Origin of the sequence: Marinobacter fuscus (assembly GCF_003007675.1) — a bacterium.
GTDB lineage: Bacteria > Pseudomonadota > Gammaproteobacteria > Pseudomonadales > Oleiphilaceae > Marinobacter > Marinobacter fuscus.
Genome location: NZ_PXNP01000109.1, coordinates 116,731 through 174,401, shown reverse-complemented (window position 1 = coordinate 174,401; position 57,671 = coordinate 116,731). Strand labels below are relative to the sequence as shown.

At 51.4% G+C, this 57,671-nt stretch carries 46 protein-coding genes (2 of these 46 only partly in view); 35 read left to right on the top strand and 11 right to left on the bottom strand.

The genetic code is table 11. The features are described 5' to 3' along the window. A protein-coding gene (galU, locus tag C7H09_RS17845) for a UTP--glucose-1-phosphate uridylyltransferase GalU (protein WP_106765271.1) crosses the window boundary here: on the bottom strand, window positions 1-756 show its 5' portion. The gene continues 81 nt to the left of window position 1, outside the view; the window shows 756 of its 837 coding nt (coding positions 1-756); it begins with the start codon at window positions 754-756; its stop codon lies beyond the left edge, outside the window. A gap of 222 nt (window positions 757-978) precedes the next feature. Between galU and C7H09_RS17840 the strand changes: the two genes are divergently transcribed. From C7H09_RS17840 to C7H09_RS17800, 9 genes are all read left to right on the top strand, one after another. After that, window positions 979-2,199, top strand: coding sequence for a ShlB/FhaC/HecB family hemolysin secretion/activation protein (locus tag C7H09_RS17840; protein WP_133166250.1), 1,221 nt, complete (start codon window positions 979-981; stop codon window positions 2,197-2,199). Window positions 2,200-2,311: 112 nt separating this feature from the next. Then, on the top strand, window positions 2,312-2,992 hold the full coding sequence (locus tag C7H09_RS17835; protein ID WP_106765266.1) for a GntR family transcriptional regulator: 681 nt from the start codon (window positions 2,312-2,314) through the stop codon (window positions 2,990-2,992). Window positions 2,993-3,009: 17 nt separating this feature from the next. Beyond that, on the top strand, window positions 3,010-3,897 hold the full coding sequence (gene prpB / locus C7H09_RS17830) for a methylisocitrate lyase (RefSeq protein ID WP_106765264.1): 888 nt from the start codon (window positions 3,010-3,012) through the stop codon (window positions 3,895-3,897). 151 nt (window positions 3,898-4,048) lie between these two features. Next, complete coding sequence (gene prpC, locus C7H09_RS17825; RefSeq protein WP_106765262.1) at window positions 4,049-5,182, top strand: bifunctional 2-methylcitrate synthase/citrate synthase; 1,134 nt, start codon at window positions 4,049-4,051, stop codon at window positions 5,180-5,182. An 8-nt stretch (window positions 5,183-5,190) separates the two neighbouring features. Next, the gene (gene acnD / locus C7H09_RS17820; RefSeq protein ID WP_106765259.1) at window positions 5,191-7,815 is read left to right on the top strand and encodes a Fe/S-dependent 2-methylisocitrate dehydratase AcnD; all 2,625 of its coding nucleotides are present in this window, start codon (window positions 5,191-5,193) and stop codon (window positions 7,813-7,815) included. 198 nt (window positions 7,816-8,013) lie between these two features. Continuing rightward, on the top strand, window positions 8,014-9,189 hold the full coding sequence (gene prpF, locus C7H09_RS17815) for a 2-methylaconitate cis-trans isomerase PrpF (protein WP_106765257.1): 1,176 nt from the start codon (window positions 8,014-8,016) through the stop codon (window positions 9,187-9,189). 205 nt (window positions 9,190-9,394) lie between these two features. Further along, on the top strand, window positions 9,395-10,501 hold the full coding sequence (locus tag C7H09_RS20040) for a PEP-CTERM sorting domain-containing protein (protein WP_206074356.1): 1,107 nt from the start codon (window positions 9,395-9,397) through the stop codon (window positions 10,499-10,501). 79 nt (window positions 10,502-10,580) lie between these two features. Further along, on the top strand, window positions 10,581-12,380 hold the full coding sequence (locus tag C7H09_RS17805) for a tetratricopeptide repeat protein (RefSeq protein WP_133166249.1): 1,800 nt from the start codon (window positions 10,581-10,583) through the stop codon (window positions 12,378-12,380). Window positions 12,381-12,779: 399 nt separating this feature from the next. Then, window positions 12,780-13,595, top strand: a complete 816-nt coding sequence (locus tag C7H09_RS17800) for a THxN family PEP-CTERM protein (RefSeq protein WP_106765253.1) — start codon at window positions 12,780-12,782, stop codon at window positions 13,593-13,595. Between the two features lie 69 nt (window positions 13,596-13,664). Here the strand turns inward: C7H09_RS17800 and C7H09_RS17795 are convergent, their stop codons facing one another. Continuing rightward, window positions 13,665-14,471: a PEP-CTERM/exosortase system-associated acyltransferase gene (locus C7H09_RS17795; protein WP_106765250.1), complete on the bottom strand. Its 807-nt coding sequence runs from the start codon at window positions 14,469-14,471 to the stop codon at window positions 13,665-13,667. Between the two features lie 113 nt (window positions 14,472-14,584). Further along, window positions 14,585-16,204, bottom strand: coding sequence for an FAD-binding oxidoreductase (locus tag C7H09_RS17790; RefSeq protein WP_106765247.1), 1,620 nt, complete (start codon window positions 16,202-16,204; stop codon window positions 14,585-14,587). 507 nt (window positions 16,205-16,711) lie between these two features. Here C7H09_RS17790 and C7H09_RS17785 point away from each other — a divergent pair. From C7H09_RS17785 to C7H09_RS17730, 11 genes are read left to right on the top strand one after another with little or no spacing between them, the layout of a single operon-like run. Then, complete coding sequence (locus C7H09_RS17785) at window positions 16,712-18,124, top strand: TIGR03013 family XrtA/PEP-CTERM system glycosyltransferase (protein ID WP_106765245.1); 1,413 nt, start codon at window positions 16,712-16,714, stop codon at window positions 18,122-18,124. Window positions 18,125-18,183: 59 nt separating this feature from the next. Then, complete coding sequence (locus tag C7H09_RS17780) at window positions 18,184-18,828, top strand: XrtA/PEP-CTERM system exopolysaccharide export protein (protein WP_106765243.1); 645 nt, start codon at window positions 18,184-18,186, stop codon at window positions 18,826-18,828. A 52-nt stretch (window positions 18,829-18,880) separates the two neighbouring features. Beyond that, window positions 18,881-20,407: an XrtA system polysaccharide chain length determinant gene (locus C7H09_RS17775; RefSeq protein WP_106765240.1), complete on the top strand. Its 1,527-nt coding sequence runs from the start codon at window positions 18,881-18,883 to the stop codon at window positions 20,405-20,407. Continuing rightward, window positions 20,407-21,327 (top strand): P-loop NTPase family protein, encoded by a 921-nt coding sequence (locus tag C7H09_RS17765; protein ID WP_240616649.1) that lies wholly within the window; start codon window positions 20,407-20,409, stop codon window positions 21,325-21,327. The genes C7H09_RS17775 and C7H09_RS17765 overlap by 1 nt, the downstream gene beginning before the upstream one ends. Further along, the gene (locus C7H09_RS17760) at window positions 21,320-22,615 is read left to right on the top strand and encodes an outer membrane beta-barrel protein (RefSeq protein WP_106765233.1); all 1,296 of its coding nucleotides are present in this window, start codon (window positions 21,320-21,322) and stop codon (window positions 22,613-22,615) included. The genes C7H09_RS17765 and C7H09_RS17760 overlap by 8 nt, the downstream gene beginning before the upstream one ends. A 37-nt stretch (window positions 22,616-22,652) precedes the next feature. Further along, complete coding sequence (locus C7H09_RS17755) at window positions 22,653-23,519, top strand: XrtA system polysaccharide deacetylase (RefSeq protein ID WP_106765231.1); 867 nt, start codon at window positions 22,653-22,655, stop codon at window positions 23,517-23,519. Between the two features lie 21 nt (window positions 23,520-23,540). Further along, window positions 23,541-24,854, top strand: a complete 1,314-nt coding sequence (locus C7H09_RS17750; RefSeq protein ID WP_240616648.1) for a FemAB family XrtA/PEP-CTERM system-associated protein — start codon at window positions 23,541-23,543, stop codon at window positions 24,852-24,854. Further along, on the top strand, window positions 24,851-25,834 hold the full coding sequence (locus C7H09_RS17745) for a GNAT family N-acetyltransferase (RefSeq protein ID WP_106765228.1): 984 nt from the start codon (window positions 24,851-24,853) through the stop codon (window positions 25,832-25,834). Before C7H09_RS17750 ends, C7H09_RS17745 begins: the two co-directional genes overlap by 4 nt. Window positions 25,835-25,841: 7 nt before the next feature. Beyond that, window positions 25,842-26,963, top strand: coding sequence for a glycosyltransferase family 4 protein (locus C7H09_RS17740; protein WP_106765226.1), 1,122 nt, complete (start codon window positions 25,842-25,844; stop codon window positions 26,961-26,963). Window positions 26,964-26,973: 10 nt separating this feature from the next. Then, complete coding sequence (locus C7H09_RS17735; RefSeq protein ID WP_133166248.1) at window positions 26,974-28,695, top strand: asparagine synthase-related protein; 1,722 nt, start codon at window positions 26,974-26,976, stop codon at window positions 28,693-28,695. Next, window positions 28,688-29,728, top strand: coding sequence for a polysaccharide deacetylase family protein (locus C7H09_RS17730; RefSeq protein WP_165794846.1), 1,041 nt, complete (start codon window positions 28,688-28,690; stop codon window positions 29,726-29,728). Before C7H09_RS17735 ends, C7H09_RS17730 begins: the two co-directional genes overlap by 8 nt. On the opposite strand, the gene C7H09_RS17725 is transcribed toward C7H09_RS17730, so the two are convergent. After that, complete coding sequence (locus C7H09_RS17725; RefSeq protein ID WP_106765220.1) at window positions 29,725-30,900, bottom strand: ATP-binding protein; 1,176 nt, start codon at window positions 30,898-30,900, stop codon at window positions 29,725-29,727. The genes C7H09_RS17730 and C7H09_RS17725 overlap by 4 nt on opposite strands. Window positions 30,901-30,905: 5 nt before the next feature. Beyond that, window positions 30,906-32,141: a carboxylate--amine ligase gene (locus C7H09_RS17720; protein ID WP_240616647.1), complete on the bottom strand. Its 1,236-nt coding sequence runs from the start codon at window positions 32,139-32,141 to the stop codon at window positions 30,906-30,908. 149 nt (window positions 32,142-32,290) lie between these two features. Between C7H09_RS17720 and C7H09_RS17715 the strand changes: the two genes are divergently transcribed. From C7H09_RS17715 to C7H09_RS17705, 3 genes are read left to right on the top strand one after another with little or no spacing between them, the layout of a single operon-like run. Next, window positions 32,291-32,818 carry an arsenate-mycothiol transferase ArsC gene (locus tag C7H09_RS17715; protein ID WP_240616655.1) on the top strand — a complete coding sequence of 176 codons (528 nt, stop codon included), beginning with the start codon at window positions 32,291-32,293 and terminating at the stop codon, window positions 32,816-32,818. Continuing rightward, complete coding sequence (locus C7H09_RS17710; protein ID WP_106765214.1) at window positions 32,811-34,070, top strand: O-antigen ligase family protein; 1,260 nt, start codon at window positions 32,811-32,813, stop codon at window positions 34,068-34,070. The genes C7H09_RS17715 and C7H09_RS17710 overlap by 8 nt, the downstream gene beginning before the upstream one ends. Before the next feature lie 41 nt (window positions 34,071-34,111). Continuing rightward, a complete protein-coding gene (locus tag C7H09_RS17705) occupies window positions 34,112-35,032 on the top strand; it encodes a glycosyltransferase family 2 protein (RefSeq protein ID WP_106765212.1) in 921 nt (306 codons plus the stop codon). Between the two features lie 51 nt (window positions 35,033-35,083). On the opposite strand, the gene C7H09_RS17700 is transcribed toward C7H09_RS17705, so the two are convergent. Then, window positions 35,084-35,965 carry a hypothetical protein gene (locus tag C7H09_RS17700; RefSeq protein ID WP_106765210.1) on the bottom strand — a complete coding sequence of 294 codons (882 nt, stop codon included), beginning with the start codon at window positions 35,963-35,965 and terminating at the stop codon, window positions 35,084-35,086. A gap of 292 nt (window positions 35,966-36,257) precedes the next feature. On the opposite strand from C7H09_RS17700, the gene C7H09_RS17695 reads away from it, so the two are divergent. The 3 genes from C7H09_RS17695 to C7H09_RS17685 are packed head-to-tail and all read left to right on the top strand — an operon-like array spanning window position 36,258 to window position 39,474. Next, a complete protein-coding gene (locus tag C7H09_RS17695; RefSeq protein WP_106765208.1) occupies window positions 36,258-37,088 on the top strand; it encodes a sulfotransferase family protein in 831 nt (276 codons plus the stop codon). Between the two features lie 31 nt (window positions 37,089-37,119). After that, a complete protein-coding gene (locus C7H09_RS17690) occupies window positions 37,120-38,307 on the top strand; it encodes a glycosyltransferase family 4 protein (protein WP_106765206.1) in 1,188 nt (395 codons plus the stop codon). A gap of 27 nt (window positions 38,308-38,334) precedes the next feature. Next, window positions 38,335-39,474, top strand: a complete 1,140-nt coding sequence (locus C7H09_RS17685) for a glycosyltransferase (RefSeq protein WP_106765204.1) — start codon at window positions 38,335-38,337, stop codon at window positions 39,472-39,474. Here the strand turns inward: C7H09_RS17685 and C7H09_RS17680 are convergent. After that, window positions 39,459-40,604 (bottom strand): glycosyltransferase family 4 protein, encoded by a 1,146-nt coding sequence (locus C7H09_RS17680; RefSeq protein ID WP_165794845.1) that lies wholly within the window; start codon window positions 40,602-40,604, stop codon window positions 39,459-39,461. The two genes, C7H09_RS17685 and C7H09_RS17680, sit on opposite strands and share 16 nt — an antisense overlap. 151 nt (window positions 40,605-40,755) lie before the next feature. Here C7H09_RS17680 and C7H09_RS17675 point away from each other — a divergent pair, with 151 nt between their 5' ends. From C7H09_RS17675 to C7H09_RS17660, 4 genes are read left to right on the top strand one after another with little or no spacing between them, the layout of a single operon-like run. Beyond that, complete coding sequence (locus C7H09_RS17675; RefSeq protein WP_106765199.1) at window positions 40,756-41,913, top strand: glycosyltransferase family 4 protein; 1,158 nt, start codon at window positions 40,756-40,758, stop codon at window positions 41,911-41,913. Between the two features lie 4 nt (window positions 41,914-41,917). Beyond that, entirely contained in the window at window positions 41,918-42,709 is a 792-nt protein-coding gene (locus tag C7H09_RS17670) for a sulfotransferase family protein (protein WP_106765198.1), read from the top strand. Beyond that, window positions 42,702-43,976, top strand: coding sequence for a polysaccharide pyruvyl transferase family protein (locus tag C7H09_RS17665; RefSeq protein ID WP_165794844.1), 1,275 nt, complete (start codon window positions 42,702-42,704; stop codon window positions 43,974-43,976). The genes C7H09_RS17670 and C7H09_RS17665 overlap by 8 nt, the downstream gene beginning before the upstream one ends. Continuing rightward, on the top strand, window positions 43,969-45,426 hold the full coding sequence (locus tag C7H09_RS17660; protein WP_106765193.1) for a lipopolysaccharide biosynthesis protein: 1,458 nt from the start codon (window positions 43,969-43,971) through the stop codon (window positions 45,424-45,426). The genes C7H09_RS17665 and C7H09_RS17660 overlap by 8 nt, the downstream gene beginning before the upstream one ends. Here C7H09_RS17660 and C7H09_RS17655 read toward each other — a convergent pair whose 3' ends face one another. Together C7H09_RS17655 and C7H09_RS17650 are read right to left on the bottom strand one after the other, a co-directional pair. Next, complete coding sequence (locus C7H09_RS17655) at window positions 45,427-46,584, bottom strand: glycosyltransferase (RefSeq protein WP_106765191.1); 1,158 nt, start codon at window positions 46,582-46,584, stop codon at window positions 45,427-45,429. It lies immediately after the preceding gene. Beyond that, window positions 46,581-47,612 (bottom strand): polysaccharide deacetylase family protein, encoded by a 1,032-nt coding sequence (locus C7H09_RS17650; protein WP_240616646.1) that lies wholly within the window; start codon window positions 47,610-47,612, stop codon window positions 46,581-46,583. Before C7H09_RS17650 ends, C7H09_RS17655 begins: the two co-directional genes overlap by 4 nt. 123 nt (window positions 47,613-47,735) lie before the next feature. On the opposite strand from C7H09_RS17650, the gene C7H09_RS17645 reads away from it, so the two are divergent. The 5 genes from C7H09_RS17645 to C7H09_RS17625 all read left to right on the top strand — a co-directional run bounded on the left by C7H09_RS17645 (window position 47,736) and on the right by C7H09_RS17625 (window position 53,414). Further along, a complete protein-coding gene (locus C7H09_RS17645) occupies window positions 47,736-48,872 on the top strand; it encodes a glycosyltransferase family 2 protein (RefSeq protein WP_106765189.1) in 1,137 nt (378 codons plus the stop codon). Between the two features lie 30 nt (window positions 48,873-48,902). Then, the gene (locus tag C7H09_RS17640) at window positions 48,903-50,063 is read left to right on the top strand and encodes a DegT/DnrJ/EryC1/StrS family aminotransferase (protein ID WP_165794843.1); all 1,161 of its coding nucleotides are present in this window, start codon (window positions 48,903-48,905) and stop codon (window positions 50,061-50,063) included. A gap of 131 nt (window positions 50,064-50,194) precedes the next feature. Beyond that, window positions 50,195-50,806, top strand: a complete 612-nt coding sequence (locus tag C7H09_RS17635; protein ID WP_133166247.1) for a hypothetical protein — start codon at window positions 50,195-50,197, stop codon at window positions 50,804-50,806. A 145-nt stretch (window positions 50,807-50,951) separates the two neighbouring features. Beyond that, window positions 50,952-52,499 carry a golvesin C-terminal-like domain-containing protein gene (locus C7H09_RS17630; protein WP_106765183.1) on the top strand — a complete coding sequence of 516 codons (1,548 nt, stop codon included), beginning with the start codon at window positions 50,952-50,954 and terminating at the stop codon, window positions 52,497-52,499. Between the two features lie 33 nt (window positions 52,500-52,532). Then, window positions 52,533-53,414, top strand: coding sequence for a glycosyltransferase family protein (locus C7H09_RS17625; RefSeq protein ID WP_106765181.1), 882 nt, complete (start codon window positions 52,533-52,535; stop codon window positions 53,412-53,414). Between the two features lie 145 nt (window positions 53,415-53,559). On the opposite strand, the gene xrtA is transcribed toward C7H09_RS17625, so the two are convergent. Both xrtA and C7H09_RS17615 read right to left on the bottom strand, forming a co-directional pair. After that, the gene (gene xrtA / locus C7H09_RS17620) at window positions 53,560-55,095 is read right to left on the bottom strand and encodes an exosortase A (RefSeq protein ID WP_106765179.1); all 1,536 of its coding nucleotides are present in this window, start codon (window positions 55,093-55,095) and stop codon (window positions 53,560-53,562) included. After that, on the bottom strand, window positions 55,095-57,671 hold the 3' portion of the coding sequence (locus C7H09_RS17615) for a tetratricopeptide repeat protein (protein ID WP_106765176.1). The gene runs 123 nt beyond the window's last position; the window shows 2,577 of its 2,700 coding nt (coding positions 124-2,700); its start codon lies off the right edge, out of view — the gene reads right to left on this strand; its stop codon occupies window positions 55,095-55,097. The genes xrtA and C7H09_RS17615 overlap by 1 nt, the downstream gene beginning before the upstream one ends.

Below are 57,671 nucleotides of genomic sequence, written 5' to 3'. Positions count from 1 at the left end.
CTTCCCTTTGAATTGATAGGCCAGAACGCAACCGTTCTGCGCCTGCTCCATCAGAGCGTCGGTAATCTGAACTTCACCATTCTTGCCCGGAGGCGTACGTTCGATAATATCGAAAATGTCCGGGGTCAGAATGTACCGGCCAATGATGGCCAGGTTGCTGGGTGCGTCTTCCGGTGCGGGCTTTTCCACCATGTCGGTAATCCGGTAGAGGCCGTCTTTCATCGACTCGCCCGCGATCACGCCGTATTTGTGGGTTTCGTCTGCCGGTACTTCTTCGATCGCCACAATGGAGCAGCGGAACTGGTTGTACAGTTTGACCATCTGGGCCAGTACGCCGTCGCCACCTTCCGGGCCAACACAAAAGTCATCGGCCAGCACCACGGCAAACGGGTTGTCGCCCACCAGGTTACGACCGGTCAGAATGGCGTGCCCCAGACCTTTCATTTCATTCTGGCGGGTGAAAGCAAAGGTATTGTTGTTGATCAGATCGCGAATGGACGTCAGCAGCCCTTCTTTTCCGGTGCCCGCAATCTGGTGCTCCAGTTCGTAACTGATGTCAAAGTGGTCTTCCAGTGCGCGCTTGCCGCGACCGGTGACAAACCCGAACTCGTGAATGCCTGCATCTGAGGCTTCCTCTACCCCGTACTGTACCAGCGGTTTGTTAACAATCGGCAGTATTTCCTTGGGCATGGCCTTGGTGGCTGGCAGGAATCGGGTTCCGTATCCGGCGACCGGAAACAGGCACTTTTTGATCATATTCGTCGTCCTTAATCGTCTGATTGCCATAGAGGTTGGCGAAGGCGTTCATTATTGCGTGTGCAAGTGTAACCAAGTTACGGACTGAGTTGGATAGCCGTTTCAATCCGGTGTTCCTGTACGGAATGGTTATTTTGTGTTGCAACCACTGGTTCGAAGAATGCGGCTCCGATAAAGTGAACTATTATTAACTATGGTTCATGTTTCGTATTCCGGGTTCTCATGGTGCGTCTATTCACGATAACCCTGTCTCGCAAGCAGGGACGGTTTTCCGCTTCGTCTGCGTGTGTGCTTGTGGCGCAGTGGTTGTTTTTGGTGTTCGCCGGTTCTGCTCCGGCTGCGGCGCACGCGGAAAGCCAGGCAAAATCCCTGTTCACCGGTAACGGCGAGGCGCAACTTCTTCAGCCAGTCCGTGAACATTGGCTTCGCTCCAGAATGACCTTTTCGGGCAGTTCAGATCAGGACTCCGGGTATCAGAAGGATGCTCTAAATGTAGGTGTCACGAATCTGTTCCGGGCTGATCATCAGGCCAGCTTTCAGTACACCGATTCCTGTGCTCTTCGTGTGAATGAAAAACGACAAGGGTTGAAGGTTAATTATGGCCTGGGGTTGGGCCGGGGCCGCCTCGATTTTGCGCTGACCAATAAGGATTACGATAAACAGGTAGAAGATGGCGCTAAGCGGGTGCAGAAACAAGGCCGTGTGCGGAACCTGACCCTTGCCGGGAGCCAGCCGTTATTTTCCGCCTGGGGTTACCGTTTTCGCGGTTACGCAAGTTATACCTCGGTCAGCAAGCGCTGGCGTTTGCAGAGTGAGGGCCTTCAGTGGTCCGATTATCAGGTGTCGACCTTTGGCGTGACGGCTCGGGGGCATCACAGGCTTCCCGGCGGCTTCTCACTGGCGACGGGAGTCACCACAGATGCTGGCGTTGAATATGAGCTGGCCGGCGCCAGCGAAGCCGGAGGGGGCGTTCAGGATGAGCATTTCCGGCGATTCCTGGTAACCGCTTCTCTGGGTCGGGAGTTTCGGGATTGGCAGTTCGGGCTGGATGGCCAGTATCAGGCGGCATCAAAAGATATACCCGGTTCTCATCGCATCCGCGTGGCCAGTTCCCGGCTGTCTGGAGGCTTCAACGGGCAATCCCTGAAGGCGATCGAGGGCGGCTGGTTGCGCCTGGGTACCCGAAGTCCGTCGGTGAACCTGCCTCTGGCCTCGTACCTGCGCGCGCACTTCAAGCTATTGCTTCTGAAAGGGTGGGTGCCAGCGAAAACCTTTCAGCATGAAGACGCTGGCCAACTGGTGTCCGGAGAGCTTGTGTTGGGTTTTGTGGCCCGTGATTTTCAGGCCGACTTCAGCATCGGGCGTATGTTGGATACTACAACGACAGCTTTGAATAAGCCTGGCCGCCCCGACATGCGCTTTGCCATGCACGTGCCCTTCTGAACCTCTCTTCTCTTATGTAAACAATCAGTCTGGCAATAGTCGCAGAATTGTTGACAATCCTCACGCTTGCGCGTAACTTTGCCTGAAATAATTCAAGGATTGTCAACAAAGCATGGTTCAGGCAGCGATTCAATCCCAAACCCGAGCAGACGAAGCCTTTAATTGTCTGCAAACCGCCATAGTCACCGGCGATCTCGGCCCTGGCGAGAAGATCGGTGAAGTTGAGCTTTGTTCCCGCTTTAATCTTACCCGTGGCCCCCTGCGCGAAGCACTGGGGCGCCTGGAGTCCCGGGGTCTTCTGGTTCGTCGCCCGCACGCAGGCGTGAAAGTGGTATCGGTAAGTGCCACTGAACTTCTGGAGCTGTATCGTATTCGCGAAGTGATGGAAGGGTTGGCGGCCAGGCAGGCGGCAGAGCGCATGACGGATGAAGAAATCCGGGATTTGCGTGACACCCTGAACTCCCATGAAAAGATGATCGAAGAGGCCCAGGGCCAGGCTTATTATCAGGCCGAGGGTGATTATGATTTCCACCACCGTATCGCCACCGGTAGCCGCAATACAAAACTGGCCCAGATGTTGTTGGGTGATCTTTACTACATGGTACGGATGTACCGTTACCGTTTAAGCACCTCCGCCGGGCGTCCGCATCTGGCGCTGGGTGAGCACCGCCGTATCGTCGAAGCCATTGCCCACCGTGATGGCGAACTCGCCGAATTTCTGATGAAACGACACATTAACGCCGCACGCCGAAACATTGAAAAGAAGATCGAAGAAGGCGTTCTAACCATCTGACAAGAGAGGTAATTCCAATGTCTAACAAGCTCTCCCCGGGCGCACGCTTCCGCAAGGCCCTGAAAGAAAACCAGCCACTGCAAATCGTTGGTACCATCAACGCCTATGCCGCCATGATGGCTGAGCGGGTAGGGCATCAGGCGATTTACCTGTCTGGCGGCGGCGTTGCCAACGCGTCCTACGGTCTGCCGGATCTGGGCATGACCAGCATGAACGATGTGGTGGAAGACGTGCGCCGGATTACTGCGGCCTGCGAACTGCCGCTGCTGGTAGACATCGATACCGGTTGGGGTGGTGCGTTCAATATTGCCCGTACCATTCGTGAGATGGAGCGTGCCGGCGCGGCCGCCGTTCACATTGAAGACCAGGTGGCCCAGAAGCGTTGCGGCCATCGCCCGAACAAAGAAATCGTGTCCAAAGAAGAAATGGTCGACCGCATCAAGGCGGCTGCCGATGCCCGTGTCGATGAGGACTTCTTTATCATGGCCCGTACTGATGCCTTCCAGAAGGAAGGCCTGGAAGCTGCCATCGACCGCGCCAAGGCCTGCATCGAAGCCGGTGCAGACGGTATCTTCGCTGAAGCCGTGCATGAGTTGTCTGACTACCGTGCCTTTGCCGATGCCATTGATGTGCCGCTGCTGGCCAACATCACTGAATTCGGTGCCACCCCGCTCTACAACAAGAAAGAGCTGGCGGATGCCGGAGCTGGTATGGTGCTGTACCCGCTGAGCGCCTTCCGCGCCATGAACAAGGCCGCGGTAACCGTTTACCAGAGTATTCTCGAGAAGGGTGATCAGAAAGACGTGGTCGACCTGATGCAAACCCGCATGGAACTTTACGATTACCTGAACTACCACGACTTCGAGCAAAAGCTGGATCAGCTGTTTGCCCAGAAAAAAGACTAAGTTGGCATTCGACGGTTAGCGTGAAGGGGTCTAGCGATAAGGGGTCTGACCCCAAACGGGGTCAGACCCCACATAAGACCTGACTTTAGACTTCACGCTAAACATTTAGAAATAACTGAAATCAATAATCAGAATATCAAGGGAGACCAACATGGCTGAAGCAAAGAAACTCGGTGGTGCGGGCCTGCGTGGCCAGGTAGCTGGCGAAACCGCTCTGTGTACCGTTGGTAAAACAGGCACAGGCCTGACCTATCGCGGATACGATGTCTCTGATCTGGCCGACAATGCCCAGTTTGAAGAAGTGGCTTACTTGTTGCTGCGTGGCAAGCTGCCAAATCAGCAGGAGCTGAACGCATACAAAGCAAAACTGAAAAGCCAGCGTAGCTTGCCCGATGCCCTTAAACTTGTTCTGGAACAGATTCCCAAAGACGCGCACCCGATGGATGTGATGCGCACCGGTTGCTCCATGCTGGGCAACCTGGAAACCGAGCAGGACTTCGGCGAGCAGGACGATAAGATTGACCGCATGCTGGCGGTATTTCCGGCCATCATCACCTACTGGTACCGCTTCGCCCACGAAGGCGTTCGCATTGATACCGCCAACACCGAGTGCGATTCCATCGGTGGCGTGTTTCTGGAGCTGCTGCACGGCAAGAAGCCGAGCGAACTGCACGAACAGGTGATGAACGTATCGCTGATTCTGTACGCCGAGCACGAGTTCAACGCCTCCACCTTCACCGCTCGCGTATGCGCGTCCACCCTGTCGGATATTCACAGCTGCGTAACCGGTGCGATCGGCTCCCTGCGTGGCCCGCTGCACGGCGGTGCCAACGAAGCCGCCATGGAATTGATCCAGAAGTTCCAGACCCCGGACGAAGCCGAAGCTGGCTTGATGGGCATGCTGGAGCGCAAAGAAAAGATCATGGGCTTTGGCCATGCGATCTACAGCACCTCCGATCCCCGAAACGTGATCATCAAGAAGTGGTCTGAAAAACTGGCCAAGGAAGTGGGTGATACCGTTCTGTACCCGGTGTCTGTGCGTTGTGAAGAAGTGATGTGGCGTGAGAAGAAGCTGTTCTGCAACGCCGACTTCTTCCACGCCTCTGCCTACCACTTCATGGGCATTCCGACCGAGCTGTTCACGCCGATCTTCGTGATGTCCCGGGTATCCGGCTGGACCGCCCACGTGAAAGAGCAGCGCGCCAACAACCGCATCATTCGCCCGAGCGCCGAGTACACCGGCCCCGAGCATCAGGAATGGTTGCCGATCGACAAGCGGAGCTGAGAAAGACTATGAATACCCAGTACAGAAAGCCTTTAGCAGGCACAGACCTGCAATATTATGACACTCGTCAGGCCGTGGAAGAGATCCAGCCCGGCTCCTACGCCAAACTGCCGTATACGTCCAAAATTCTGGCCGAGCAATTGGTGCGCAAGTGCGATGCGGCGTCCCTGACGGACTCCCTCAAGCAGCTGATCGAGCGCAAGCGGGATCTGGACTTCCCCTGGTATCCAGCCCGGGTCGTGTGCCACGACATTCTGGGCCAGACTGCACTGGTAGACCTGGCTGGCCTGCGGGACGCCATCGCCGAGAAGGGTGGTGACCCGGCCAAGGTAAACCCGGTGGTACCCACCCAGCTGATTGTTGACCATTCGCTGGCGGTGGAAGCACCGGGCTTTGACCCCGATGCGTTCGAAAAGAACCGCGCCATTGAAGATCGTCGTAACGAAGACCGTTTCCACTTCATCAACTGGACCCGTACCGCGTTCAAGAACGTCGATGTGATTCCGGCGGGTAACGGCATCATGCATCAGATCAACCTGGAGAAGATGTCGCCGGTTATCCAGAATCGCCCGGACGAAGACGGTCACCCGATCGCCTTCCCGGACACCTGCGTGGGCACCGACAGCCACACCCCGCACATTGATGCGTTGGGCGTTATCGCCGTGGGCGTGGGTGGTCTGGAAGCGGAAACCGTGATGCTGGGCCGTCCGTCCATGATGCGTCTGCCGGACATTGTTGGCGTGAAGCTCACTGGCAAGCGTCAGCCAGGCATTACTGCCACCGATATCGTGTTAGCCATCACCGAGTTCCTGCGCAAAGAGCGTGTGGTGGGTGCTTACCTGGAATTCTTCGGTGAAGGCGCTTCCAGCCTGACCATCGGCGACCGTGCGACGATCTCCAACATGACGCCGGAGTATGGTGCCACAGCCGCGATGTTCTACATTGACGAGCAGACCATTGACTATCTGAAGCTGACCGGCCGTGAGCCGGAGCAGGTGGATCTGGTTGAGAAGTACGCCAAAGAAACCGGCCTCTGGGCCACCGAGATGACCGAAGCCGATTACGAGCGCGTGCTGGAGTTTGATCTTTCCACGGTTGTTCGCAACGTCGCCGGTCCGTCTAACCCGCACCGCCGTGTTGCGACGTCAGAGCTGGGTGAGCGCGGCATTGCGGTGAACCTGGATAAGGCGCTGGAAGAAGAGAAGAAGGGCCTGATGCCCGATGGTGCGGTGATTATCGCGGCCATTACTTCCTGTACCAACACTTCGAACCCCCGCAACGTGGTGGCGGCTGGTTTGCTGGCCAAGAAAGCCAATGAACTGGGCCTGATCCGCAAACCTTGGGTGAAGTCTTCCTTTGCCCCTGGCTCGAAAGTGGCTCGCCTGTATCTGGAAGAAGCTGGCTTGCTGCCCGAGATGGAAAAGCTGGGCTTCGGGATTGTGGCTTACGCGTGCACAACCTGTAACGGTATGTCTGGTGCGCTGGATCCGAAAATCCAGCAGGAAATCATCGACCGGGATCTGTATTCCACCGCAGTGTTGTCGGGTAACCGCAACTTCGACGGTCGGATTCACCCCTACGCCAAACAGGCGTTCCTGGCGTCACCGCCATTGGTGGTCGCATACGCCATCGCCGGTACCGTGCGCTTCGATATCGAGCAGGATGCTCTGGGATACGACAAGGATGGCAAGCCGGTTACCCTGAAAGACTTGTGGCCGTCTGATGAAGAAATCGACCGCATTGTCGGTGAGTACGTGAAGCCGGAGCAGTTCAAGCAGGTGTACATCCCGATGTTCAACCTGGATGAAGCCGAGCAGGCCAAGAGTCCGCTGTACGAGTGGCGCCCGCAGTCCACTTACATTCGTCGCCCGCCTTACTGGGAAGGCACCATGGCCGCCGAGCGCGCACTTAAGGGTATGCGCCCGCTGGCGATCCTGCCGGACAACATCACCACCGACCACCTATCGCCCTCAAACGCGATCATGATGGACTCCGCAGCCGGTGAATACCTGCACAAGATGGGCCTGCCGGAGGAAGACTTCAACTCCTACGCAACCCACCGTGGGGATCACCTGACTGCCCAGCGTGCAACGCTGGCCAACCCGAAACTGTTCAACGAGATGGTGCGGGACGAAAACGGTGACGTGGTGCAGGGCTCGCTGGCCCGGGTGGAGCCGGAAGGCAAAACCATGCGGATGTGGGAAGCCATTGAAACCTACATGGAACGCAAACAGCCGCTGATCATCATAGCGGGTGCGGATTACGGGCAGGGTTCTTCCCGTGACTGGGCCGCCAAAGGTGTTGCCCTGGCGGGTGTTGAGACCATCGTCGCCGAAGGCTTCGAGCGGATTCACCGTACTAACCTGATTGGCATGGGCGTAATGCCTTTGCAGTTTGAGGAAGGCACCACGCGCCACACCCTCAAGCTGGATGGTACCGAAACCTACGACGTTGAAGGCAAGGCCGCACCGGGTGCAACGCTGACGCTGGTGATCAACCGTGCTTCCGGTGAGGTTGAGCGGGTACCGGTGATCTGCCGCCTCGACACTGCGGAGGAAGTCACTGTGTACTCGGCCGGTGGTGTGTTGCAGCGCTTTGCCGAGGATTTTCTGGCGTCTGAGGGGGCTGCCTGAATATGGGGCCTAAGGCGGGATCTAATGTGGGGTCTGACCCCGTACGGGGTCAGACCCCTTAAACTCCTTTCCCCTTGACCCCTCCAACTCCTTAAACCAAGCGGCCCCTGGGGGGGGCTGACTCCGTACGGGGTCGGGCCCCAACTTTCAGACCCCAACTTTCCTCCGGCAGGCCGCACAACCTAGCGAGTCATACCAATGAGATTTGCACCTCAGATTAAAGTGCCCGCCACTTATATGCGTGGCGGTACCAGCAAGGGCGTGTTCTTCCGCCTGCAAGATCTGCCGGAAGCTTGCCAGGTTCCCGGTGAAGCCCGAGACAAGCTTTTGTTACGGGTGATCGGCAGCCCTGATCCTTACGAAAAGCAGATTGATGGCTTGGGTAACGCGACATCCAGCACCAGCAAGTCGGTGATTCTGGACGAACCGACCCAGCCGGATCACGACGTGGACTATCTGTTTGGCCAGGTATCCATCGATAAGCCCTTTGTCGACTGGAGTGGTAACTGCGGCAATCTGACTGCTGCGGTCGGCGCTTTTGCCATCAATGGCGGGTTTGTCGCCAAAGAGCGCATCCCGGACAACGGCATCTGTACCGTCCGCATCTGGCAGGCCAACATCCGGAAGACCATCGTGGCCCACGTGCCGATTACCAACGGTGAGGTTCAGGAAACCGGCGACTTTGAGCTGGACGGCGTAACTTTCCCGGCCGCGGAAGTACAAATCGAGTTCATGGACCCGGCCGATGGTGAGGGCGCCATGTTCCCCACGGGTAATCTGGTGGACGATCTGGAGGTGCCGGGTGTTGGTACACTCAAGGCGACCATGATCAATGCCGGTATTCCGACCATTTTCATCAACGCGGAAGACATTGGTTACAAGGGCACCGAGCTGCAGAACGACATCAACAGCGATCCCAAGGCCCTGGCCATGTTTGAGACCATTCGTGCTTACGGTGCGGTGAAAATGGGGCTTATCTCCGATATCGCCGAAGCCGCCAACCGCCAGCACACCCCGAAGGTAGCGTTTGTGGCCAAACCTTCGGACTATGTGTCTTCCAGTGGTAAGCAGCTCAATGCGGCCGATATTGATGTGCTGGTTCGGGCGCTGTCCATGGGCAAGCTGCACCATGCCATGATGGGGACGGCTGCGGTGGCCATTGCGACTGCATCTGCTATTCCCGGCACCCTGGTGAATCTGGCTGCTGGCGGTGGGGATCGCACGCAGGTCACCTTCGGTCACCCGTCTGGCACCTTACGGGTAGGGGCGGAAGCGAAGGAAGTAAACGGGCAGTGGACAGCCACCAAAGCCATTATGAGCCGCAGTGCGCGGATCATTATGGAAGGTTGGGTAAGGGTGCCGGGTGTCGGCTAGGTTTACAGTTCGGTCTTGGTTTTGATAGCGGCGTAAATCTAACGCATTGAAAATAAATGGCTTCTTCTTTTTTGGCAGGTATATCGCTTAGTTAGACAGGAGAGGGTGTGGCTTTACATAGCCCCTTCTCTGATGGTCAGTCTGCTTATACGGATGTAGGGGTTTGACTGATGCATGTGTCCATACCAAGACAAGGAGAAGCCAGATGGTTACTAATTTATCGAAAATCGCCCGAATAGGGCTGGGAGTTTGTGCTGTATCCCTGGGCATGTGGTCTGCTTCTGCGGCCGCGGACTCTATTGATCCTCTTGCATTCGAAGCAACACTGGATCCCGGTGAGAGTGTTACCATTCGAAAAACCGTTACGGTGGATGCCGGAGCGCCTACTGGCGGTATCATCGACGTGATGTTTTTGATCGATACCTCCGGAAGCATGGGGGCTCAAATTGGCCAGGCCAAGACTGCAGCCAGCGATATTCTTTCCGGATTGGCTGGTTTCGGGGACTTGTCGACGGGTGTCGGCTATTACAGTGAGCCGGGATCAGAAGGGGTAATGCACGACCTCACTACGGACACCAGCGCGGCGCTTGCAAACATTGACTCAATCTCGCTCGGGTTGGGCGGGGGGGGAGGCGACTTCCCGGAAGAGGGAATTCATGCCACCAAAGAGGCGGCACTGGGTGCATCCTGGCGTCCGGGTTCAGCGCGCTTCATCATTGCCTTGGGCGACGCAACCTTTAAGGAGTCCGATGGGTCGACTCTGGCCGATGCCAAGGCAGCTCTGGACTCATCAGGAGCAACGTTCATTGGTATTGATTACAATGGCATGACGCGCACGTCTTGGGGTGGAATAGATGTGAGCGAACTGAGCACCCACTCCGGAGGTAGTCTGATATCAAGCTCTGGCCTGGATCCTGACGACCTTGTGGCTGACATCCTTGCAGGTGTGACCGATGCGTTCTCGACCTACAGTGAGGTCACTGTGAACGACCTGGGCACATCCGGGCCGGGTGTCGATGTAAGTGTGTCCTGTGTGTCTGCCGACACCGGAACTTGCGTGGGTGCCACGGCTACCGGTGATTACGATCGCGAGGTTGCCAGGGTGTTCGAGTTCGATGTCACGTTTACCGGTGTTTCGGAGGGGGTTCACGATTTCTACATGGATGGACTGGTCGATGGCGCCAGTGTTGCCCGTGAAACCGACCGTATCATTGTTGGTGAGGGCGTGGCTGAGGTTCCAGAGCCCATGACCCTGGCGCTGATGGGGCTCGGCTTGCTTGGTATCGGTGCAGCTCGCCGCCGCAAGTACTGAATAAATAACAGGACGTTGTTCCCGCTTTAGGCCAGAGGTACTCTGTACCTTTGGCCTTTGTCGGTTGAAGGAGTCAATCGTGAAGTTTTCCAGATGCGCATTTCTGACAATCTCAATTCTGGCGCCTTTCGGCGATACAACCGCAATTCCGATAACACCTGACCCCTATCGAGACTATTCAGAAGTCCAGGCAACAGCAGCGGAAGCCGAAGAGTTATTTCCCGGATTGAAACAGGCGCTGGAGCAAGGTCGCTTCTCCTACCTGAAGTCCCGAGCCAAAGACGTCTTGCAGCAGAACCCCGGTTCTGTATTGAGTTATGAGGTATTGGGTACCGTTTATTTGCTTGAGGGCAGCGCCGAATTGTCTGCCGAGATGTTTCAGAAGGCGGTCGATTTGTATTCTGATTCCGCAGAGCTTTGGACAAAGCTGGGTTCCGCGTTGATGGAAGCTGATCACCTGGAAAGGGCTGAGCAAGCCCTTCGAAAGGCATTATCACTGAACGAATCCTATCGGCTGGCGCATCAGCGGCTGGGGTTGTTGTATGAGTATTGGGGCAAAACCGACAAAGCCATATTTCACCTGAGCAGGGGGGTGGCTAACACTCCGGATACCTATATTGGTGTTGCTACCAACCTGGGCCGGCTTTTGAATGAAAGGGGCGCGTATTCAGACACGCTTGCTATTCTTGAGCCGAGGTTGAATAAAGTGGCTTCCGCACCTGCGGAAGCCTGGTTGATACTGGCAACCGCGCATTTACAAAGCGGTTCCCCTGAGAAAGCCAAGACGGGGTATCTGCAGTGGCTTGATGAACATCCTGGCTCCAGGGAGGGGAGGTTGGGGCTTGTTATGGCTGAGCGAGCCTCTGGTTATCCCGAGAAAGCGCTGGCTATGGCCTTGGAGTTGGTAGACCAACATCCGGGCTGGCTGCCCGCGCACATGGAAGTTGCCGAAATTTACTTGCAGTCTGGTCGCTTGGACAAAGCAAAACCCTTTCTTGATAAATCGGTGAACCTGGGGGCAGACAAAGCTGCGGTTCAGTCGAGAATGGCGATGTATCAGCGCGATCAGGGCCAGCTTGACGAGGCCATAGAGACTTTAGAAAAACTCGTCGCTTCGAATGACGCAACGCCCGACGTTTTCACATTTTTGTCGGAACTTTACGTGGTAAAAGCGGGTGTCGAGAAAGGGCTTGAGCCACTGGTTGAGGCAAAGAACCGCTTTCCTGATTCTGCCTACGTACGCTTTCGCCTTGGCAGCTTATTGGCCGCATCTCGGCAATACCCGGCGGCTATCGAGGAGTTCGAGCATGCCTACCGCCTGGATGAACAATCTGCATTGGCACTTGAGGGGCTTGTGGCTGCGCAGGCGAGAGCCGGATTGAAAGAGGACGCAGTGAAGACTGCCAAACGGTTGCTATTGTTGCGACCGAACGAGCCCGGAGCGCACCTCATTTATGCCTCCAGGCTCGAACAGGCTGGCAAGCCTGATCAGGCTATCAATGCCTACCGAAATCTACTTGCAATCGCACCTGATCATGCTTTGGGGCTTAATAATCTTTCTGTGTTGTTGCTGGGCTCCGGCGAGAACTCAGAGTCAATCAGTTTGGCCCGGAAGGCTGTTGAAGTGGACAGTAAGAGAAGTATCTACCGGGATACTCTCGGCTGGGCTTTGTATCGAACCGGACAGATTGACGAGGCTCTTGCGCAGTTAAAAAGAGCCGTCGAACTGGATGACCGGAATCCAACCATTCGTTATCACCTTGGTACCGCATTAATTGCCTCGGGACAAATTGAACAAGGGCGCAGCCAGTTGAGACAGGCGCTTTCGATGAACGGGGGCGCTTATTGGGCTGAAAAAGCCCGTGCTCTGATGAACTAGTTCCCCGCTCGCGGAGCGGTAGGGCTGAGTGTCGGGTTAATTTACGATCATCATCGGTTGTCTTTGGTGCCCGGCCTTCCCCTCGCCGTGGGAGTGCCTCCTTCCCATTTGGCGCTCTGCATTAATCGTACAGAGTGCCTTTGAGCCTACACAAACTCAACCGGTTGTTTTGCTTGCTTGTCTTTTAGACCATAAACGCTGGCTAACGGATGGCGATATTGAAGCCGACGATGTCGAAAATAATTACACCCTTGATAAAAAATCGTTTCCGTTTAATTTTAAGATCATGATATTTATCGGTTTCTTTTAGTTGGTACAGGTGATGCTTATATCCTTTCACCGTTGGCTCACTTGTCGGTAAAGCGGCCGCCAGCGTTAGACAGTCAAGGAGAGATCGATATGAACAAAATATTTAAAAGAACGCTTCTTTCATCCATTGTTTTACCTGTGGCGTTGGGTGCGGCATCCGCTAACGCTGCGATGATCACTGATTGGGGGTACGATGTAAGCAGCGTATTTAAAAATGTAACTGCAACCACTGGCAGCGGTGGAGTTACAGCGTCTGATGCAGACCGTAAGTTGTCCTGGGGTATTGGATTCGGGGATCAATCCTCCGTTGCAATCACTGACGTAAACAGCGCCAGCGGCCTGACGACTAATGGCGGTTTTGTTGCTGGCGGTACGTTCACTCACACCAACAACGTGCTTCCTGCTTCAGGTGCCGCACTTTCCGGCTTTACTCTGGAGTCCACTCTGACGTTGACTCCGGCAGCACCTGCCGGGCCTTCGTTGCCGCCTTCAGTGACTCCGTTCATGAGCTTCTTTAACGAAACGTTGAACAGTGGAACCTGCGTAGATGACTCAGTGTCGGTGTGTGATGATATTTTCACCATCAACAACTTTGGTGCTCTGGGCGCCGTAGACAATGGTTCTGGTGGCTTTGAGTTTGCCTCATCATTCATTCTGGATGATTACAAGTATACTGTATTCCTTGAGATTGTAGGCCTGGGTGTTCTGGCCGATGATGCGTGTACGGCGGCTGGGGCCAGCGTCGGATGTGTAGGTCTTCTTACTGAAGAAGGGAAATCCAATGATTTCGAGACCCGCTTCAGAATTGCAGCTAAAGAGGTGCCCGAGCCGGGTACTCTGGCGTTGCTGGGTCTTGGGCTTGCCGGCCTTGGAATTGCCCGCAGAAGAAAAGGGGTGAAGTCGTAACTGACGCTTGATTAAGAGCTTGGACGTTACCCTCTGAAAAAGCCCTCGCTTTGAAGCGAGGGCTTTTTTTTAAAGATCCCGAGCTGGTGTATACCTGCCTTCATCCGTAATTAAAGCCCATACGTCTGGGCGTCGTCTTTTGATGCCATCAATCAACGTGCAGGCGGAAGTGAATGCCGGGCGCCGAAGGCCATGGTACTCCAGCAACGGTCCGACATAATCGAATTCGACCCCGAATCGTTTAAGTAGGCGCAACTGGGCAGGCTCCATTATAGCCATCCAGTGTGTGATGCCGTTTTCTGCAGACATTTTCATGATGGCCGCAAGAAGCCCCAGGCTGATATAGGGAACTGCACGTTTGCCGTTATCTCTATCACTGTAGTTGGCCTGGTCACTGACACCTGTAGCACTTTTATCTTCGTTAAGGCGCTTACGAAACTCCCGGCTGACTGCCATGCGAGAGATTTCTGCAATACGTTCGCGTGGTATATCGGCGATTTCCTCTCTGACTCGCTTCGACATACGGGGTACGCAGGCTTCTTCCATCGGGAGCGAGCTGTTTTCGGGTGAGCTTCCGGTCATTACCAGGCGAACCGTTGCTACACTGTGACCCGTTGCCTTATGACGAATTAACGCATGGGAAGACTGCGGGTCGTATGCATCATGCTCTTTTTTGTCCTGAAAGTGGGCAGGGTCTTCAAAGGGGCGATCAATGCAATAGACCTGGTATCGTACTGAAAAAACTTCGTCAATTGCGTCTTGTGATGTTGCAAGCTCGATATCAAAAATCGAATCAAATATAGCTCTGATGTCCACTTGGCTGGCGTGGTTTTCGTCGGCATCGGACTCATGTTGCAACGCGTTGCCATTATGCATCTTTCATCTTTCCTTCCCCCTCGGGGAGTTGTTGTGGCAATAGTCCATGCATTGGGGATATCGTTGTAACATCCAGCTACAGCGTACTACGGGATTTGTTCGACGAGCTTTCGTTAAGCCCCTGTTTTTTCAATTTTTGATACGTACCGCCCAGGTGCTAATACATGGTTGGGGTCGATCGCGGATTTCAATATCTCTGCCAGATGACATGTTGATTTCTCCGAACCGAGTATATCCATGGTGTCGATATGGAGCCGGTAGGGGAGAAAACCTTCCTTCTGTGCAGCGCTCAGAAGTGCGCGATAGCAGTCTTTTGCCCGGTTGGTTGCGACTTCGTTGTTCCGGTCAAATAGCAAGGGAACCGTAGAGTCGAAGCAGCGATCATTTACTGTGGTTAGTGTAATAAGTGGATTGATGCCGTACTGAGGGCAGATTTCCTCAATCATCTGTACATAGCGGCGAGCATCTTTCCCCCTTATCGGCACTAAAGGTGCGAACCAGATTAACCCGCAGCCATCACGGGCCGGATTCTTTGGTACGCCTGGCTGGGGTGAGATGCCTGACCGCCAGTATGCAAGCGATAACGCTACTTCGTTCGGAGTACCGTGCATGATCTCAAGGGCGCCAGAGAGGGTATCTGCCATGCCTTTGAGCCGTGTTGAGAGGCTTCCCGGCAAATATTGGGCGATCGTCTGTGCAGCTCTTACGTGTCGGCGATTTATGAAGATCAGGCGGTCTGTTACCGGCCCCAGAATCCGTTTGAGTACTCGTTTTGCCGCAACGGCAACCTCTTTGGACGCGTAGATTGCACCAACACCGCTCCAGGCGGGAACGCTGTATTTATCAGCAAGAGCTTCAATTTCATGGCTTGGCAGAACCCCGTCGATGGCCTTATTTTCCGGGAACGGCGCCATCATTGAGAGCATGCGTTGACTATTGAGAAGGTTAATGGCGACAACCGAACCGCTGAGTGTTCGCAGCACGGCTCTAACCGATGGGATCAGCTTCTCCAGTTTTGTATCGTCTTTCGTTGAAAAGAAAAATGCAGTGATAGTTTCAGGGCATGGTGCGAGAGCGATGGTAATGTTGACAACAATGCCAAAGTTACTCTGAGTGAAAAGCCCGTCAAGGTAGGGGCCCAACCCCCACTTAAAGAGCCGATCTATTTCTGAGCCGCCAAGTTCACTTAAAGGCGTGGTGTAGAGAGAGCCGTCAGGTAAGACTGCTTCTATCTTGGTTACCGCTGAAAAGTGATCTGTGATGGGTGTTATTCCATAGCCACGCTCAAGCGCATTCCCGAGAATGCTGCAATTGGGCCCTGCACCTGTTACCGGAACGAGGTATTCAGCTTTCTGTTGATCCAGAAAGTCCCGTAATGCGGCTTGAGTGACTCCTGGCCCGACTGTGACGGTGCCCATTTCGGGATCAAAATCAGAGATCTGGTTGATCCCACCCAGATCAATAACAGCGCAGTTATCCTGTACAGGATTAGCGCTGCCATAGCCCCAATTGTTACCCGTGCTGATGGGGTAGACCGCCACCTTCCAGCGTTGGGCGATCACCATTATCTGTGAAACATCTTCCTTACATTGCGGACGAAGCACCGCTGGGATAAGGCGCTTGGCTCCTATGGTAGAAAAGCCGATGTTTGTATCTTCAGTTTTGACTACCCCAGACTCTCCGAGTAGACCTTTCCATTCGCGGATTGCAGACTCAACAGCGTGATTGGTCACTGGCTATTCCACCGTAGAATTAGAGTAAGTAACTGATATAGCGCTCGTTGAATGGCTCCATAAAAGACGGTAGCCATTATAGGGCAAAGCTCTTTCACGTAAGTATAGTTTATGATTAAAGATGCGAAACGGAGAGTCGAACGAGAAAATTATTCCGTTACAGCAGTTTAAATAAAAATAAGTGAATCTAAGCCGGGCGTATTTGTTAAGGTGAGGTAATATATTTCAGTTATTCTTTAAATGGTTTTGGTTATCGGTTTTGGTTATATCGTCGAGGGGTGGATCGTGACTCCGAATCGGAAAAAGCAGTTGTTGTGTATCCGGCTAACGGGTCTGGTTCCCTGGGTCTCTCGTTGAAAACCCATTCCTCCCTTCGGATCCCGTCAAGATGTTCGCCCCGGTGATTGCAGTTACAGAAAATTACAGTAAACTGGATGGAAACAAAGCGCTGTAGGCCAACGCATCGGATGAGCTGGTCAATGGTTGTAAGCAGCAAAAGGAGTTGGCGTGGCACACGTCAGATTGTTCAGACATTATATTCATCTTCCTTATATCATCCTGGGCCTGATTGATTTCTTGCTGTTGGTGTGCGCGTTCGGAGTGACGGTGTTTTTCCGGCACTTCGGCGATATTTCTTTTTTCACGGATAATCTGCCATTTCTGCTGCCCTCTGCAGTTGTATTTGCCGGTTTTAACTTGTTGATGATGGTCGCGCTGGGTGTGCACCAATCCCGCCTGGAAGACGGGATGTCAGGAATGATGTTGCGCACCATCATGGCATTGATTATCAGCATTCCACTTTGTGGTTTCACTTACCTGGTTGCCTCCGACTGGTTCTGGTACCTGGGAACCAGCGCCATGCTAACCACCAGCTCTGTTCTGGGCTTCTTTTTGATGGGCATTGCCCGGTTCATTTTTATCGGCAGCCTGGGTAGTGACGCATTCAAAAGGAAGGTGTTGGTTCTGGGCGCTGGCCGTCGAGCCAGGCAACTTCATGAAGACCTGAAGACTCCCCTCAACCGCAAAGGGTTTAACCTGGTTGGCTTTGTCCCGCTGCCTGAGGAACAGGTTGAGATCGATGAACGCCATTTACTCAATATTCCTACTACACTTCAGAATTACATACGTAAACACCCGGTGAACGAAATCGTTGTGGCCGTGGATGATCGCCGGAAAGGGCTACCGATGGAGGAGTTGCTGGAGTGCAAGATGGAGGGGGTTCGGATTGTTGATGGCGCGAACTTTTATGAGCGTGAGTCACGAAAAGTCGCGTTGGAAATGGTGACACGGGGATGGCTGGTTTTCTCCGATGGATTTGCTGTTTCCTCTGTCTACGGAGTGGGTAAGCGATCGCTGGATGTTCTCGCTGCGACGTTGCTGTTGCTGGCAGGTCTTCCTTTAATGCTGGTTACGGCAATAGCGATAAAAGTTGAGGATGGGCTGAATGCATCGATTTTTTACAGTCAGGAGCGAGTGGGTCTGAATGGGAGCGTTTTCAAGGTATACAAGTTTCGATCGATGAGAATCGACGCGGAGAAGAACGGGGCGGTCTGGGCTTGTAAAAATGACTCCAGGGTGACTCGTGTCGGGGAATTTATCCGCAAGGTTCGTATTGATGAGTTGCCTCAGATTTACAACGTTCTTAATGGCACCATGGCGTTCGTTGGCCCTCGTCCGGAACGCCCGGTTTTTGTAGAGCAGCTGAGTGCAAAGATTCCGTTTTACAGTGAGCGGCATCGGGTGAAGCCCGGTTTAACCGGGTGGGCGCAACTTTGCTTCGCGTATGCAGACAATGAAGAAGATACTCGAGAGAAGCTTCGATACGACCTCTATTACATCAAGAATCAGAGCTTGCTTCTGGATTTGTTGATTATAATTCAGACAGTGGAAGTGGTACTTTTCAAAAAAGGCTCCAGGTAGTGGTAAAGTCAGCTCCTCCCTTGACCTCGAGCAGCGAACAGAACCGGAGAGGAACCGTAATGTCATCCAAGATTTCAATTCCAGAATTGTTGGCTGCCTTATTGGTAGCTGTATTTGTGGCAGGGTGTGCGGCCCCGGGCGCCTCTTCACCGGAAAAGATCCATAAGGCTCTTGCAGTCGATACCACACGGAGTGTTGATCGTTACATACTGGGGGCTGCAGATGTTGTCATGGTGTCGGTCTGGCGTAACAATGATTTAAGTATCTCTGTCCCCGTCAGACCTGATGGCAAGATCTCTGTACCCTTGGCAGGCGATGTTCAGGCCAGTGGTAAAGAGCCAGAAGCACTGGCTCGTGATATTGAAGAAAAACTTGCTGCGTTCATACGCGAGCCACAGGTCAGTGTGGTTGTTACAAGCATGGGGAGCCATGAATTCAGTGACCGTGTTCGGGTTACGGGTGCTGTTACCCAGCCAGCGTCGGTGCCGCACCGTTCTGGTATGACGGTTCTGGATATGGTTCTGACGTCTGGAGGCTTGTCTCCTTTTGCCGCCACCAACAAAGCCATGCTGTATCGCCAGCTTGACGGAGAGATTGTGGCAATCCCGATCAAACTCGATGACATTCTTACCAAAGGTGATATTTCTACGAATTACAGACTCCATCCTGGCGATATACTGACCATACCCGAGAGAAACCTCTGATGGTGATCAAAGTCCGGAAACAACCCAAATCTTCGAACAGGACATAGTCATTATGGCCGTCCCGTTAAGCCAATTGCCCGTGGAGATAGTTCGTGAAGTCAGAGATCGAAAATGGCTGGCTTTATTGGTGTTTGCTCTCGTCAGTTTTTCAGTATTGGCAGCGGGCTTTCTGTGGCCATATCGGTATCAGTCTCAGGTAATTATTTTTGTTGATGACCGGAATATCATTCAGCCATTGATGGAGGGGCGGGCTGTCACAACCGAAATCAGCCAGAAAGCCTCTGCTGCCAGGGAGCTGCTCTGGTCTCGCTCCGTCATGGAGAAGATTGCAACAGACACCGAGATTTTCGGCGAGCGTGCTAGCGAGCTATCCCCGGAAGCACTGGTTGCCCGGATTGGCCAGATCCGAGGGAGCATGAGGGTGGCAGCCCGCGGTGATAACTATTTCAGCATAGGGTATTCCGCATCTTCTCCACTGAAAGCTTTTCAGATTGCCCAGAGACTTGGCCAGGCTTTTATTGAGGAGAACGCTAACCGAAAGAGAGCTGAAAGCCGGTCTGCCTATGATTTCATAGACAAGCAGGTCAAAAGTTATGAGCGCTTGATCGCCGATGTGGAAGAGCGCCTGAAACGTTTCTTGTCAGAAAACGTTGAGGGTACCGAGGCGAGCGCGAACGCCAGGCTGGCCAACCTTCAAAACAGGCTAGAGCTGGCACAGCTTGAAAAGGAAGAGCTTGAAACAAGAGCGGCTGCCATTCAAGCCCAGATGGCCGAGGTGAACCCCAGGGTTGTGCAGGGCCAGACGTCAGACGCCTACCAGGAGCGAATCAGCTACATGGAGTCGCAGCTTGATTCGTTGCGTCTACGCTACCATGACACCTACCCGGATATCATTATTCTCAGAGAGCAGATTACGGAGCTTCGCAAACAACGCGAACGGGCTCTGGCAAACCAAGGGTCTGCTCAGGAGCCTCTTCAAGGCGTCAGCGTTGCCAATCCACTCTATCAGGATATCCGGTCGACTCTTGTACAAACACAGACTGAAATTGAGACGGTGGAAACACGTATCAGGTCTCTGGAGCGCCTTATTGATCAGCAGACTGACCGTATGGAGCGGATTCAGGCGAACAAAGCACAGTATTCCGATCTGACCAGGGATCTTGAGGTAAACAGAGAGATTTACAATGATCTTCTGAAGCGGCGTGAGAAGGCGCGGGTATCGATGCATCTCGATATTGAAGGGCAGGGGTTGAACTATAAAATTAATGAAACGGCGCAGTACCCTAACAGTCCCACAGGCCCGAAATTTTCAATGTTTGCGCTGGCAGGGTTGTTTGTGGGTCTAGCTGCACCCTTTGGTGCGGTAGTTGCGTTGTTACAGGTAGACCCCCGAGTGCGTACAAAGGAGCAGATAGAGGATGAGTTCGAGCTGCCGGTTCTCGAGCAATTTCCGAAAGTGCGAACGCCCTATGAACAACGCCGTGACCGTCGCATCACCCTGATTGTCGGGTTAATAGCGTTAGTTGTCACTGGAGCTTACATAGCCGTTGCTGTGGCTGCAGTATTTGGAGTGTTGTGATGAAGGAATCAAGAACGGATCGCTACGACGAAGTTTCTCAAGATCATGACCAAACAACAGAAACAGCAGCGCCAGGCGCCCTTCAAGCTGCTGATTTTTCTTCGGGCACCAAAGGGCGTGCAGATGGTTATGGTCGCGATCGGGTTTCAGCAAGCGTGCCGCGTTCCGATTCAGAAGACTCCAGGGTGCTGGTTCCGAGCTCACTTGAACTCGGGCCGGGAGCGGTTGACAGGTATGTGATAAGTAAACAAATCGTCCGGATGCAAGAGCCGCGGAGGCTCACTCATGATGATCTGGATGAAAGGCGAATTATCTATCCGGAATCAGCCAATCGGAGTTTGGTCAATCATTTTCGGAATCTGAGAACCAAGCTACTTGAAAGGTCTGGGGGCAATAACTTTACTTTGGTTGTGAGCGGTGCACGGTCAGGGGCAGGGGCATCTTTTGTTTCTTTGAATCTGGCAGCGGCTTTTGCCTTCGACAGTGCGAAAACAGCGCTGATTATCGACTGCAATTTGCGGGAGCCCGCTCTGCACTCCACCCTCGACGTTATTCCGGAGTTCGGGCTGACCGATTTTCTGGACGATCCGGATTTTGATATTTCCCGAATCCTTTACCCTACAGGTATTCCCCGCTTAAGACTTATCCCCGCCGGAAGCCGGAGAGAAACACCCAGCGAGTTTTTTACGTCGTTTCGGATGAAGCAGTTTCTGATGGCTGTACGAAGGCGCTACCCTGACCGTTTCATCGTACTTGATACGGCGCCAATTTCAGAGTCACCCGATGCCAGAATTCTTACCGATCTGTGTGACTACTCTATGCTGGTTGTGCCCCACGGCGGCATGACGCCGGGCGCAGTCGAGCAATTGGCATTGGCCTTCAGTCCGGAGAAATTTGTCGGAGCGGTAATTAATGGCTGATACGTTGGCGGTGTTGCCGGGTAAGGTTTTTAAACTCTATAGCCTGGCGGCAATGTGCGCCGTTTGTATTTTAGCCGACACTGCAACCGCTGAGCCTGTTGCGTTAACAGGCAAGCTGACTAACCGCTTCAGCGACAACGTAGCTCTGGAGCCAGCCAACGAAATTTCGGATATTGAGACAAGAGCGGACCTGACGCTAAGGCACCAGACGGATCCTGGTAAATGCGGCGCCACAACGGCTGCCAGCCTGGGTTATGGTCGCTGGTACGATGAAACATATGAGCCTGAGAATTACGCATCCCTGGATTTTGACGGAGCTTGCAGGCTGAATCGGGGGCTCTCATGGGAGCTATCGGACTATTTGCGGGATGTTGCAAAAAATACCAGACTTAGTGATACCCCTGAGAATCGTACTCGAAAAAACGTTTTTACTACCGGGCCTGTTTATGCAGTGAAACTTGGACAAGTGGATCGGCTTATTATTTCAGCCAAATATGGGCGTACCGATTATAGTGACTCCGGAACAACCGATAGTGAGCGCTATTTCGGGTCTGCGACCTGGAACCATATCTTTAGCGCGATTTCCTCTGGCGGGCTACAGTTGAGTATCAATCGGACAGATCTTGATACGGGTGCCACTATAAATACCGATGCCCTGAGTCTGCTATTCCAGAAATCCTGGCCATCGACCCGAATATCAGGGCGTATTGGGGGAAGTCAGATTGAAAGTCGATTGGGAGGCGCTGTTCGAAAGAGTGATGGTGTGGTCGGTAACCTTTTACTCGAACGTGATATAAATACCGTTACCCAAATTTATTTTCAGGCCAGCCGGGATTTGACCGATCAGACATCTGACTTTGATATTAAATATGAAGACGTGGTGTTTAATGTTTCTCAGTCCAGCGCCATTGAGCTTACTACGTTTGAAACTGGTTTTCTGAAACAGCTTTCTAATACCTCGCGACTGAGCTTAAAGATATTTGCGAACCAAGTGAATCGGATTGATAGTGCAGGGGACGAAGATCGCGTTGGGGGCGCCATCGACTATAACCGAGCAATCTCGGAATTGATGTCGTTCAGGGGGGGCGGTGACTATCAGCACCGGTCTTTTGCCAGTGACGGATCGAGCGATCGTAGCTATCGACTTCGCCTTGGCCTTGATTACAAACTGAGCCGTGACCTGCGTTTGGAAGGTAATATTGGTCATTCAGTAAGGAAAAGCGACCTTGATACCAGCGAGTACCAGGAAAACTGGGTGTCGCTTGGTATTAACTACACATTCTTTTAAAAGAATGATGGGCTGACCGCCCGGAATTTGGAGTAGCATGGAAGATTCAATAAATGCGTTAACTGTGGATGTAGAAGATTATTTTCAGGTTTCGGCCTTGTCAGAGGCGGTCAACCCGAGTGACTGGCATTTAATGGAGTATCGGGTAGAGTCGAACACGGATCGTCTGCTGGAGCTTTTTTCAAAAAAGAACGTAAGGGCGACATTTTTCATTCTGGGCTGGGTTGCAGAGCGTTCTCCCCAGCTTGTTGAGCGCATACAGTTGGCCGGTCATGAAATCGCGAGCCATGGTTACAGCCATCAACTTGTATATAATCAGAATCCCGATGTATTCAGAGAAGAAACAAAAAAATCCAAGCGCATATTAGAAGATATTACCGGATCCCCGGTTTCCGGATATCGTGCCGCGAGCTACTCCATTACCCGGAAGTCAAAGTGGGCTCTGGATATTTTGTGTGACGAAGGGTTTACATGGGATTCGTCAATTTTTCCTGTACATCATGACCGTTACGGAATGCCGGGAACGCCCTATAAACCATACCGTCTTTCCGCGCCCGGTGGCGGAACCTTAATCGAGTTTCCCTTGTCGACCTGTCCTTTGGGTAATTACAGGCTGCCGATTGCTGGTGGAGGCTATTTTCGGCTTTACCCGTATTGGTTTAGTCGCTGGGGCCTTAGAAGGATCAATAATTCAGGGCAGCCGTTTATTTTCTATTTGCACCCCTGGGAAATAGATGCGGATCAACCCAAGCTCAAAGTGAAACCCTTGTCGAAATTCAGGCATTACAACAATCTCGACAAGTGTATGGGACGGTTGGAGCGTTTGCTCAACGATTTTAATTTTGGCTCAGTATCAGATGTATTGACCACCACAAAGATCCCCGGCAACGCCATTACAGTCTGAGCGGTGGCTAAGGTAAGCGAAATGGACATGGATATATCCAACCCTTTACCAGACATAAGCCGGGAGAGGCTGGAGCGGCTTAAAGTATCTAAGGCGCGTCTGAGCCGCGAGGTGGCAGAGGCAAGGCAAACCGGTGCTGCCACAGATGTGCTCGCTGAAGAGCTTAGGCAGGTATCCAGTGAAGTTAAGCGCATACAAAAGGAATTGAAACGGCAACTTAACGCAGCCCGAACGGAAACAAAATGGGCCCCTGGCCCTGTGGAAGCGCCTGTCGCAATTGGCAACAAAAATACCTGTGGCAATCTGCACATTCGAGCGGAGGACGGCAACAATACGTCCGTTTTGGAAGCCTATGTGGCTAACCACCCCGGAGCCTCGGTTTGGCATCGTCCCTGCGTGATCGACTTCATCCGGGTAACTTGCGGCCACAGAGTGCGATACTTTTGTGCCTGGGATCAGGGCGACAATCTTGTTGGGGTCTTGCCTGTTGTTCAGCTTCAAAGTCGATTTTTCGGGAATTTTCTGGTGGCCATGCCATATTTTAACTACGGCGGGGTACTTGCAGATAACCGGGAAGTGGCACTGAGTTTGATCACTGAAGCAGATAAGTGGCGCGACTCGGCGAACGCCAGCCATTTGGAGTTACGGTTTTGGCAGAACAATGAACTGGGGTTACCACAAAAGTCCGATAAAGTGAGTTTTTGGTTACCCCTACCTGACAGTTCCGATGAGCTGTGGAGCAGCTTTCAGCCAAAAGTCCGTGCGCAGATTCGCCGGGGTGAGCGGGAAATGACCGAGTTGGTAATCGGTGAAGGTGAACTCCTGGATGAGTTCTACCGCGTTTTTTCTATTAATATGAGGGATTTGGGGACACCCGTTTACGGAAAACCTTTCTTTGAAAACCTGTTGAGGACTCTGCAAGGGAGTGCCTGGCTCGTGGTGGCTCGGATAAAAGGACAAGCTGTCGGCTGTGCCTTTCTGACAGGGCATCAAACCAGAATGGAAATTCCATGGGCTTCGACTCTACGCCAAGTTAACCATACAAGTATTAATATGATTATGTATTGGAAAATACTTGAGTTTTCGATCTCGCAGGGTTTTACAACCTTTGATTTTGGCCGATGCAGCTATAACGCAGGCACTTATCGTTTCAAGCAGCAATGGGGCGGGTCGCCGATACCCCTCTACTGGGATTATTTACTACCAGAGGGCCAGGAACTTCCCAAATTGAACCCGAACAACCCAAAATTTGCCTTGATGATAGCGGTCTGGAAGCGACTGCCGATTAACGTTGCAAACTTTATTGGGCCGCACGTAGTCAAGGGGTTGCCGTGACCGCAAGTTTGTTTCAATCCAAAGCATGGCAAAGCGCATGGTGGGATACCTGGGGCCATCAGGCAGGATTCAAGCTTGTCAGAAAATGGGATGGCAAGGTCTCTGGGCTATATGAATCGAACTATCGGCTTAAAGGCGTTTTGCCTGTCAGGTCTTTGCAGTTTGTCGGCACCAGCTATCGGGAACTACGCACGCCACGGACAGAATATAATCGATTCTGTGAAGAGAATTCAGGCGGGAAAGAGCTGGTCGATGCAATGGAGTCGTTGCTTGAAGAGCGTTCCTGGACAGAGGCTGTCTTTAAAGACCTTCGAACTGGATCCTCAGAAGTGTCGGCGCTGGTAACGATAGCCGCAACACGGGGTTGGGCCTTTAGAATTACGTCTTCCGATCATGGTTATGCGGTAAACACGGTTGGTTGTTTCACAGACTATATCGGTTCTCTGGGTGCAAAAAGCCGCTTGCGCCTTTATAACCGAAGAAAAATCTTCGAGTCTCTGGGCCAGGTGCAGGAATGCAATTTATGGCCCGATAGTACCGATCAGTTTTTTGCAGAGTTGAATCGTTTTCATTTGGCCAGGTGGCAAAAAAAGTGTGTAACCGAGAAGAGCCTGGAGTTTCACAAAAGATTTCTTTCGAGAATTGTTCACGAAGGTGGCAGGCCTGTATTATCGGTTATCTACTGCAACAAAAAAGTTGTTTCTGTTTTATATAATGTTTGGTTTGAAGGAGTTGTCTACAATATCCAGGCTGGATTTGAAGAAGGCTTTCACCCGAAACTTTCGTTGGGCTCATTGCATCTTGGCTATGCCATTGAGGATGCGTTTTCAAACCCTGATACAACGAGCTTTGACTTGTTGGCGGGCCAGGGTAAAAGGGAAGATTACAAGGCGCGTTTTTCGACCGTAAATTACCAATTTGTTTCAATTATGTTGGTAAAAAGTGTATTGTTTCGCGCTCTTTACTGGATGCGAGGTTAAATTATAGATGTCTGATGCCTCCGTAAAGAAAGTGCTTCACCTTATCGATACGACAGGGCCTGGTGGTGCTGAGACGGTATTTGTTAACCTTTTGACGGAACTTGAGCAAGGGGCACTAAAAAGCGTCGTTGTTTTACGTGGAAACGGCTGGGTTGCAGATCAGGTTCGCCGCCTGGGAATAGAACCATACATTATTGACTCTAAAGGTAGCTTCAATTTTAAGTATATAAAAAGACTTCGTGAATTGATTGTCAGCCAGAAAATAGATCTAATTCATGCGCACCTTCTGGGCTCTAACGTGTATGGAGCGATTTTATCGTTGATTACCCGAACGCCTATGATTTCCACGTTTCACGGTGCCGTTGATGTTGCCTCGAAAGAACGGTTTCTAAGGGCAAAGTTCGCAATTATTGGCTGGGGTTCCTCGGTAATTGTATGCGTTTCGGATCGGCTGAAAGCGGAACTTGCCAGGCGTAGCCCACTCCCCGCGCGCAAGCTTCAACTGATTTACAATGGTGTCGATCCGGGCAGGTTCTTGATTAGTGTGCCGCCAACATTGAGAAATGAGCTGGGCATACCTCCCAACGCTATTGTGGTGGTTTCAATTGGAAATATAAGGCCCGCCAAGGGATACGAGTACCTTGTTGCCTCAGCCTTGGAGTTGGCGGTTTCTGATCCTGAGTTTCACTTTATCGTTGTGGGGCATCAACGGAAGGAGCTGTTCAGCAAGCTGCAACACCAAATGGCTAGCGCCTCTCGGCCGCCAAATATCCATTGGCTTGGCTACAGGGAGGATGTGGTTGGTTTGTTGAAGCAAGCGGACATTTTTCTATTGCCGTCGGTTTCAGAGGGGTTTTCAATTTCTACAGTGGAAGCAATGATGGCCGGTGTGCCCGTTGTGGCAACACGAAGTGGCGGTCCAGAAGAGATTATTTCCGATAGTACTCTTGGGTGCTTGATACCACCGGCAAATTCAAAGGCGATAACTGAAGCGTTACTGAAGTTGAAGGATCGTGCTGTACGCAAAGCTGTTACCGAACAGGCTCGCACAGCTGCAAATTCGAGGTTTGGCCTGGCTGGCATGCTCGCTTCTTACAGCCAACTATACCAACGTCTGATCAAAAGCTGAGTTGGTCAAAATGCCAGATTTCTTCTGCTATGTGTCGACGGGTGAAGGTGGTGTAGTTGGCGCTGAAGGGCCGTTTGCGTCTGATGGGCGACTTACCGTTTTTCTCGATGGATATTTGCGAAGGGTCGGTCAATACGTTCCCTACAGTCGTTCCGCGACGCGTCTGCTGGATTTGTTCAAGGATGTGCCTGGCCGTGACCGGCCCTTGTTTGAGGGCAGTTTTTGCGCAGCCATCTATGATCGTCACCAAAATGTAATGACACTGATCACCGACATTTATGGGTCAAGGCCTCTCTACTATTGCCGTCGTGGTCAGGAGGTATTTCTTTCAACCAGGCTTCACAGGCTCGTTGAGGTGATGGAGCACCTGGCTGTGCCAGCCGATGCTTTAGCAGACAGCAAAGCGCTAGGGTTTGTTCGGGCGCCGATTACAATGATCGAGGGTATATGCAGTGTTCCCCGGAATAGTGTCGTTGATATCCGTCTCACCGAGGGGGCGACATATACTGACATCAGGCCGAGCAGGCTTGCCTCGAATCCTCCTGGCTCCGAAGAATCAAGTTTGCTGATTACCGAAATAGAAAGTGCTTTGGAGCAAGAGTTCCAGGCCCTCGGAAAGGCTCACCGGCGAGTGGCCATTTTACTCAGCGGGGGCATTGACTCTTCTATTCTTGCATCGTACGCGGCCCAGCACTTTGACCAGGCAGTGGCGTTTTCCTGTGAGATAGAGGGGTTTGACAACCCTGAGCTTGAGCGTGCTCGGTATGTTGCGACTCAACTTAAAATTCCTCACAAGATTATCCAGCTTCGAAAGAGCGATGTCTTGCCGTTGTTCGAAAGGGTGGTTGACCTGATGGAGGGGCCATCCAGACACATCAATAATATTGTGACGTTACATCTGTTCGATGCAATTCATGGTTATGATGCGATTATTGGTGGTGACGGTGCCGACGCTCTGTTTGGATCCAACAACCAGAAAACGATTACGAATCAGTCGTCCAAGCTAAAACTGATCAGTCGATTACCAGGGTTTGCCAGGGCGGGCCTTCGTTTTTTGGCAAGTGCGTTGTCGCTGGAGAAAAGTGAGCAGGCCCAGAATTTTCTGACACATGATATAGACTGGTTTATAGACCATCTTTTTACCATTCGCTATGGGAAAGGCGAGCGATGGGTTGCAGACACATTGGGAATCCCGTGCTTCACCAGTGGGGGCGATCGCTTTCAATGTTCCGAGAGCGTGATTGCAAAAAGTATAGAGGCCAACTTCGAACTGTTTCTGAATAGCATGCTGTTGCGTAACAGTTTGTTATCGAAAGGTTGTAACGCACCAATGTATTATCCGTTTCTCACCGAGGGCATGCTCCAGGTGTTCAAACGTGTACCGGACAATCTACGCTTTGACAACGCAGGGGAGGCAAAGCCGTTGTTGCGGGAACTTTGTAGACAGCGACTGGGCTCGACTGTCGTTGAGTGGCCGAAGCTTGGGTTTGTGACCCCGGAAAAATCATGGCTTTCGAGTGAACTAAGGGCCAAAGTAGAGCGATTGTATTCGGGAAAGGGGGGGATGATGCAAGTGCTTTCATTGAGTCTTGGAGTTCCAGAGCAAGATGCCCTTGCCGGTTCTACCCGTTTGCTTTGGTGGCTCATAGGCTTGGATGAGTGCCTGCTGCATTATCAGGATGCGTTGTCGAAGACGGAGTCGTGCACAACTGGCGGTGAAATCGGTGAATGATGAGATGGCACACGGGAAGGGAAAACTGTTGAAGGCTGCCGTTCTGAGATTTGCAAATATTCTCGGTGAAACCGGAGTATACCGTTACTGTTGCCCCGGGATTATGCCCGTTTTTATGCTGCATAGGGTCTATGATGGCGAGAAAGCCCATTCTGGTGGTCTGAGCGCTGACCAATTGCGTTCTTACCTTGAATACCTGACAGCAAAAAAATTTCAGGTTCTTACGATGGGAGAGGTACTTCGGTACCTTAATGAACGAAAGCCCTTTCCATCAAAATCGGTATTTTTTACCATCGACGATGGCTTTGCGGATCACTATGAGGTAGCCGCCAAGGTTTTTGATGAGTTCAGGTATCCTTTGAATTTTTTTGTGATTACCGGCTTTCTCGACAGGCAGCTTTGGCCCTGGGATGACCAGTTAGCTTTTGGAATTGCTCGAACCAGCGTAAAAAAAGCAGAGCTTAGGCTTCCCTCTGGTGAAAGCTATTGCTTGAACCTGCGCTCTCAGGGCATTTCTGAGGCGATCAGGGGGCTGCGCGATAGCCTGAAAACAGTTGATCAGCAGGGGATATACCACTGGATCAAGAATGACCTCTATCGCGTTCTAAACGTTCCTTTTCCGAAAACGATTCCACCCGAGTACAGCCCTATGTCCTGGGACGACGCAAGAGCTCTACAAACGAGAGGTCATGGGGTATATCCACACACGCAGTCTCATCGAATACTTTCAACTTTGAGTTCCCTGGAAAAGCGGGAAGAAATTTCAGGCTCTCTAGCAAGATTGGCAGAGGAATTGGAGTGTTCTCCGAAGGCTTTTGCATATCCGACCGGCCGGATTTCAGATTACGATCGCAAGGATATGGAAGAACTCAAGCTTGCTGGTTATGAGCTGGCATTTAACACGGTGCCAGCCTATCTTTCTCTGGATTGTGACCATTATCAATTACCACGTTTCTCGCTGCCGGAAAAGATGCCCGAATTTCTTCAGATTATTAATCGATTTGAGGCTCTGAAAACAAAGATTCGGGCCTAGTTTCGACGGTATTTACGAACGCGTTGTGCAACGCGGGATGCGATGTCAACGATGGCCGTATATGAGTATCTGAGGGCCGGATGTGGATCTCGCCAATACAGCAGTGCGGCAACTCGCCGGTAACGAATTAATCTCAGGTAGCGTCCAACTATCGATACCAGCCGCTCGCGATCCTCGAGTCTTGCTATCAGATCACCGAAAAAATTCCAATAAACCCTGTTATTTTTCTGTTGTTCAATTAATGCAGGCTTATCATACGCAACATTCGAACACGCCAGAATGTTGTTGACTCCACAGAGGGTATCGAACCAGTTACACATTCCAAGGCGTGGGTTCGTTTCTATATAGTAGTAGCGCCCTGAACCCTCGTCTTTTTTAAACTCTATCATTGCAGGTCCGGAGTAATTTATGGCTTTGCCAATCTTTTCACATTCCTGTCGCAATACATGATTTTCACGGCTGATGGCCAAAGAGGTAACGCCATAATGAGATGGCATTGTACCGAGACGATTAAAAATAAAGCATGCAGCCAGGTTCTTGTTTTTGTCGAAGGTTACATTACAAACCCATAGATTTTCGTCATTTCCTTCAATGACCTGTTGCGCAATAAAACGATCCAGTTTCCCCTGGAAACGCTGACGAAATTCGTTAAGCTCGCTAATTGAGTTGACAATGACGTTTTTGGCGCCGAGTACCGAGTATTCACGAAATGTTCTAGGCTTGATGATTAATGGAAATTCCTCGGGAACAACATGCTCCAACTCATAGTAAGTTCGCGGCAGCGTGATTCCGCCTTCTTCCATCGATCTGCATTCAAGCTTTTTATCGTTGAGAAGTTCTGTGGTTTCGGCGGATGGAACAATAAGGTAATGATGGCTGTATCCCTCTGACTTGAGCTTACCGAGTAACTCGGCTGCATGGTCTGAGCAGGCTAACAATACGCCTGGCCCACCTTCATTGCGGTACAGCTGATCCAGAACCGGCCTGATATCGTCGATACCTGGGGCGGGGGGCAACATGAAGCGATACTGACTGTAACGACTGTAGGCGCTCAGGTCGGTTTCGCTTGTCAGTAGTGTGTAGGTTCGCAAGCCTGCATGAGCAGCAGAGCGAACTGCCCCCAGCCCATTTAGACCGTTCGCAAGAACAATGACGTAAGGTTGTTGGATCATAATTCTCAGCTTTTCAGTGCGTTAAAGTACTGCCTTAGCTCGTACCAAAACGGGCGAAGATCATGCCATCTGTTGACTTCATGGCGGGTTTTCATGGAGGGCCAGAAAAAATGGAAAATTTCCATTAACTTCCTGCGGGTACTGTAGACCTCCCTGGGCGATCGCAATACCAAGTATAGCCGATCAATATCCCCCATCAGCCAACGCAGCCTAGACGGATGCCAGTCCCCATTGGGAACCTGTTGCCCGGTGCTGACCAGATACAGCCACCAGGGAAAATCAATGCCAGAATCAACCGCCAACTGAAGGGAGCCCCAGAAGCGAGGATTAACCTCCATCAGGTAACCCTTACCTTCGTGATCAACCTTGAATTCCACCATAGCGACGCCAGTCCAGTTGGCCTCGCGAAGCAACATTTCAGCTTGACGTCTCAGCAGATCATCTACAGGTACAGACTCGCAGAGCACACTTACGCCGCCACCGGGTGGTTTTTCCCTTAGCCTCCGATGAGCGAAGTAACAGATTGGTTCGCCGTGTTCGAACAGCGCAAAAACACCTTGACCCGCGCCCTCAATAAAAGACTGTATTGTGAACGGATACCTGAAGAACCCGTGTTGGCGCAGAGCCTCTTGAGCTTCCTGCTTGGAATGCGCGACGATCACGTGAGTAGGGAGTATTGAGTCACCGAGAAAAATCTTTGACTTGAAAGGTTTCAACACAACCGGGTAGTGGTCAATCCGGCTTAGCGCTTCATACCCCTCACCGGCGTTGTCGCAGAAGATTGAATCTGGTATCGGTACTTTCAATCGCTGAGCGAGCCGGAAGAGTTCATTTTTATTGGCCAGTGCTTCCACTGCCTCTGTCTCGGGCAGCGGAAGCACGACATGCTCGGGAAGTTCGTGACGAAAGGCCAGAACCGCATAGGCACTGGCCTCGCTGACAGGAACAAGAAAAGATATTTGAAATGATTCGATGGCCCAGAGTACGTCGTTGAAAAACTGCCGCGGATCCTCGGCCGGATCTGTATACATGAAGCTTTTCTGGCTATACCTTGATACACCACTCATCGAAGGAGTGGAAGTCTCTCCTGTGGCCACCCATAAGCCCCTGGCGCCAAGAGATCGAACAACTGCCAATGCAGCTCTTTGGTTTCCATCCAGAACCAGAACGCGGGGCTCCATAGCCTGCAACTTCCTATGTTGATATTCCAGGGATTCAGATATGTATTGATTATCGGGCATAATAAGCGCTATTACTATGACTATTCGGCAAGGTAGCAAACGACTCCTGATAATGCACGGTGGAAGAGGCACGTCTTTCGTGCTATCACCAATAAGGTGTCGACAGGTGTCGGATATTGACCAAGGGAGGTGGCACGTTGAGCCAATGGATGTACGAGCGTTTTGGATCCAAGAGGGGATTCGCACGATTCTGGCTTCATAAGATTAAAGGATTGGCTGGAGTTTACCGTCAGTATCAGATACAGCCAGGTCGAGCCCAAGGGAGTCGATATGTATTTGTTTGCAGTGGCAATATTTGTCGAAGCCCTTTAGCCGAAGTTTATGCAAGGAGCCTCGGAATGGAATCTGCGTCCTGTGGCCTGAACTGTGGCGACGACTATCCGGCAGATCCCAGAGCCAGAGAGTTTGCATTGACAAATGGCCTCAGCCTTGAAAGCCACAAAACCGTCAATGTCCGTGATTTCAAGTTTCGCCAGACCGACCTCGTCGTCGTGATGGAGCCCGCGCACCTGGATCAGTTCCGCAGCAAAGTGCATCAGGACTTGCCGTTAGTGTTGGCTGGGAACCACGGAAAGGCTCAAAGCCCATATATTCACGATCCATTCAATTGCTGTCCTGCGTACTTTGCGCGATGCGAGTCCATGGTTATGGAGTGCGTCAGGGGGATGAATGCGTAAGAAAGCTCGTGAAATTACCGATGAAGATTTCTATGCCCTGAACATAAAAAAAATGTGGCAGTATTTCAAAGGTGAGAGCTTTGCGTTCTGGATGATTTGTGCGTATCTGGGGTTTGAGTACGTACGCCCACAATCTATCATTCCGGCGATTGATATTTTGCCCTGGACCCAGCTCGTCGTGATAGGTGCGATACTCGGCTGCTTTACTGACAAGACCGTGAGATGGGTGTCTTCATCGGTCAATGTGCTGCTCATTCTTTTCCTGTTGATTATTCTGCTATCGAGCGTTCTGGCCTATTTTCCCTCAGCATCTTATAGGAATCTGGATAAATATTATCTTTGGGTGGTTATATATTTTCTTATCATAAATATAGTGAACACCAGAAAGCGATTTTTTATATTTATTTGTATATTTCTTGTTGCTTCGTTCAAGATTTCTTTCTCTCTGGCGCTAACCTGGGCCCAGAGGGGCTTCTCCTTTACCAGTTGGGGGTTGTCCGGGCCTCCAGGGTTCTTCCAGAACTCTGGTGAGCTGGCTATCCAGATGTTGGTGTTTTGGCCTATTGCCTGGGCCTTTGCTCATTCCCTGAAGCCCTATGTGAGTAAATGGTGGTACCGTGCGCTGATGTTGATGCCAATTACCGCCATTATGGTGATACTTGGTGCGAGCTCCAGAGGGGGGCAGTTAGCGCTGATAGTCCAGCTGTTGGTAATGAATCATCGGGCGGTATTCAGGCCAAAAGTACTGATTTCTATGGCAGTTGCGTTCTCGCTTATCTGGACTTTTCTCCCAGATGAGCAGAAGGAACGTTTTCAGAGTATGGGCGAAGACAAGACGTCCCGGCAACGTCTTCTTTACTGGGAAAATGGCATTGATATGATAAAGGAGAATCCCCTCCTGGGTGTTGGGTACTTTAACTTTGTACCTTACTTTGCTATGTATTATCCAGAAGATGTCATAGTCAGCAAGGTTGAGCTTCCACATAATATATTCATTCAGGTTGGTACCGATGCCGGAGTTATAGGTTTTTCGGTTTTCTTACTTTTGTTACTAACTGCCTACAGAAAATCAGCAAAATTTAAACCCGATGGGTGTACTAAAGAAGTAGCCCTGGTTGGAAAGTTTACAAATCTTTCCCTTACAGGATTTATTATAGCTGGTCAATTTGTCACAGTAACGTATTACCCTTTCCTATGGATTCATCTCGCCTTGCTTGTGTCGATGATGAATTCTTTTAATAAATCAAGGTGACCCTGAATAGGGCGTTCTTGGATAAAAAAGGATAACTTTCATTGGATATATCAGTCATTATTCCGGTATATAACGAAGAGGATTATATCGGTCGGTGTATAAATTCTATTCAAGATGCTTTGGCCGAGCGGGATCTTACTTACGAAATCTGGGTAGTGGACAATGGGTCGGATGATCGCAGTGCTGACATAGCGCGCTCGATGTCTGGCGTTAATGTTGTAAATATTAGCCGTACAAGCGTTGCCAAAGCCAGAAATTATGGAGTGGCTCGTTCAACTGGTCGTGTTTTGGCATTCATAGATTCAGATGTCGTAGTTGAATTGTTATGGGGCAGTTCGATCGAGAATCTGGTGGGCCGTGGAGAACGGTTATTTGTTACTGGATGTCAGTATGGTATCAGAAAAGACCCTTCCTGGATTGAGCAGTATTGGTTCGGCAGCATGAGAAGCGGTCATATCAATGGTGGAAATTTGATTGCAAGTCGTAGTGCTTTTGAGGCGATAGGGGGCTTTGATCCAAGATTAAAAACTGGGGAAGATGTCGATTTTTGCGATCGGGCTCGTCGATCCCCGGAGGTGGATTACTATCAGTGCACTGATTTCAGATGTATTCATCTTGGATACCCGAATAGCGTTACGAAATTTTTCAAGAGAGAATTATGGCACGGTGAGGGTGATTTTCGTACTTTTTCCCATTTCGCGAAATCTAAAGTGGCGATAATTTCGGTAATATATGGCTTTTCACTTTTGTTTATAGTGTTGGCCGGAGTGTTTCAGTGCTGGAGTTCCGCCTCTGTCATTCTGGGCGGATTGTTGTTCCTGAACATATTTGTAACGTATCAGAGGTTTGCACGCCAGTCGTTTAAGTATTTATCATATAATTATGTTATCAATTTTATATATTTTTTCGCTCGCTTTCTTTCGATGTTCAGGGCTTTGGCGAGGAGGGGGTTGGAGTACTGACAATTGACTAAGAGCTGCCCCTCTCTATAGGAGGGGTAGCTAAAGCTCCAGTCAATTCACTATATCCAGGGTGGGAGGGTTGGGACGGTTGTTGCTGGCATTGAGCAAAAAATCATCAATTGGAGACGACGTATGCACGCTAAACTCATCTAAAAACCACTCTGTCGTCATATCATATGGATCGTTAGCCCAGCCCATAATGTAACCCTGAGAAATACCTTGCTCAGTACTGTCGTCGTCCCAGATATCAGCCGATGTTTTCTCATGGATCAATTTGTAGGAGTTTTCTCCAGCCCAGCGACGGAAGAACTGGATAACACCATTATGAGCGTCCGGGCCCGTAGCAGATTTGACGCGAGCCACGACATGCATCCAGCGTCCTTGGTCTTCTGGTACCGATATGAACGGTGCGGAGCCTGTTTCACCGGACGTTACTCCGCCATCTTGATAGACAAGGTTAGCGCCCCCTGATCTGTTGGGGCGGGTCTGCCAGGTAACAGTTCCCGCTCGGTCATATCGGGTGGGCCAAACAGACAAGAATTTGTTGTTCAGAGATCCGTGTTCAAAATTGGTCGGGACACGTAACCAGTAACTAAGCCACAGGTCTTGGTAATGTCGACCCAGTTTGAAGCGTTGCTCGGTCATGGGTTCACCTGCTTTGTAATAAAATCTCAGGTGATGATCGCCTAAGTTATCGTAGGTGCTCCAGTCACGGCCGGATGGAATGGGGATGTCTTTTTCTCCTCCAGCGTAGACTACTCCCTCTTCAGTCACTACGGAGGTGCGATTATTGTTGCCCCAACCGAAGCCATGAGCGTTCGTTGCGGACATGTTGCCGGACTCAAAAGAATCGGTGAACACCGTTTCTCCCTGCGCCGCGGAGGCGAATATCATAGTGAGTCCTGCGAGCAGACAGGCTTTGGCGTGGCACATATGCTTCATGCTCCTGATCTGGGTGTTAGGGTTAGTATAACGGGTTTGACCTGATTTTGCGTTGTGTTTAGCGTGCGTCGCTTACAGTTTGGTAGGGGCTGAGTCCGGGTTCAAGCTTTCCAGCCGTTCGTTGAGTAATGCGTGCAGGTAGGCTTTTGCTATAGGTCGGGAAAAAGGAAGCAAAAGACAGATCAGATAGGCTATCTGTAGTTCTTTAATTTTGTTGCAGTTTAAACAATCGGGGCATTGGGCTAGTATGTGCCTTTAATAAATTTAGAAAAGGACTTCCGGAATGACCCTCAACGTCAAGAGCAAACGGTTTATTTTCAGTCGTAGGATCAAAAGGCGTACCCGATATCTACTTAAAAAACTCTACCAGGTTATTTTTCCCTCTCATGGCTCCCGCGCGGTCTTTGTTCTCGGTAGTGGTAGATCCGGTACTGACATCGTTGCTCACTGCTTAAGTAAAGCTTGGGATACGGAGCTTATTAATGAAGATAACCCAAAAGCTTTCGAAAATTGGCGTTTCAAGGATCTGGAAACCGTTTGTCGCGCTGTTGATTCTAGTTCCGCGAAGCTGGTTTTGTTCAAACCAATTGTGGAGACCTTGCGGGGACAGGAGTTCCTTGGTAATTTTTCAGACTCTTCGATCCTGTTCGTCACTCGCAATCCGTTCGATGCAGTAAATTCCATGGTGAGGTTTTTTGGCGACGGGCACGTAAAGGCGGTAAAAAGCTGGGTTGCGAATGATTTTGCTCAGAATCCACTGGTGCCTACGGAACTAAAGCAATTTATAACTGATCATGTCCACGAGGAGCTCTCCAGGGAGGATGCTTCCGGTCTTTATTGGCTGATGTATAACACGGCTTTCCATTTCCTCGGACTTCATACAGATAGCCGCGCCATGCTTTTGACTTATGAAGATATGGTGCAGAATCCAGAAGCAACCATGAAACAGGTGTGTCGGTTTCTCCATCTTAAATGGAGTCCATCTATGGTTAGTGAGGTCTATGGGGGTTCTCTTGGAAAAAATCCCAGCCCTAATCTGTCGCCTGAGATCGAGAAAGCCTGCCTGGATCAGTGGGAGCGGTTGACTGGCAAATGCCTCCCAGGCAGCAATTAGGCACCTTGGAATTTATTGAGGATCTCCCGCAATGGGCCCACTCCGAATCGGGCATTCCGCCCAGCAGTATCCCGAACAAAGAAACATTATAGGTAAAGTCGCTGGTGCAGACTATAAATTGTGCAGGGACTATTATTCGCTTGCTTCCAGTCTATTAAGCCTGACCCATCTTAAGGGAACCTCCGGTTCGGTGGCCGATAGACCTTTTAAGTTTCAGGACTTTGGCCTTAACCGAGTGGATTGCATGCATCTCTTTAATGGTGTGAGCTACAGCCGGACTCCCTGGGTTGCCACGTTTGAAACTTTCATTCCGCGTTTCATTGAAGTGCTTCGCAATCACAGCAGTCATCCGGAGCGTCTTCAGTCGTCTCCGTTTATAAAGAGGGCAATTGAGAGTCTGGTGTCGGATAGCTGCATTGGATTGTTCGCGTTATCAAAGAGTGCCTACGAGCTCCAGGCTGGCTTTTTAGAGCTGTTCCCGGATCAGCGCACCCGGATTCTTGATAAAACAGAGGTTTTACATCCTCCACAGACGGTTTCTACCCGCAGTTTTGGGCAGCTTTCTTACCCTTTTGAACAGGGTAGGGAGATCCGGTTTATGTTGGTTGGGCACCACTTTTTCCGGAAGGGGGGGCAGGAGATTCTTCGAGCCTTCCAGTCTGTGCGAAATTCGACCGGTGCTGCATTGAGTCTGTGTGTGGTAAGTGCGCTACGGTCTGATCAGTATGCAGCTCGCGCTGATGAAAAAGATACCCTGCAGGTCAGGGAATTCATTAGCGCGAACAACGATTGGATTGACTATTACCCCTCACTACCTTCCTTTGAGGTACTCGAAAAGATGGCGGAATGTGATGTAGGGTTGCTTCCGTCTTACGCAGAAACTTATGGGTACTCGGTTCTTGAGCTCCAATCTCACGGTCGCCCGGTGATTACCACTGATGTCCGGGCATTTCCCGAGATTAACTCAAATCATTGCGGTTGGTTGTTGAATGTGCCGAAACGGCAATTGGGCGGAGAGGCGTACTTTCGAACCCCGGAGGAACGCGAGATGTTATCCCGCGCGATCGAAGAGGGACTTGTGCGGGTGTTAGAGGACATTATTGAAAAGCCATCGCAAATCCGGGAAAAGGGCGAGAAAGCTTTGAAAAGAATTCTGGATCACCACGATCCCGAAAATTTTGGCAAGACGCTTGAAACTGTATATCGTAAGGCCCTTTAATGGACTCTGCGTTAAGGAAGGGCAGTTATGGCGTTTAATCTTGCAGTTATCGTCAACAAGGATGGTGGCCAGCTAGGAGCTTCCGAGACGTTCCTCCGTGCCCATATTAATCAGATGCCTTGCCGTGTGTATTCATTGGTTGGTAATCCAGGGTTTCGGATGGTTCGCGATGGCCTCGATGAAGCTGGTGAGTATCTTGCACCTCGAGCGTTTGTTCCGCTGGCGTGGCGGTGGGGGTTGCGTCAGGTAATGGGCCAGACTGTAGTCGAGCAGGACACCCGAGCTCTCAGGTTGTTCCTGTCGGAGAATAATATACATGCGGTGCTCGCGGAGTATGGGCCAACCGCGGTATCGGTGATGGATGCGTGTAAGGAGGCTCAAGTTCCGTTAGTTGCTCAGTTTCATGGATATGATGCTTATCGCGAGTCATTAGTCGAAGGGTTAAGCCACGGTTACGGTCAGCTATTTTTATCCGCAGCGGCTATAGTCGGAGTTTCCTCTCATATGTGCGATAAGCTGGAGTCGATGGGAGCTCCCAAGGACAAGCTTTTCCATAACGCTTGCGGTGCAGAGGTTTCCGAGCAGTTAAGCGCCGCGCCCGACGATGCTCCTCCTCATTTCGTGATGGTTGGCCGCCTGGTGGAGAAAAAGGCACCGTTTGTGTCGCTATTGGCCTTTGCTGGAATTGCCGATGATGTTCCGGATGCACAATTGGAGGTAGTGGGCGACGGACCGCTTATGGCTCCCTGTCAACAGCTGTGTAAAGCGCTAGGAATTGAGGGTAAGGTTATCTTTGCGGGTGCCCGACCGCATGACTACGTATTGGCTGCGCTTAGTAAAGCCCGCTGCTTCATTCAGCACTCCGTTCGCGCGCCGGACGGCGACATGGAGGGCACCCCGGTCGGTGTCCTGGAGGCTATGGGGATGGGGCTTCCTGTTGTTTCAACCCGCCACGGGGGCATAAGGGATATTATTAGCGAAGGGGAAACGGGCCTGTTAGTGGACGAGTATGACGTGGAAGGTATGAGCCATGCGATGAGAAAAGTGGCGGCTAACCCCGAGCTTGCGAGAGAGCTTGGTCGTAAGGCTCGCCAGTCTGTGCTCGAAAACTGGACCAGCGAAAAGAGCGTTGGGCGGCTTTGGGATATTATTCAGAAAACCTGCTGACAAGCGGCTTTGAATTCCCGTGTGCAGTTATCCAGAGTGTAGCGGGCATCGGCTTTTCTCTTCGCGTTGGCACCCAGCTTTTTTCGATAACTCTCACTGCTGTACAACGCTCTGATATAGTCGGCCGCCTGCTTCACATCGTCTTTACTGTAGACGAAACCATTCAGGTCGTGGTCAATGGCCTGTTTAACTGAAGGAATGTCAGGAACGAGCACGGGTAGGGCCGCACTCATGTATTCGACGATTGAAAGGGAGAACCCTTCGCCCAAGGCGGCGTGCATGGCGAAGTCTGCGGCACTGAGAAATTCCTTGGCGTCGCTTCGGAAACCAGGCAATCTGATGTTCCTCTCTAGCCCGGCTTTGGCAACTTTTTCCCGAAGTTTCTCCAGCGCCGGCCCATTGCCAATCAAGAGAAACACAAGCTTGTTATTGGGCAGTGTCCGCTGAAGCTCGGCTGCCACATCAATGATGAAATCGAACCTTTTATACGGGTGGGCGCGGCCTGTTGTGATGCAAACCGTGCTGTCCGCAGGAATATCCAGACTGCTCAGCAAAGCTTCCCGGGTATGTTCCGATGGAGTAACCGGCGGGATGCCGTTTTGTACCACTTGGCATCGCTCACTGGGTATTCGGCCGTTGTGGATGCTGCGTTTTTTCATGAGATCTGAAACGCACAGTTGGGCATCCGCACATGCCAGGGGCAGTCGGTGACGCAGAGCTTTTACGCATCCTTTCAGGCCGCCAATTGCAGGTCTGTCCCCGGGAGTGTGGTCATGGACTACGATGTTCTTTACACCCCAGGCGCGTAGTCGAGCATAATCGACACTGAACCAGGCGCGGTCAGTCAGATAAAGGTCGGTAATGTTGTGCTGCTTGATAAAGGATTTGGCTGTCTGTCGCTCTGACTCAGTTTGGCCGGGAACGTTTAGTTCAACGGTTTTTATGGAGCTCTCTTTGATGGTTGAGGGCAGTTTGGTAATGCTTGGGTAGGCCAGGTATGCGCTCTGGCCTTTTTGGGAAAAATGTTCTGCGAGCAATACCCAGAAATGCTCCATCAACCACCAGGCGTAACCAACATCTGAAGGGTAGTTAGATACAAGCAGAATATTTCCGGTTCGTCGCTGTGTCATTCTGTGTTCCATACAAGTTTGTGAGGCTTCCGTTGCAGACAAGCCGGCGCTGCAGTGGTAGCATCCGACCATCATTCTGGCGCATTATCATGCCAGAAAGAGGTACACCCGACCAGTGAAGTGCCGCCACCAGTGATAAGGAGATTACCGGGTGAAAATCGGCTACATGTATAAAATGCATGCCTACCCTCCCAAAGGTGGCAACCACGTCCATGCTCTGGAACTTGTTCAGGGCTTTTTGAAAGATGGGCATGAAGTTTTCGTGCACGAAGATCCCTCGATGCCCGGAGTGAGGAATTTTTCGGGCTCCTCGGAATCCGACCTGAAGGCTTTTGTCGAGAGTATTGATGTGCTTTATATCCGAATTGATGCACGCTACCTCGGTGAATGGCCTGAAGTTGCAAAATGTATGACTCTGGCGGGTTCTCGACCTGTCGTGTGGGAGATCAATGCGCCGGCAAACGAGACTCTGGCTTTTTCCTGGCTCGGGGGGCGCAGGGTTCACTTGAAAGAATCGTGGATTCAGTACCTCAGGCGTTGGCTGCATGCATTCCGGAAGAAGCCCGGTATAAGCAAGGAAGAACGTTTACGTAAACAGCTTGCGAAGCGCGTAGATGCTGCTATCGGCGTGTCTACCGCTTTAAAAAAGTATGCGACTGCATTGGGTATCAGAGATGCCATTGTATTACCCAATGGGGGCCCCAGAATATCCCAGAATGAGATAGACCAGCGCAGAGCCAAGCGGCTCTCCAGCCAGTTTACGGTTTTTTATAGCGGAAGCGCGATCTATCCCTGGCAAGGGCTGGATTTTCTCGCATCGGCTATTCGCCTCGCTGAGACTGAGGCACCTGACATAAAATTCCTCCTTGCCGTTAACCAATACGCCGACACATTGCCTTCAGGCCCTAACGTAGAAATCGTTCAGGGTCTTAACCGGGAGGAAATACTCGATGCGATCTGTATTTCGGACGCTTGCGTGGCCCTGCATCCAGAATATTTCTGGTCTCCCTATCTGTTTCATGGCTCCCCCATGAAGCTGTTTGAGTACATGGCTTGCGGTGCGGCAGTGGTTACTTCTGATCGGGGGCAAATGGCTGAACTAATTAAACATGGTAAAAACGGCCTTCTGTGCAGCGATTCCGCCGAGGATATCCTGGCTCAGTTAATGCGTTTGAAAAATGATCCTGTATTGGCGAGAGAGTTGGGTGATTCTGGGCGAGAATTGATATTGAACGGCAGAAGTTGGCACGATAACGTGACGCAGACCACGGATCTTTTCAATCGGTTGGAGCGAAATAGGGAGTGTTGAAACAATGGCGCTGGGCAAAATCAAGAGTCATTTCATGGGCAGTCTGCCCATGGGACGGGGCAAAGGGAGAGTCATTGTTGCAGGAATGCCCAAGTCTGGCACTACGGCAATTGCAACGCTGCTTGCCAAGGCGGCTAATGTAGACGTTTGCAGCGATCCGTTTCACCAACTCGATACAAAAAAAAAGGTGGTATTCAGAGACCGGCTTTTTTCTGAGGATTTATCACTCGAAAGCCTCTGGCGACAGCATCGCGAGTTGTTCAGGGGCACGGTTGTCAAGGATCCCAATTTCCCTCTTCTATTATCTCAATTGAAGCAGTTCCTGCCCGAAGCGCAGTTTGTATTCATTGTACGTGAGCCGAAGGACAATATCAGAAGCATTCTCAGCAGGCTCAAGATCCCGGGCAACCCATCGGAAGGTTCCCGTTTGGCTAGTGAAGTTCCGGGTACGTGGGGAAGGGTGCTTAATGGCACTTCCCCGGATATGCCCGGGAACGATTATCTGGAGAAACTGGCGTGGCGTTGGCGGATTTCCGCAGAGCGGTATTTGGAGAATCGAGATGGCGTGCGCTTGATTCGTTACGAGGATTTCCGAAGGGACAAGCAAAATCAGATCAACCGCCTGGCGGAGGATGTGGGACTTGCCAATCTTAGCGATATTTCCGCTCTTGTTGATGTCCAATTCCAGCCTAAAGGGAAACGGCCAGAGAGCATTGAGGAATTCTTTGGAAAAGATAACCTTGGGCGCATTGAGTCGATTGTCGAACCATTTCTCGCGGACTTCGGTTATGAATAAATCCTCTCGGCCCAAGCATATTCTGATTACCAATATTGTTTCTCTTAATACCGGTGATGCAGCGATCCTGTTAGGAATGTTTAATATCCTCCGGGAACGGTATGGAGCGGATACCAAGTTCACCGTTTTCGATAAGTCAGCGAAAGCGGCGAACAAGTACTACCCCTGGGCTAAATTTCGGCAGTCGTTATTTGGTAATCGTCCGAAAAGCCTGGTCGGAAGGAAGCTTCAGGTCTTGGGTTACGGACATTGGGTTGAGCGTATCCGATACGTTTCGTTATGTCTGGCCTCCCGCTTAATTCGTTTAAAAGCTGGGTGGCTGGCCCGTTTGTTACTCTCCGAAGACGATCTCCAGTCGGTGTCAGAATATGTGCATGCGGATCTGGTAGTAAGTACCGGAGGTACCTATCTGACGGAGAATTATGGGCTTTGGACGAACATCCGCGACTATCGGTTTACGCTGGCTGCCGGTGCGCGGTTGGTTTTCTTTACCCAGACTCTGGGGCCTTTTACACGGCCAGAGTTCAGAAAGGCGTTTGCTGATATCTTCAACCGCTCAGATGCCATTCTTCTGCGAGATCAACGCTCCAAGAGGCATGTTCTCGAGCTCAGCATTCCCGAAAGTAAGGTCACACTTGGTAAGGATGCCGCATTTGTTATCGAGCCGGACGATCCAGTCTCTTGTCCCGGTCGTTTGCGTATCGCGGTGTCTGTTAGGACGTTGCGTTTTTTCTCCGATAGCGAGCGCTCTCTTGCTGACCAGTACAAGTCTTCTGTTTCCGAGATGGTGATTTCTGCGGTAAGAAACCATGGGGCAGAGGTCGTGTTCCTTTCAACCTGCCAAGGTATTCCGGAATACTGGACCGACGATACCCGACTTGCCGACGAAATTAATAATGCATTACCTGAGGACGTCAGACGGTCGGTAGTTGTTGATCGTCAATTTCGTCAACCGTTAGATATTATTGGTGCGTACAATAGATTTGACCTGGTTATTGCAACCCGGATGCATGCGGCAATTCTCGGACTGGTAGCGGGCACCCCTGTGCTCGGGATTGCCTATGAATTCAAGCTGGAGGAACTGTTTCATCAATTGGGTATGGATGACGCCCGGCTGTCTACAAGCGGCATGGATCCGGAGAGTTCGAAGGCTGCGCTGAAAAATATGCTCAATAACCTAGATTATTGGAAGGCGGAGGTCTTGGCGGTTCGATCAAAATGCCGTATTGAGGCCGCTTCGGTTAAGGATAAGCTGCCTGATGTCTGAGTTCAGAGGCAGAGTTCTGAAGGCCCTCAGTTGGACAGCAGGTGGTAAGGTGATCAGCCAGATCATCTCAATGGGGTTTGGTATAGCGCTTGCCCGGATGCTCTCGCCTGATGATTTCGGCCTGATAGCCATGATGATGGTTTTTACTGGATTTGCGGGCCTGCTGATGGACGTGGGGTTAGGTTCTGCTCTGGTTCAGAAAGAGGATGTTCAGGAGACCCATTACAACACGGTTTTTTGGACAAACCTCGGCGTTGGTCTGGGGTTGTTTCTTCTGGTCTTTACTATCTCTCCTTACATAGCCCAATTTTACGGGAGATCAGAGCTTACGGACATCGGGCGGGTACTATCTCTCCAGTTCGTGTTGGGTGCGCTTGCCTTGGTTCCTAGGCAGCGCCTGGTCAAAAATCTTTCGTTTCAGGTAACCGCGGTGGCGGACCTACTGGGCATGATCGTTGGCGGCGTGGTGGCAGTGTTCATGGTTGCGGAGGGCTTCGGCTATTGGGCCCTTGCCTGGCAGCCGGTAATACTTCGGATGGTGGCCACCCTCTATATCTGGGCCATCGCGCGCTGGATTCCAGCCTTTGAGTTCAGTCGGGCTGCGCTAAAGGAGCTCTTTGGTTTCAGCTTCTATGTATTTGCCACGCGAATGATACGATATGGCACGGATAAGGCGGATAAGCTACTCGCAGGCAAATATTTGGGTGGAGATGCGGCTGGTTTGCTGGATAAAGCCCAGTCAATGATGTTGTTCCCTCTACAGAGCGTTTCGCACACGATCGGAAGTGTCATGTTTCCAGCTTTGAGCCTTATTCAGTCCGATAAGGATCGGGTTCGGAAAGTTTATTTGAGAAGCACCCAGGCTATTGCTTTGCTGACCTTTCCCATGGTTGCAGGCATATTTGCCGTCTCGGAGAATTTCGTGCTTGGCGTTCTGGGCGAGCAATGGATAGAGATGGTGCCGTTGCTGCAGGTGCTGTGTTTGGCCGGTATCGCACGATCAATCGTCACCGTGACTGGATCTATCTACCTGTCTCAGGGGCGGGCAAAGCTTCAGTTCAAGGTAAACCTTTTTACCCGCCCTATCGCCTTAAGTGGCGTTCTGATTGGCCTCCTCTGGGGGGTAAAAGGTATCGTCATAGGGATGGCGGCAGCGACGTGGATAAACAGTTTGATTACTCTTGCTGTCGCAGGACGTTTGATTGATCTTGGACTGTTTCAGCTGGTCGCCACTTTTGGCAGAACTGCCGCTGCCGCGGTGTTTATGGCGGTAGGGATTATGTTGCTGGACTCGGCCTTACAAGATTTTGGATCTCTAGCGGTGTTCTTTATTCAGGTTGTCGCCGGAGCAGGTCTCTATCTTGTGTTTGCGCTTGTGCTTAGAGTCGCAGCGCTGGCAGATATATGGAGTATCGTACTTGATCGCTACTCCAAGCAGCCAAAAAAATGATCAATGGGGCTTTGTGACCAGTCCAGCGTAAAGCTCAACGTATCTTTGTGAGCTTTGCTGGCTGCTGAACTTGTCCAGAAACCCGGGAGGATGAGTGATATCGTTTGATGCCGGATCGTGAGTTTTTTCAGATGTCGCCATCCGTGAGGTGATGGCGACAATCTGTTTTGCATAGGCTTGTGCAGTTTGATCGTCTACGAGGCCACTTCTTTCCCAGCCAGCCAATACCTCGGGAATGCCCCCAACATTATGAGCTACAACAGGGATGCCGAGTGATACGGCTTCCAGCAACGTCATGGGAAGTCCCTCATGATCAGAGGGCATTACAAGGATATCGAGCTTGCTGATTTCTGTCATTGCGGGGTTTACGAAACCTGTGAAGGCTATTTTGTCGCTGATGCCCAGATCTTTCGTCAGACTTCTCAGTTCGTGCTCAAGTGGGCCACTTCCGATTATTCTCCCCTTGAAGCTGTGCCCCTGGTCGTTAAGTAAAGCAATTGTCCGGATGAAAAGATCCATGCGTTTGCCCGGCACCAGTCGCCCAACGATGCCTGCAACTGATGGGGGGGGGCCGGGTAGGTGATGTCTGGGTTGCCAGTTATGAATGATTTCCCCTACATCGACGAAATTGAAAATCTTGTGAACTTTTCCGGGGAATAATGGCTGCAGGGATTGCTCAAGTTGACTGGATACCGCGATAACAGCCTGTTGCCTGAGCGCGCCAAGCAAGATGTCAAGACGGCTGGTTAGCCATTTTTGTGGCTTTTTAAGAGAGAGCCGATGCTCAGGGTTACCATGAACGGTTCGGACGGAGTATGGCACTCGCGCAAGATCTTTCCCGAGTATTCCCAGAACGTTCTCTTTGAACCCGTGCGTATGGACAATATCCGACTGGTAGTCGCGAGAGTGTGAAGCTATCCCTCTGGCGATTGTGATCGGACCACTGGTTTCTTCATTGATAAGAGTGACCGGTATGCCGAGCTCTAACAGTTTGTCATGGAGAATGCCGGGGTTGAAGACCACCGCATTGACCGCTATGTCGTCCCCTTCGTTCAATGCCTTGCACAAGTTGTACACCTGAACTTCTGCCCCTGCCCATAGATCGCCGGAAATGATGTGGGTGACGGTGATAGGGCGGTTCATGGATTGGTTGGTCATGCCAGCGTACGGCCTATGGTCGCCAGAAGGGTACGCGGACTTGAGCTGTTTCCGTCGTGGAGATTAATACGATGCAGGTCGTATTTGCTCCTCGTTAACGTGTTCCAACCGGCTTTGGTGGTGCAGGCCGCATGGTAGCTGTCGGCGACAAGCTGCTTGCCTTTGTCGGTGATATCACCGTTTGGGTAGCAAAAGATTGCAGTGCTGTTTGCTGTGATTTCCCGAAGATCGGAGACACACCCGGTTATCTGCTGTTCCAGTGCTGCCATATCATTTAAACGGTTCAAACGGTAATGATTCCGGGTGTGGGCCCCGTACCTTACCAGGTCATTCTCTGCCATTTCGGCAATATCTCTGCTCTGCAGGATCGCGGGTGTGTTATCTGTTTCGCCGCTGATTTTTTCAGCCAGCACCTTTGCGGAAGTGGCCAGATGACGCTGGATGGTGGCGTCGTCCAGATCCTTCAGATTATTGATCACCTGATCGGCTTCGAGGAGAGTCATCGGCCAGGGTTTGTGGGCCAGTTCCCCGAGGTGGGGTTTAAGCCATTCCAGGGCAGGATGATTACGATCGACACCTGGGGTCCGGAGTACCCGGATAACCTGTTCCGGCCAGAAGGTTTCACTCGTGTCGACCAGTTTTGTAACCAGGAATATGGTTGCCGGCACTTCCTGTTGCTTGAGGATGGGAAAGGCGTTTAGGTAGTTGTCCCGCCACCCATCGTCAAAGGTAAATGCAACTGCGAGGGTAGGTAGAGACTTTCCGGCCTTTTTCCTGCTCAACCATTCATCTAAGTGAATTGGTACGGCACCGATCGACTGGATGATCTTGATATGTTGCTCCAAGTTTTCGGGAGAAATGATCATACCTGGCTGTTCGAATGGCCTCTCCGCGGAGTCAGTTGGTAATACGCGATGGTAGGTCAGGATTAGCAGGGTTGGGCTATGGACAGCCCTCAGGCGAAGCCATCCATAAAGGGCGAATGCGTTGAGCGCCCAGAATTTGATGAGGGATCGAATGGTTGCCACGCCTATTGCCTCCGTTGGCCTTGCCAGTGGTTTTGGCGTAATCGTCCATGTATATTGTTGGCAATTCGATTTTGCCAGTTGCGGGTATAAAAGTCATCATTTGTGTCACAGGGACGGATTGTAATGCTGAAGGGCTTGTTCTGGATTTCGGTTGTCGGCGTTTTATTCAGTTATTTCCTCTATCCTCTGCTTTTACGCCTCACACCCCGTCGTGCGGGCGCCGGTGAGGTGCACCCTGAACCTGCGTCTTTACCTCGCGTCTCTTTGATTGTTACGGCCCACAATGAAGAGAAACGTATACGGGACAAGATCGAGAATTGCCTGGAGCTGAGTTATCCCGACCTGGAACTGATCATCGCCTCGGACGCATCCAGCGACGGCACCGACGGAATTGTTGGTGAGTACGAGGCAAAGGGAGTGGTGCTCGCCAGAGCAAAGGAGCGCAAGGGCAAGGAATATGCTCAACTCCAGGCTATCCAGAAGGCCTCCGGGGACATCCTGGTGTTTTCCGATGTGGCTACTTCCATTCCCGGGGATGCCATCGAGAAGATGGTTCGCTATTTCAATGATCCGAGTGTCGGTGCGGTCTCCAGTGAAGACCGCTTTGTCAGCCGGGATGGCTCAGTGGTGGGCGAAGGTGCCTACGTACGATATGAGATGTGGCTGCGGGGGGTGGAAAGTGAACGGGCCGGGCTGGTGGGACTGAGTGGTTCTTTCTTTGCGGCCCGTCGGGAAGTGTGTGAGCAGGACTGGGATATCTTGTCCCCGAGCGATTTCAATACCGCCCTTAACAGTGCCCGGAAGGGGATGGTCGCGGTGACGGCGCCGGATGTTCTTGGCTTCTATCAGGATGTGGCGGATGCCTCCAAGGAATATCAGCGGAAGATCCGCACCATTATCCGGGGCCTCACTGCGCTCAGCCGGCACATGGAGGTACTTAATCCGTTCCGGTTTGGCTGGTTTGCGTTCCAGGTGTTCGGGCACAAGCTGATGCGCTGGGCCGTGCCTTGGTTTCAGGTTCTGCTTTTGGTTACGTCCTTCATGCTGGCGGGGAAGGGCGGGGTCTATGCTTTGGCGTTGTTGGGGCAGGTGATCTTTTATGGCGTGGTCATTGCCGGACATGTGAAGCCGGAGCTGCGTGAACGAACCCTGGTAAAGATTCCGTATTTCTTTGTGCAGGTCAATCTGGCTATTGCCCGGGCGACGGTGGATTTCCTGCGCGGTCGCAGGATGACCGTCTGGACGCCGTCCCAGCGATGAGCGTCGAGGTGTCACATGAGAGCGAAGACGATGCTCAGACCTGTCGGTAGCCGCGTGCCACGTCCAGCGCGGGGGCAGGCCGAGCCCCTGCCCTGGGAGAATCAGTACCATACCTGGTGTATGGGGTCAGGCACGGAAGCCCTGTCGGCTGCCATTATGTTGGCGATCCGGCGTTCTGAGCTGAACGGAGCTGTTCCCCATGTCATTCTTCCCGCTTATGGCTGCCCGGATCTGGTCGCTGCGGTTGTGGCACAAGGGGCCAGCCCGGTGCTGGTTGACCTGATGCCGGATCGCCCTGTTATGGATCTCGAAAAGCTTGTTCAGGCGATTTCTGGGCATACTATAGCGGTTATTGCGGCAGGATTCCTTGGAGTCCCGGAGCGCCTGGCCGAGCTTGGTGATATCTGCCGTTCCCGGGGTTTATGGTTGGTCGAAGACTCTGCCCAATGCTTTCCGCCTGACTGTTCACACAAGCCCATTGCCGATTGCGCCGTGTTGAGTTTCGGGCGCGGTAAGCCGATTAATCTGATGGGATGTGGGGCGCTTCTGGTGCGGGAGGATCATCAGCGCTTTGCTGGTGATGTCCTCGAGAAATTGCCCGAAACTGCGGTGACTGTCGATTGGAAGTGGATGATACGGCGGCAGGTATTCAACTTGCTGCTTGGTCGTATCGGCTATGGTCTTTTGCTCCGGCTTCCCTTTATTGGTCTTGGCTCTACGGTATACAAGCCTCTGGAATCAATACGTCGAGTCGACCTGCCTTTAGGGCTGCTTGGAGCTGGCATCCGTAATGCCCAATCCAGGCCTTCGGTGGCTAGCCAATATAGTGAGGCTCTGTCCTTTCTGGTTGCCAAAGGTTGGACACTTTTTATGGCTGATCAGCGGGCGGGTGCCGACAGGCCGTCAGTAACTCTGCGGTACGGGCTTCTGGCACCGGATCGAATGACTCGGAACCGGGCCGTCAGTTTGCTTAACGGTTATGGAATTGGTGCCAATGCGTTCTATGAGAAAACGTTGCCGGGTATTGACGTCATCGCAGACGTGTTGCCGACAAATCCTGCTGTTTATCCCAATGCCGCGTCTTTTGCTGAAAGGCTGCTGACACTGCCAAGCCATGAAGATGTGAGTGATCGGGATATTACGGTCGTTGTAACGGTGCTTGACAAGGTTACCCGGGAGCCTGAAAAATGACCTTCGCCTTTCCGCAGTTTTAGTCTTTTCTGTCTGCAGTACTGACTTCAGGAAGGAGTTATTTGAGCTCAGACCCGGTAAGGGTGAGATCTGATCATCGAGATACAATTCCTATGGATAGGGGAGCTGGTATGAAGCCATTGGTATTGCTTGGTCTTTGGCTGGCGTTAGCCAGTGTGTCACACGCAACGCCTTATTATTCCTATGATATACACGGAACCGTCACGGGTAACGCCACTGCGGCTGACTTTTTATTCGATGTAGAAATGGGGGATGAGTTTGTCATCCGCCTGAACATCTGGGCCAGGAATTCGGCCGATCATCGGGTTTCCTTTCAAGGCAAAATAGGCGGTTGGTCGTTTCAGGCGCAGGAGAGTACTGCCTATTACCTCTATGGTGATTCGTCTCCCGAGAGATTTTATACAACCGGAAGTCGTTCCACGATTAATCCCCCGGCGGGAAACGGTTCTTTGATTTATCCAAACGACATTTTTCTGACGCTCATGGGCGTGGAGCAAACGGGCATGGTGGATATACCCGAGGAGAAATGGTTAATCCGTGAGTCGGGTGAGATTAGTTTGGATCAATTTCACTCTGGAAGCTTCAGTTTCTGGTTTTTTACCCACACAGCGGAGGGCGGTGGCAGTACGGAAGAAGACCTTTTCGGTGTCATCCATCGAGTTGTGGGGGTTCCGGAGCCCGGATCCTTGCTTTGGCGGCCTTCAGCTTCTTCTTTCTGGTGAAGCGAAGAGCGGGCCGAAATAGGCGTTTTAGTAATTTCTAACATAACCGAAAGCAGGATATGCTCAAATGAACTAGCACCACATCTGCGCGTTTTTTTTTATGTGCCATCCTTTTAGTAGTTGTGAAAAACAAGGAGGGGCCAAAATGAACAAGACAAAAAAAGCGGTGTTGGTTTTTGCCTCAGGGAGCTTGGTGGCAGGGTGTAGTGTTCTTCAGCCGAAAGTGGATTTGGAAAAGCTGCCTCCAACGGCAGCTGGTGTCGATGCCGAGTATGTAATTGACAATACCAATCCCGGCTTCTATGCCGATGGAGAATGGAAGTCGTCGTCCGTTTCCAAGGGCTATGTCGGCGTCGACTACTTGGCAGGAGAACCAGGTTCGGGTGAAAAAACAGCGACTTGGAATCTTAATATTATAAAGCAATACGACGTTTTCGCGCGATGGACGTCTCACTCTAACCGTGGAACCAATGTTAAATATGTAATTCACCATTTAAATGACCAGGATTTATTGACGAAAACAGTAGTAGAGGTGGATCAGCGCCAGTTTGGAGGGAAGTGGTTCAAGTTGGGTACTTTCAGGATGTCAACATTAACCGGGCGGGTTACCGTTTCAGACAATTCCGATGGTTATGTGATTGCCGATGCGTTGATGTTTAAAGAAGTTGAGGAAGCTTTAACCTATGATGCTGATAATGACGGCGTGTTTGATGCCTGGGAGCTTGAGAATGGCTTGGATCCGACAAATGCCTTGGATGCTGAGGTGGATACAGATAAAGATGGCCTCACAAACTTGCAGGAGTTCCTCGCGCTGACGAATCCTTTGGATGCCGATAGTGACGGTGATGGTCTCACTGATGGTTACGAAGTGTCAGCAGGTTTTGACCCAATGACGGCTGATAGCGATCAAGACGCAGATGGTGATGGCTATACCAACTATCAAGAGTACCTTGCTGGGACCGATTCAAGGGATCCGCAGAGTGTTCTGCCCGATAATGCTGTGCTTGTCACTTGGAAGCCGCCCACTACGAGAACCGATGGAAGCGTGTTGGCTCCTGAAGAAATTGAGTACTACGAGCTTCAGTACGTGAAAGCATTACCTGCTGATATGTCGGCGGGTGAGGTTATCTCTGATGACGGGTCTACTGATTTCGTTGTTTATGGGCCCAATGTAAGTAAATCGACTTCAACTAGTGGATACTTGGGGGATTACTACACGGTCTTGCCAGCCGGTGCGGGAGAGAGCGTTGCTATCTGGCACATAAACGACATTGCTATTGGCGGTGAATACCTTTTATCGGCATTGTGGACCTCTCATCCAAATCGTGCAAAAAATGCAACCTATATTCTTGAATATTTAAACGACAGTGGGAATGTTGAAAAGATAACGTTTTCGGTGGATCAAACATCGGGAGGAGGACAATGGCAAAAGTTGGGTTCGTTCATACCGTACTCTTCCGAAATTACGATTACGCTATCAAATGAGGCAGATGGATACGTAATTGCAGATGCCGTGAAGCTTAAAGCTAGCTCTTCGATGATCAAGGAAACCGTAAGAATTGATTCCAATAGCGAGGAATCTTATGTGGTTTCAGGGCTTTCAGAGGGAACTTGGTCCATTCAGATACGAGCGGTTGATTCAAATGGTCAGAGCAGTGAGTTCTCAGAAGAGAAGGTTGTGACTATTGATTGATTAGACTCAAATTTTAATTGAATAAGGCGTTTCATGGGAATTTATTATCATCAGTCCTACAGTAAAGCTAGAGGTACGTGCAACTTTGGCGATGACATAAACCCGTTTTTACTTGGAAAACTATTTGACGAATCAATAATCGATAGCAAAGATGTATGCCTTATTGGAATTGGGACAATAATAAATGATAGAGAGTTGTCCAGAGTCGATTGTTACCCAAGGAAGGTTGTCTTTTCTAGTGGGGTTGGCTATGGGAGCCTTGATTCGTCGAGGTTTGATGATACGTGGGACTTTGCGTGTGTTCGCGGGCCGCTGTCAGCTAAAGCTCTTGACCTACCGGAAGAATTGGCCATTTCAGACGCTGGCTTACTGATACCCGAACTTTTAGCTATTTCAAACGAAAAAGTTGACAAGAGATATCCTGTTACATTTATTCCACATGTTGAGTCGGATTTATCATCTGGAAATGGGCTTCAGGATCTGTGTAAAAGCTTGGGGATAAAGTATTTAAGTCCTCGTGTTGAATCTAAAGAATTTGTTGTCGAAGTAATAAGATCTTCGAAAGTTATAACGGAAGCAATGCACGGAGCGATTATTGCTGATGCCGTTAGGGTACCTTGGGTTCCGGTAAAGTTTTTGGTTCATGAACCTTTTAAATGGAAGGACTGGTGTGCTTCGGTAAATCTTCCATATAACGTTTCAGACCTTGGTCTGGAGTTTTGGGATAATAGGCGGGGAAATTTTTCGAATTTTAAGAACGCCTGGCAATTATTTAAGCGTAGCCGAGTGGAAAATGCTCTCTCAAAGGTAAACTTATCAGTGGAACCTTTGCTTAGCTCCGATTCAATTTTTGAGAAGAGAAAAAACGCTTTATGGGACGTAGTCCGCTTGATCAACGAGCGATACGCCAAATAAGTTCCATTAAAGTGCTATTTAAATACCGTAAATTCAGATAAGAACTGCAGCACCGGACAGATCGGCACCGAGCTGACATTGTGCTCTCGAGCCCGCTCAGTAACCTGAACGTCGGCTTTCTGCTGCCTGGGGATTACCTAGCAGCTCATGAGCGTAAATTAGTTGCTGCTTCATAAGAGTCATTCAAGCTATTAAGAAAGCGCATGAAAACACTCCGTTGGCGTTCGCACTCCGGACTACCCGCACCTTCACAACGCCCTGCCAGTGCCCACAAGGCTCCTCTGGCATCGCCCTTGAGTTTATTGAGCGCTCCCCGGGCTTTTGCTTCGATTCTTGAGTGAGTAAGCTGGTCGCCAACCTGGTACCAAGACCAGAGAATGACGGCTGAGTCTTGTCCGTTTTTTTGAATCACGGTTTCGTTTATCGTTGCAGGTGCGATGCCTTTAGGGAGTTCCAGAGAGCGGTTGGCTCTGGATACAAGTGTCCAGTCTTTGTGCTTGAAGAGCTGATTCCTGTAAAAGATGAGCTCTTTTTCCTGAGCCTGACGCTGATAAGCTGTAATTTGTACCTGGACTTGCTCAAGGTCTTCCGAAACATAGACACCGCTATGTTCGATATCCGGGTCGACGTAGTCCGGTTGCCAGATGCTGGCGTGCTTAAGAGGGCCGCTCCATTCGAGATTGGCGTCAGGGAGTTGGGGGTCCCAGGAGTGTGCCATTCTTTCGGTTCTTGCATCCAGAGCTGCCGGTAGCAGTGGTGGAGCGAGCAGCAAGAGTGAAGCAATGGCGGGCCATCTGAGAGTCGTAGCTTTTGTGGGCACCTGATTGCCTGTCATAGTTGCCGTCGAGGAATTGGCATTTTTGGCGTTCCTGGTTTGCTCAAGCCGTGCGGAAATGAAGAGCAATGGAACTAATGTGATGCCGATAAAAATCGCCCATCCGAAAAGTTCATGATCCTCAATCAACGAACTTTCCATATTGGTGTAGTGCCCCGAAACTATGATGCCAAACACCCGTATCCAGTTTGCCACCATGGATAGAGCGCCAGCGGTAAGAATCAGGGTCAGGGTCTTAAGGTTTGACCGGAAATACAGTTGCCCGTAAAAAGCGGCAAGAAACAAGGCAACCATAAGATAGCGGACACCACTGCAGCCGTTTTCAACGAGGAAGGTGCCTACTTCAAGTGTGATGTAGAACTCGTGGATAGTGGCGGGAATATTTACGACTTTCAGCAGAAGCGTATTGAAGAAGACAGTGATATGTTGAAGGGCAGGGGAGAAGTCGTCCCAGACAGGAACTGCGAACATCAGAAGAAAAACGGGCCCGCCAGCGACAGACGCAAAGCCTTTTCCCCATATCGACCATCCCCAAAACACGATGATCGGCGGAACCAGTGCCAGCCTGAAGACTCTGATATCCGCCGCTTGAGAAAGGACAAGGGCGGCAATCGCTCCAGACAGCAAGAAAAGACCGGGTACAGAGCCGCATACCTTCAGTTGCATCAGGGCGCGTCTTCGCTGATACAACAGAAATAGAATGCCGCCCAGTACCAGGAAACCGTGGCTGTAGATGATGGAGTGGTACCAAAGATAGAAGAAAGACTGCCACTCAGCCCATAACCCGACTATCAGCAACGGGATTGATATCAGCCAGAGATACACGGTTGTTGAAGCCCGCTCCATCAGTGCTGACCACCGAATTTCTCCAGAACTTTCTTCGCCTCTGCATTCATACCAGCCGCCCGGTATGCTTCGGCCAGGTGCAATGCTATTTCCTCCGAGTCAGCGCGGAGCCTGTGAGCCTCCTCCAGCAAAGGCAGGCTCTCAGCCTGTTTACCGGATTTGAACAGGACATATCCAAGGGTATCCGCTATGGCACCATTCTCCGGGGCGAGTTTGTAAGCTCTTCGAGCGACATCTAATGCGCGTGGATCCGACGCTTCAAGATATATCCAGGCCAGATTATTAAGGGCAATAGTGTTTTCCGGCATGGACGTCAGTAGGCTCTCGTAGTGGTGCCTGGCGCTCTCCATACTTCCTTGCGCTTGCTGAAGCATGGCAAGTCTCAACCGCAATGGCGGGTGTTCCGGGAAGGAGGAAACCCCGGATTCCAGTACAGCAATTGCTTCCGTTTCCTTGTTGTCCTTCTCAAGCACTTCCGCGTAGTCACTTACGAGGCCCGGGCTTGGGCGTTTATCCATAGCAAGTTGGTAGAACTCGGCGGCTTCTCGATACTCCTTGAGGCTTTCGAAGTACAGTGCTTCCGTCCAGTAGGGGTTAGCAGAATCAGGATGCTGCTTTTTAACGTCTTGCAGAATACTTCGGGCTTTATCGGCACTTCCGGCCAAAAACGCCTGTTTGGCTGCCTGGAGCGATATAGCTTCGTTTTCCGGGAAAAGTGCGAGTGCTCTGTTGAGTACTTCGGTTGAGCGCTCTGCCTCTCCCTCTTCCCTGAGTCTGGCGGCAGTAAGGTTATAGATATTCGCAACAAGTGGTGCCGCCCGGGAGGCTCTCGTTTCTTCTTCACGCTCCAGTAGTGAAGCCGTCAACTCATCGGCCTGCTGAGTCCTGTTCTGGCGAAGGGCCAGCTCCAGGAGAACGAGGCGTGGACCTGTTGCTGACGGATCCTTATCAAGAACTTCTCGCATGAATTGCTCTATCTCTTCAGGCTTAAGCAGCGCTGCAACCCCCTGGATTGCCTGGCGGTTATTCGGAGCAACTTTCACCGCATCGCGGAACCATTTACGTGCTTCGTCGGTAGCGCTCTGGTTTATCGCCAGTCTTCCCAATGCGATCAGCGGTGCGGGGGCCTCAGGATCTTTTTTCACGGCCTGTGTAAAGAAGTCGCGGGCTATGTCAGGGTTTCCTTCCTGTAAGGCGAGGTTGCCACGATAAACAAGGGCCTCGATATTATCCGGGTATTGTTTCAGCCAGGCTGATGCGACATTGACAGCAGCGGGCAGGTTACCCGAATCTGTATGAGTCTTTATCAGAAGACCTCGTGCCAAATGCAATTCTGGCGCCTTTTCCAGCACTTGTTTTGTTAAGTCTGTTGCCTGCGTGTATTTTCCCTGTTGCCTTAGATAATTGGCATACCGCAACGCTAATTGATGGTTGTCGGGGTTCGATGCCAGGGCCCTCTCCATAAGTGCTTCACCGGTGCTGCTATCTCCGCTTGCCAGCGATGCGATTGCCACCAATGCCAATGTCTCCGGGTCAGAATCCGTGTTGTCGAGTGTATCGAGTATTTCTTTTGCTCCCTGAGGGTTGCGCATTTGCAAACGCGTGGCTGCCAGCAACTTGGTAGCTGTTTCCGAATCACTGGTTTCAGCAACGGGAGCCAGTAATTTCTCCGCCTCTTCAACACGGCCCTGCCGAAACCGAATCAGCCCCAACATCAGAGCGCTTGGCTCGTGAGTGGGCGCTTGTCTGCGAATCTCCTCCAGATAGCGTGCTGCGCTGGTCAGGTCGCCCTGCTCGAAAGCCTCTTGGGCTGCCATCATGTTGCTCTTGATAGTTCCGGGTGCGGACTTGGCAAGAATTTCTTCATATACGAAAGCTTCCGACTGTTTTCCCTGAGCTCTTAAAACCCGAATAAGAGCGGAAATCGTTGCATACTTGCGCTCAGTCATTACATCGTACTGGCCGATATCTTCCAGAGCTCGGATGTAGAAATCTTCGGCTGAACTCCAGTTCTGTTCGGCGTGTGCCACTTGAGCCTTCCACAGCCAAAGCTCCGTGCTTTCCGGGTCGAGTTCTTCAGCTTTGGTGATTAGCTGCCTTGACTGTGCCTTATTGCCTTGGGCGAACGCTGTCCTGGATAAGCCAATGACCGGTCCGATGGCACCCGGGTCAATATCTCTTGCCCTTTCATAGGATGAGTAGGCTTGATCCAATTGCCCGGACGCAAAAAGGGTGTCTGCTTGCAGCAGTGCGGCTTGCGTGTCGGTATGTCGGTCTGAAGGGGTAATTTTACTCAGAGTTTCAAGTGATTCCTGGTGCTTCCCCTGCATCAGTTTGGCCTCGGCGGCAATGAGCCATGCGCGGTTGAGCGCCTCCGGGCCCATTTGGGTCTCAGGAACATTCTCCAGAACCCAATTAAGCTGGCGCTCTGCGTTGAGTGCGTCTCCGGCCTTGAGAAGGTTGTCGACTATCAGGAAGTAGGGATCCAGGCTTTCGGGCTGTAATTCTATAGCGCTTCGCGCTTCCAGAGTGCTGGCTTTAAGTTCGCCCTGACGCTGGAAAAAACGGGCCTGATC

What these genes read in the sequence shown, in the direction of transcription:
- C7H09_RS17840 (WP_133166250.1), top strand. Translation starts at nt 979, where the DNA reads ATGGTGCGTCTATTCACGATAACCCTGTCTCGCAAGCAGGGACGGTTT.
- C7H09_RS17835 (WP_106765266.1), top strand. Translation starts at nt 2,312, where the DNA reads ATGGTTCAGGCAGCGATTCAATCCCAAACCCGAGCAGACGAAGCCTTT.
- prpB (WP_106765264.1), top strand. Translation starts at nt 3,010, where the DNA reads ATGTCTAACAAGCTCTCCCCGGGCGCACGCTTCCGCAAGGCCCTGAAA.
- prpC (WP_106765262.1), top strand. Translation starts at nt 4,049, where the DNA reads ATGGCTGAAGCAAAGAAACTCGGTGGTGCGGGCCTGCGTGGCCAGGTA.
- acnD (WP_106765259.1), top strand. Translation starts at nt 5,191, where the DNA reads ATGAATACCCAGTACAGAAAGCCTTTAGCAGGCACAGACCTGCAATAT.
- prpF (WP_106765257.1), top strand. Translation starts at nt 8,014, where the DNA reads ATGAGATTTGCACCTCAGATTAAAGTGCCCGCCACTTATATGCGTGGC.
- C7H09_RS20040 (WP_206074356.1), top strand. Translation starts at nt 9,395, where the DNA reads ATGGTTACTAATTTATCGAAAATCGCCCGAATAGGGCTGGGAGTTTGT.
- C7H09_RS17800 (WP_106765253.1), top strand. Translation starts at nt 12,780, where the DNA reads ATGAACAAAATATTTAAAAGAACGCTTCTTTCATCCATTGTTTTACCT.
- C7H09_RS17795 (WP_106765250.1), bottom strand. Translation starts at nt 14,471, where the DNA reads ATGCATAATGGCAACGCGTTGCAACATGAGTCCGATGCCGACGAAAAC.
- C7H09_RS17780 (WP_106765243.1), top strand. Translation starts at nt 18,184, where the DNA reads ATGTCATCCAAGATTTCAATTCCAGAATTGTTGGCTGCCTTATTGGTA.
- C7H09_RS17775 (WP_106765240.1), top strand. Translation starts at nt 18,881, where the DNA reads ATGGCCGTCCCGTTAAGCCAATTGCCCGTGGAGATAGTTCGTGAAGTC.
- C7H09_RS17765 (WP_240616649.1), top strand. Translation starts at nt 20,407, where the DNA reads ATGAAGGAATCAAGAACGGATCGCTACGACGAAGTTTCTCAAGATCAT.
- C7H09_RS17760 (WP_106765233.1), top strand. Translation starts at nt 21,320, where the DNA reads ATGGCTGATACGTTGGCGGTGTTGCCGGGTAAGGTTTTTAAACTCTAT.
- C7H09_RS17755 (WP_106765231.1), top strand. Translation starts at nt 22,653, where the DNA reads ATGGAAGATTCAATAAATGCGTTAACTGTGGATGTAGAAGATTATTTT.
- C7H09_RS17750 (WP_240616648.1), top strand. Translation starts at nt 23,541, where the DNA reads ATGGACATGGATATATCCAACCCTTTACCAGACATAAGCCGGGAGAGG.
- C7H09_RS17740 (WP_106765226.1), top strand. Translation starts at nt 25,842, where the DNA reads ATGTCTGATGCCTCCGTAAAGAAAGTGCTTCACCTTATCGATACGACA.
- C7H09_RS17735 (WP_133166248.1), top strand. Translation starts at nt 26,974, where the DNA reads ATGCCAGATTTCTTCTGCTATGTGTCGACGGGTGAAGGTGGTGTAGTT.
- C7H09_RS17725 (WP_106765220.1), bottom strand. Translation starts at nt 30,900, where the DNA reads ATGATCCAACAACCTTACGTCATTGTTCTTGCGAACGGTCTAAATGGG.
- C7H09_RS17720 (WP_240616647.1), bottom strand. Translation starts at nt 32,141, where the DNA reads ATGCCCGATAATCAATACATATCTGAATCCCTGGAATATCAACATAGG.
- C7H09_RS17715 (WP_240616655.1), top strand. Translation starts at nt 32,291, where the DNA reads ATGTACGAGCGTTTTGGATCCAAGAGGGGATTCGCACGATTCTGGCTT.
- C7H09_RS17710 (WP_106765214.1), top strand. Translation starts at nt 32,811, where the DNA reads ATGCGTAAGAAAGCTCGTGAAATTACCGATGAAGATTTCTATGCCCTG.
- C7H09_RS17700 (WP_106765210.1), bottom strand. Translation starts at nt 35,965, where the DNA reads ATGTGCCACGCCAAAGCCTGTCTGCTCGCAGGACTCACTATGATATTC.
- C7H09_RS17695 (WP_106765208.1), top strand. Translation starts at nt 36,258, where the DNA reads ATGACCCTCAACGTCAAGAGCAAACGGTTTATTTTCAGTCGTAGGATC.
- C7H09_RS17690 (WP_106765206.1), top strand. Translation starts at nt 37,120, where the DNA reads ATGGGCCCACTCCGAATCGGGCATTCCGCCCAGCAGTATCCCGAACAA.
- C7H09_RS17685 (WP_106765204.1), top strand. Translation starts at nt 38,335, where the DNA reads ATGGCGTTTAATCTTGCAGTTATCGTCAACAAGGATGGTGGCCAGCTA.
- C7H09_RS17680 (WP_165794845.1), bottom strand. Translation starts at nt 40,604, where the DNA reads ATGACACAGCGACGAACCGGAAATATTCTGCTTGTATCTAACTACCCT.
- C7H09_RS17670 (WP_106765198.1), top strand. Translation starts at nt 41,918, where the DNA reads ATGGCGCTGGGCAAAATCAAGAGTCATTTCATGGGCAGTCTGCCCATG.
- C7H09_RS17665 (WP_165794844.1), top strand. Translation starts at nt 42,702, where the DNA reads ATGAATAAATCCTCTCGGCCCAAGCATATTCTGATTACCAATATTGTT.
- C7H09_RS17660 (WP_106765193.1), top strand. Translation starts at nt 43,969, where the DNA reads ATGTCTGAGTTCAGAGGCAGAGTTCTGAAGGCCCTCAGTTGGACAGCA.
- C7H09_RS17655 (WP_106765191.1), bottom strand. Translation starts at nt 46,584, where the DNA reads ATGACCAACCAATCCATGAACCGCCCTATCACCGTCACCCACATCATT.
- C7H09_RS17645 (WP_106765189.1), top strand. Translation starts at nt 47,736, where the DNA reads ATGCTGAAGGGCTTGTTCTGGATTTCGGTTGTCGGCGTTTTATTCAGT.
- C7H09_RS17640 (WP_165794843.1), top strand. Translation starts at nt 48,903, where the DNA reads ATGCTCAGACCTGTCGGTAGCCGCGTGCCACGTCCAGCGCGGGGGCAG.
- C7H09_RS17635 (WP_133166247.1), top strand. Translation starts at nt 50,195, where the DNA reads ATGAAGCCATTGGTATTGCTTGGTCTTTGGCTGGCGTTAGCCAGTGTG.
- C7H09_RS17630 (WP_106765183.1), top strand. Translation starts at nt 50,952, where the DNA reads ATGAACAAGACAAAAAAAGCGGTGTTGGTTTTTGCCTCAGGGAGCTTG.
- C7H09_RS17625 (WP_106765181.1), top strand. Translation starts at nt 52,533, where the DNA reads ATGGGAATTTATTATCATCAGTCCTACAGTAAAGCTAGAGGTACGTGC.
- xrtA (WP_106765179.1), bottom strand. Translation starts at nt 55,095, where the DNA reads ATGGAGCGGGCTTCAACAACCGTGTATCTCTGGCTGATATCAATCCCG.